Consider the following 55,175-nt stretch of genomic DNA (forward strand, 5'->3'; position numbering starts at 1 on the left):
CGAGCTGGAAGCTCAGGGGCTGATTCATCGCCAGGTCTACGCCGAAGTGCCACCACGGGTGGAATACTCGCTGACGGAACTGGGCCGCAGTATTATTCCCATTCTGGAGCAGATGTGTCACTGGGGGCAGGCATATGATCACGCACAGACAGGTCACTGATTGCGGTTGCCGGAACTGGTGCACTGGCAGGCGCGGCTCTGGCAGGAGCGACAGCCACAAGTTTATGCAACCATCGGCGATATTGATATTAATCTGATTTTAGCATCCTGGCCAACCGGCAATCTTGCTGACGGTGCCAGAAACAACCGTGCATGAAAATAACGGCCTTCCTGTTCACGTGCACCGCAATCTTCCCCGTCCAGCTGATCAAGTGTTAGCGGTTTTTGCAGTTTCCAAACCCTGTAGGCTTGTCGCTCACTCTTTCGTATTCAGTTTCCTTGGTATCAGAAACTGCAACTGGTAGCAAAAATAGAACTAAACCCGCGGCATACTCTGACCTTGTGGATTTGCCATGTCTGTTTGTGTCTAAACCTAAAGTTACTTGTTCATAACTTGGGCCGACAAGAACATCACCGCTGCCTCGCGATAGCAGGTAAGCGTCCCTGTTGATTATGATTTTACCATCGTTAACTTTAAAGTCGTGTCCCTCTGTGTAGGTTCGCTCATAAACTGCACAGCCATTTTCTATTGCCTTTACAGTGATTGAATTATTATTTGCAATGACTTCTATGAATTCTATTGTTTCATGGTTAATTTTTCCGGCGATGACAAGCTGGGAATCGCTCCAAATCTCTCGTGAAAGGTAGCCTGACGGATTGCCTTTGTTTTTGTAGACCCCTTCGAGTTCAGAAAGTTGGGATACTTTGTGGAACTCTTTATTGTTCTCAGGCTCCGAATGATAAGCACAGGAGCATAGAAGTAGAAAAAATATAAAAAAAGCAGTTTTCATAATTTTTACCACTAACGCCGCAAATAACCAGACGTAAAAAGCGCGTAGCGGTTTTTACGGTCTGAGTTAATTTGATTGTTAGATTTAATCATAGATGTATACCGAAATACTGATAAATAAGATACGCAATCATGAGAGCAAGAACCGCAGCTAGAGCAGAGAGAAAAACATAGCCAACTGGACTATCAAGGAGATTAGATTTGCTATTATCTTTAACTCCGTTATGTGGTTTTTCTCTGGATGGACTTGTTGCGGCATCGCTTATTGTCATTATTTCTGATTTCACATCTAATTTTCCAGACTTTGCTCCCTTATCTATTACACGCTCGTTTTCAATGGCGTGAATAACTCTCATTGTTTCTTGTATCTCTTTTTCCTTGGCTAGCCTCGTAAGTGGGTTTCCACCGAAAATAATCTGTTCAGCTTTTAGACGAGAGACTTCATTTTTTAGAAATTCGAGATCATCAGACATGGTACAACTTAACTATGATTTAAAGCCATTTCTCAATTCGTCTTGATAGATAAAACAATATTACTAAACCCGCCATTATTTTCATAAACAAATTCATCAATTGATTCAGCTGTCAAATTGCTAATATATGGGCCATTCCAATGACTATAACCATATGGTTTAGTTACCAGGGCTTCTAAACCTTCTTCAGTGGAAGGATAACGTCCATTGTCTAACTTGAACAAATCTAAAGCGGCTCGTAAATCTTCTTTTTGAACCTGTTTTGCTTTTAATTCAGTTTCATTAATTTTTGTCTGTATGTTTTTATTGATATCCCCTAATGCTTTGAGAGACATTAGAATTTTATTTACTTCAACTGCTGTTTCTGTTTCTGGGTATGAGGAGACGATTTCTTTATAAACTTCAATTGCTTTATCATTCTCGCCTTGTTGCTGAAAAGTCATGCCTTCATTATAAAGCTTTCTAGCTGCTGATTCTGAGTCTGTGCAACCTTGAGTAACAAGTAAGGAGAGAATAAAGAACAGTTGTAATATTTGATGTTTTGACATTTAAATTCCTTTCAAAAGTTTAAATCAGATGGCTAGCCAGATAGAGAAATCTAACGTTCCGCTTGAGCCGCGGCTTGCCCTGGAGCGCAGCGGAAGGGTAAGCCGTCGGACTCAAAGCGGTTGTTAGCCACTTTCGGACTTCTGCTTCTCATGCTCACGCCGCCTTTCTTCCCAAAGCTGTCTCTCTCTTTCGCGGTCTTCACTCGTATAAACGTCGGCCTTTATCTTCTTAAAGCCGCTTGAGAAGTGCCCAATCTCCTCTTTGATCTTCTTGAGATGCGATGCGATTTCGTGAAGTGGATCCCCATCCCCGAGACCGCTTACACCTTTGTACTCTGTGAAATTGAAGAATGCGCGTGAGCGGTACTTCGCGCCTTCAATGTCTTCAAACTCGATATCCACCTCGGTATTCAGCTCAAGGGCCTTCTCGCCGTGCTTCTGATAAAACTCGTGAAAGCTCAAGACAAAGCTCGACCTGTGCTCCCCGGGGCCGAGGGAAGATATGCCTTTCTCAAGAATCGCCAATTCGTTTAGCTGCTCAAGGAAGTTAGCGAAAACAGGCTCAAGCCCTGCGCTGGCGTTCCTAAACGTGAACCGAATGTTCTGCGCAGCCCCCGGCCCACTGTTCTTAACATGGATATCTAGGAAGTTCATCCCAACCGGATTGGCCTTCAGGTACAGATTGACGCTCGGCTTTATGGAATCCTTCCGGATTTGCTCAATTTGAGCCAACTGGATAAGGCGGAGTGCCCAAGTTTCTTTGGCGAGCACTATTGTCAGGACAGCAATCGTCACGGTGGCAAAGGCGCTTACCCAAGAGGACAAGTTGTCTTGTGAAAGAGAAACCTCCCTCTCAATGTTTACGCCTACCACTATCCCAACAATGAAGACGACGGGAACCATGAGGATGACCGTGAGGCTCCCGAGTATCCACCGCCCCCTAGACTCAGACACTTCACTCATCCGTGCTGCTCCTTCTGTGGCTAACGTTGTGCTCACCGGCGGCGGCAGGACAGTTCAGCCTTGCAGGATCCTAAACGAAAACCGCCCCAGTCTCACCCGTCCGAGTGCAGCTAATGGTTATGTAATTTTATTTAAAAAGATCCTGGTTATCAGCCTCTAGTGGAGCAACCTCTGTAAATATAATTTTTGGCCTTTTTTCAGTAATATAGCCAGCCCTATCCATTCTACTAACTCTGCCTTTAACCAGGCATTTCAGGAAAAGGGCGTTTTTATGCCGCACAATGCTCCCGCTCGCTGGAATAATGGTAAGTATATGTCCGTCATAGCGAAAACCTAGGTTGTTAGCGTTCTCATTGCCCCTCGTTATATCTCCCTCTAGTTGAACATACTGGCCATGAGTAAGCTCAGGGAACAAAACCTCATCCTGCTCTTCCTCATAGAAAATATATTTGTCTTTATAACTAATAGTCTCCTCCAAAAAACTCCCATTTTCAGAAACGCCAAACGTAAGCTGTCTCTCTTTTTCAATAATAATTGCCAATTCTTCCAAAATTTTTGAACTACATGTCGAGAACGCGTCAAGGTACTCTTTTGGAACAAACAAATATTCCATTTCCTCATTTGGAATACCTATTTTATTGTTGTTGTCTTTAAATTTGACTTTTTCGAATTTTCTGTGGCGGGAATGACCTAAATGTTTACAAATTTTTATAAACCATTGAACGCTTTTTATAGCTTTCACAAATGCTTGTTTAATGCTTGCATCTTTAAAATCATTCTTTGCCATTTCCGCTGCCGCTGCAGATGCGTAAGCTGTAGCGGCGAAACCGGCCCCGGCCATAATCCACTGGCCGATGTTCTCTGGGATGAGCGCCTCCCAAGACCCTTTTCTGATCTTTACCGGAATTTCATAGTTGTATTTGTCTAAATCGGGAAAATCTTGCCTAACAAAATGTCTCAAGGCCTCATCAAAACCAAGTAGGGCGCTGGCGGCTTTTCGTGCATCAAGAAATCCATCATCGACTAGTTTGCCGCTATACTTCATGTAACCTAAGACATTTTCATAAGATTTCATTCGCCAACCTTTTATTTATCTGGGATCCTGAAAACATAACAACATTTAGCCAGATCCGCCTATCCCGCCAACAACCGCAGCCGATTTTTGCAACATGCTGAAAACAGGCGAAATAGAGAGATAGGCGGATCTACCTATCTCTCTTGAACACTTCGTCATGCTGCTCTGCCTGGCAGAAACCTGCCTGCCCCGCCCTGCTTTCGTGGTTAGCACACACATACAAACAAAGTCAATTCTTATGTGCTTGTGTAAATTGTTTTTGCTTGAGACACAAAAAAAGCCCCCGGCGAGATGCCGGGGGCCTGTCTGTTAATATCCGGAGTTGTGTCTTTCCACCTCAAGCATTTTACCGCCCGGAAGATCCTGCCAGGCATTGCTGGTGATGTCGTCAAGGATCTCCTTGGCTACGGGGAAAACCTCCCGGCTTGACCGCATGATGGCCGCTATCGCTTTCTTGGCGCGCCGCATCTCACCTTCGATAACGCGGCACTGCAGGAGCGCCTCATTGACCATCCAGAACGCGCTGGTTGTCGTCTGAAGGAAGGCGACAACCTCTTTCGACGTGGCTGGCCCCTGGGACTGGGTAACGAAGGAGTAGCTGCCGGTCTTGCGAATGGTCGGCAGCACCTCTGCCGTTACCCATTTTCGGAAGGGCTTTGCGGCCGGTTTTACCGGCAGTTGGAAACGGCCGGGCGGCTTCGGGTCGGAGAGCGATTTCTCGAAAAAATGTACCCCTTCCCCCTTCGGCCGGTCGGCTGGAGGGGGTTTTTTGGTCGCAAATTTGGTCATAAATCCTAAAAATTAAAAAGCACCTAGGGGATTTTCCACCTAAGTGCTTGATTTTATGGAGCGGGAAACGGGATTCGAACCCGCGACCTTCAGCTTGGGAAGCTGACACTCTACCACTGAGTTATTCCCGCCTGAAAAAGTGGGCTGAGTATAAGGAAGCCCTGGTGCGATTGTCAACGGCTTTCACGCACCAGACGGGGTCGTTCAGCTATCAATGCGGATACTGGCATTCTGGCGCAGCTGTTCCACCCAGTCCTGCAGCAAACGGGCGCCGTTTTGCTCTTTGAGATAGGCGGCAATCTGATCGCGTACCTCCTCTAGTTCGAGATGGCGCGGCTCTTCGGCATCGGTGACCCGAATCAGGTGCAGGCCGAAGGGGGTTTCGACCACAGGACTGATTTCACCCGGTTTGAGGGCAAAAGCGGCTTCCTCGAAGGACTTGACCATCTTACCCTTGCCGAACAGACCCAGATCGCCTCCCTGGGCGGCGCTGGGGCAAGCCGAATGTTCGCGCGCCAGATCAGCAAAGCTGGCGCCGTCGAGTGCCTGTTGGCGCAGCGCAGCGATTTGCTGCTGGGCTTCGCTGGTGGTTTCCGGTGTGGTGCGAATCAGAATATGGCTGGCCCGGACCATGGGTGATTTGCGCATCTTTTCCGGATGGGCGTGGTAGAAAGCGGCGATCTGTGCCTCGTCAGGCGGCGCTGCCTCGGCCAACTTGGCATCCGTGGCCTGATTGACCGTCAGATCCTGCCGAATCATGCGGAAATAGGCCATGCGGTCGATGCCAGCTTTGGCGAGGGTAGCGTAAAACTCCTCCTCGGACGGAAAGTTGGCCCTGATGCTGTCGATCTGCTGCTGAACCGCGGTGTCATTGGCAATCTGCCCCTGGGCCAGGGCCTGCTGAAAGATCAGCTCACGAGCGATCAGACGTTCAACCGCCAGCTCCTGGATCTGCTCACGCTCGTTGGCATCAAGCTGATCAGCGGTTTTGCGGTGCAATTCCATGGCGTAACTTTGTACCGCGTTGATGAAATCGAAATGACTGATGGGGCGGTTATTGACGACGATGGTTTTTTCCGGCACGAAAAACAACTCCTTGAAAAGCAGAGGGTTCCGGGTGAATTGGAAAAATCCCGAATCCGTGGGAGATCAGTTCGCGGGTGCGTAAGGCGCCAGGGCCTGACCTAAGACCGCGAACTCGGACAGATTGAGGGTTTCGCCTCGGCGTTGGGCATCAATGCCTGTTTCGTTTGCGACCCGGTCGATAGCGGCCGGGGCAAAGCCGGCCGCCTGCAGACAGTTGCGCAGGGTTTTGCGCCGCTGGGCAAAAGCAGCCTTGACCACACGATGAAAGAAGACTTCATCCGCGACCACAACCTGCGGCTGTGCCCAGGGGGTAAAATGCAACACCTCGGACCAGACCTTGGGTGCCGGGATGAAGGCACTGGGCGGTACCTGCACAACCGACCGGATGGCGAACGCCTGCTGAAACAGGACCGACAGGGCGCCATAGGCTGCGGTGGCCGGCGCGGCCCGCAACCGGTCGGCCACCTCCTTCTGGAACATCAGCACAAAACAGCTGAATAGCTGCCGGTGTGCCAGCATCTTGAACAGAACCTGACTGGAGATATTGTACGGTAGATTGGCAACCAGCTTGTAGGGTGGCCTTGTCAGCAGGGCCGGCCAGTCAAGGCGCAGTGCATCGCCGACATGCACCTGTAGCTGGTCGGTGGCGCGCTGTTGCCAGTAAGCTGCCAGATCGCGGTCGATCTCCATCAGCTGCAGCCGATCAACCCGTTCCAGCAGTCGCTCGGTCAAAGCGCCCTGCCCCGGTCCGATTTCGAGTACAGCGTCAGCGGGATGCAGGTCGGCAGCGGTCAAAATAGCTTCAATGATACGATGATCGCGCAGGAAGTTCTGGCCGAAGCGCTTGCGTGGCCGATGATCAACGGTCATGAGAGCGATGCTTCCGGAAGGGGCGCGGCCAGCGTGGCACACGCCAGGTTTTCAGAACAGGCAGCAGCCGCAACACCAGCGCATAACTGATGGCAGCTGCCAGAATGGCGTGGATCAGGCTACCGAAACACAAAGGCAGCAGCAGATCGGCACCTAATTGCTGTAGACATTCCAATGTCAGGCAACGGGGGAACTGCACCCGCGGCATATCCAGTAGAAACCGGCCGGTTTCGTACTGCGCCAGATAAAGAAAAGGCGCCGTCAACGGATTGCTGATCCAGACACCGAGAGCGGCGGCCAGTTTGTTCTGGCACAGCAGCAAAGCCAGCAACAGGGCCAGCAGCATCTGCACACCCAGGGTTGGCGTCATGCCAATAAAAATACCCAGAGCGAATCCCCGAGCGATTTCATCAGGTTGGCCCCGCAACCGCACGAAACGTATCAACAACAGCTTGGCCTGTCGACTGATGCTCCAGTGTCGCCACATGCGCCGGCTCCTGTCGGTTTCAGGGAGTGCCGGACGACCGGCTGGTGACCTGCTCGAGCGGCCAGACCGGGCGTGCATCAAACGAGCGATACCCTGCTGCGCCCCCCTGCAGGCGGGCTTCGGCCGCTACCGCCAGCATGGCGGCGTTGTCGCCACAAAGCGCGGGAGATGGGAACACCACCTCCACGCCTTGCTGCTGCGCCAGGGCCAGACAGCGCTGACGCAGACCGGAATTGCAGGCCACACCACCAGCAATAACTATGCGCTCAAGCCGTTGCTGACGAGCGGCGGCAAAGGTTTTTTTGCTGAGCACTTCAACCACCGCCTCCTGAAAACTGGCAGCCAGATTGGCCAGATGCGGCGGCAGGGCCAGTTCCGGCTGTTTTTTCAGCAGGGTCAGGACCGCCGTTTTGATACCACTGAAACTGAAATCAAACCCCTCATGCTGCAACATCGGGCGCGGCAAGGCAAAGCGGCAGCCATCGCCCTGGGCCGCCAGTCGGTCGATGAGGGCACCACCGGGATAAGCCAACCCGCACATCTTGGCTACCTTGTCGAAGGCCTCACCGGCGGCATCGTCGAGGGTCTGGCCCAAAAGATGGTATTGGCCAAAACCCTCGACCCGATAAAGATGGGTGTGTCCGCCGGAAACCGCCAAGGCCAAGAAAGGAAAGGCCAGATCCCGCTCCAGCAACGGCGCCAGGATGTGACCTTCGATATGATGAACGCCCACCAACGGCAGTCCGGCACCCCAGGCAATGCCCTTGGCCAGCGATAACCCCACCAGCAGCGCACCTACCAGGCCCGGTCCCTGGGTTACCGCCACCGCCTCGATATCTGACAGGCAGACTCCCGCCTGTTGCAGGGCCTGTTCCACCACCAGCGGACCAGCTTCCAGATGTTGACGGGCCGCCAGCTCGGGCACCACGCCGCCATAGAGGGCATGGATATCCACCTGAGAGGACACAATGTTACTGAGAATATGGCGACCGTCGCAGACGACGGCCGCCGAGGTTTCATCACAGGAAGATTCGATGGCGAGAATCCGCATGCAGCACCGTTTCGCTCTAAAAAAAGTGAATATCAGAGCAGATTGGCTGCCAGCTCCGCCAATCCGGAGCGCTCGCCGCGCGTCAGGGTGATGTGACCGGCAATGGACTGCTGCTTGAACTTTTCCACCACATAGGTCAGACCATTGCTTGACGCATCCACATAAGGGTTGTCGATCTGGTACGGGTCGCCAGTCAGCACTATCTTAGTGCCTTCACCGGCGCGGGTGATGATGGTTTTGATCTCGTGGGGCGTGAGATTCTGGGCTTCGTCCACCACCATGTACTGGTTGGGAATGGACCGGCCGCGGATATAAGTGAGTGGCTCAATCTCCATCAGACCCATGTCCACCAGTTCCTTATAGCCGCGTTTGCGTTTGCCGCGTTCTTCCACGGCGCCGAGCAGCAATTCGACATTGTCGAAAATCGGCTGCATCCAGGGTGCCAGCTTTTCCTCGACGTCACCGGGAAGAAACCCCAGATCGCGGCCCATCGGAAACACCGGCCGCGAGACCAGCAGACGGTTGTACTGGGCCTCGTCGGCCGCTTTTTGCAGACCGGCAGCAATGGCCAGCAGGGTTTTGCCAGTTCCCGCCTTGCCGACCAGGGTCACCAGTTGGATGCGGCTGTCCAGCAGCAGATCAAAGGCAAACTGCTGCTCACGATTGCGGGCATGAATCCCCCAGACGCTATCCTTGACCTGTTTCGCCAGTGGCAGGAGGCGCTTTTCATCGGCATGGTAGCGCACCAGCGCCGTGTGTGACGGATTGGTTTCGTCCACCAGTGTGGCGCACTGATTGGGAAACAGATCATCTTCGGCATAATCGAGATGGCCCTGGCCGTAGAAACGATCGATTTCCGTTGCCGGCAGCAGTTTTTCACAGTGACCGGAATAAAGATCGTCGATGGCGACCTTGTCAGACTGATAATCCTGAGCCTTAAGACCGAGAGCGTCAGCTTTGATACGCAGATTGGTATCCTTGGTGACAAAAATGACCGGGCAATCGCAGGACTGTTTGAGAGCCACTGCCGAGGCCAGAATGCGGTTATCGGCCCGATCCAGACGCAAATCGGAGGAAAATCCGGCCGCCTGCTGACTGGAGTACAGCAGCACATGCAGCATGCCACCGTTTTCCAGCGGCACGCCATCCACCAGACTGCCACTGGCGCGCAGCTGGTCAAGTTGGCGCGATACATGCCGGGCATTACGGCCGATTTCGTTGAGATCTTTTTTAAAGGTATCAATTTCTTCGATCACGGTGATGGGAATGACCAGATCGTTATCTTGGAATTTGGCCAGTGCCTGGGGATCATGCAGCAGAACATTGGTATCGAGAACGTACTTTTTTTTCATGCTCTCACCCTTTTCACAAATAAATTGAAATATCCCGTCACAGCCGAGAGGCCAACTGGCGCATGGCCGCGAGAAAACGATCGATATCGGCACTGGTGGTAAAAAAACCGGGACTGACCCGGACGGTGCCGGCCGGATAGGTACCAATGCTGCGGTGAGCCAGGGGCGCACAGTGCAGGCCCACGCGCACGGCAATACCGTACTGGTGGTCAAGGACAAAGCCCAACTCGGCTGGATCGAGCCCTTGTAGGGCCAGGGACACAACCGCTGTCTGCTGGCCAGGACCTGGCCCAAACAGCCGTACGGCGGGCAGCTGCTGCAGCCCCTGCCACAGCTGCAGCAGCAGTTCCTGTTCGTGACGGATAATCTGATCCAGACCGGTATGACAGATGAAGTCGACGCCGGCTTGCAGACCAGCCAACGCCGGCAGATTCAGGGTGCCGCTTTCCAGCGCTTCAGGCAGGCAGTGCGGCTGTTCCAGCTGGCTGGAGGCCGTACCGGTGCCACCATATAGCAGCGGCTGTAGTTCAAGCCCTTCGGCAACATAGAGAAAACCGGTTCCCTGCGGTCCCAGCAAACCCTTGTGGCCGGGCGCGGCCAGCAGATCAATGCCCATCTGTTGTACATCAATCGGGCAGACCCCGGCGCTTTGTGCGGCATCGACCAAAAAGACAATGCCCTGCTCCCGGCACCAGGGCCCCAATTCATCAATGGGCTGCAGAGTGCCGGTAACATTGGAGCAATGATTCATGACCAGCAAACGGGGACGGTGCGCCAGGCAGGCCCGCCGGACATCGGCGCCTGCCACCCGCCCCTGGCAGTCAGCCGGCACCTGAATCCACTGAACACCCCGCTGTTGCAGCTGATAGAGCGGGCGGGCAACGGCGTTGTGTTCCATGCTGCTGCTAACCACCGTGTCGCCAGGCTTTAACAGACCGAACAACGCCGTGTTGATGGCCTGGGTGGCATTGGCGGTGAACACCAAGCGGTCAGATACAGGAATCCGGAAGAAGCGGGCCAGTGTTTCGCGTACAGCCAGCAGGGTCTGCCCCGCCTGGCGGGCCGGCAAGGCACTGCCCCGACCGGCACTGGCACCACATTGGCGGGCCGCATGATCCTGGACCTGATAGACAGCTTCGGGTTTGGGAAAGCTGGTAGCGGCATTATCGAGATAGAGCAGAGAGGAACTGGCCATCACGGCTGCGCCTCAAATGGCAGCGGGTTGTTCCCGTCGGAGGCACGAAAGGAGACACAGAGGCAGACAGGAAAATTTTTCCGGAAGATGGCGCGACACATGATGGGCGAAACTACCATCGGCCCGCCGTCGTTGGCAACGCAAAAGCGTGACAGCACCAGCGCCTGTCCAGTCAGTCGTCGTCGCCCTCACCAAAATTTCACCGAACAACCGTTGACCTCCACGACATCTTGTGGTTTAACTCCGGCCAACCACTGAATCTGGTAGCAAGGCCGCCAATCGTTTAACCGCCAGACCCCTTAGGCGGCACCGTTCATAAACCCGTTTTTATCCCCCACCGCATGAAGGAATACCGCACCATGGCCAACGACTCCCTGGATACACCGCTCAACCTGACCCGCAACGCCCTGACGGTTCTGGAACGGCGCTACCTCAAACGCGACGAACAGGGCCGCGCCCTGGAAACACCGACCCACATGTTTCGCCGCGTGGCCGATGCCATCGCCGCCGCTGAACGGAAGTTCGATCCTCAGGCTGACTGTGATGCTCTCAGTGCCGACTTCTATCGCCTGATGACACAGCTGGAATTTCTGCCCAATTCACCGACGCTGATGAACGCCGGGCGCGAACTGGGACAGCTGTCGGCCTGCTTCGTGCTGCCGGTGGACGATTCGATGGAAAGCATCTTTGAGGCCATCAAAAATACCGCCCTGATCCATAAGAGCGGTGGCGGCACTGGTTTTTCCTTTTCGCGTATCCGGCCGGCGCATGACGTGGTGCTTTCGACCAAAGGGGTTTCGTCGGGACCGCTTTCCTTCATGAAGGTGTTCGATGCCGCCACCGAAACCATTAAACAGGGCGGCACCCGGCGCGGGGCAAACATGGGGATACTGCGTGTCGATCATCCCGATGTGATGGATTTCATCATGTGCAAGCGGGATCAGACGGTGCTGACCAACTTCAACATCTCCGTCGGCATTACCGAAGATTTTATGGAAGCGGTCAAGAGCAACAGTGAATACGATATCATCAATCCGCGCACCGGCACGGTGGTCAATCGCCTGTCAGCGGCCAAGGTATTCGATCACATTGTCGATCTGGCCTGGACCAACGGCGAACCGGGGATCATCTTTCTCGATCGCCTCAACCGTGACAACCCGACTCCACACATTGGCGAAATCGAAAGCACCAACCCCTGCGGTGAACAGCCCCTGCTGCCGTACGAATCCTGCAACCTGGGCTCCATTAACCTGCGGCTGATGGTGCGTGATGGCCAGATCGATTGGCAACGGTTGGAACACACCATCAAGCTGGCGGTGCGCTTCCTTGATAATGTGATCGAGGTCAACAACTACCCTATTCCCCAGATCGCTGAGATGACCCGCGCCAACCGCAAGATCGGGCTGGGCATCATGGGTTGGGCCGATCTGCTGATTCAGCTCGGCATTCCCTACAACCACAGCGAAGCCGTTGCTCTGGCCGAGAAATTAATGGGATTCATTAACGAAATTGCCCAGGAAACCTCGCGCCAGCTGGCGCGCGAACGGGGCGCTTTCCCCAATTTCAAGGGCAGCCGTTTCGATCAGCGCAATGAAGCGGAGATTCGCAATGCCACCTGCACGACCATCGCGCCTACCGGCACCATCTCGATCATTGCCAACAGTTCCAGCGGCATCGAGCCGTTGTTCGCCGTCTCTTATGTTCGCCAGGTGATGGATAACGACATTCTGGTCGAGGTTAATCCGCTGTTCGAGCAAGTGGCGCACGAACGTGGCTTTTATTCGCCCGAACTGATGAAGTTGATTGCCGAAAAGGGGTCGATCAGGGACTTTGAGCAGATTCCCGAGGATCTCCGCCGTCTGTTTGTTACCGCCCACGATATCCGGCCGGAGGACCATATCCGCATGCAGGCGGCGTTTCAGCGTCATACCGACAATGCCGTTTCCAAAACGGTCAATTTCTGTCACAGCGCCAGTCGCGAGGACGTGGCCACGGTTTACCAGCTTGCCTATGAAAGCGGCTGCAAGGGCGTCACCATTTATCGTGATGGTTCCCGTAGCAACCAGGTGCTGTCGGTGAAGAAGGAAGGCAGTCGGCCGGAAGATTCGGTGCCGATGGAAAACAAGAAGGCCACCCGCAAACGCGACCGGCCCCGTACCCTGCAGGGAGCCACCTATCAGATGGAAACCGGCTGCGGCCCGCTCTATGTCACCATCAACGAGGACCAGCATGGGCTGTTCGAGGTCTTCACCACCATGGGCAAGGCCGGTGGTTGCGCCGCTTCCCAGTGTGAGGCTCTTGGCCGGCTGGTGTCGCTGGCCTGGCGCAGCGGCGTGCAGGCGCGTCAGGCCGTCAAGCAGCTGATCGGCATCAGTTGCCATAAGCCGGCTGGCTTCGGTGCTAACCGCATTACTTCCTGTGCCGATGCCCTGGCCAAAGCCATCCAGCTGCACATGCAGAACGATGAGCAGCACGAAAGCCACAACGGTGGTGCCTGCCCCGAATGTGGCGGTCCTATCGAGCACGAAGGCGGCTGCTGCGTCTGCCACGCTTGCGGCTACAGCGAGTGCGCCTGACGGAAAACCACCAGCGACCTTAGATTCCGGCGCGCGGCCAAGGCTGCGCGCCGGTTCTGTTTGGTGCGGCAGCGGCATTTCAGGGATTTTATCGCTCCACTCCTTCCTGCGGGCTTCGCAGAGTGGGTCGGTTTTGTCTATGAGCCGCGCAGCAGATCGCGGGCAATGACCAGGCGCTGGATTTCTGAGGTGCCCTCGCCGATTTCACACAGCTTGGCGTCGCGATAGCAGCGTTCGACAGAACTGCCTCGCAGATAGCCATAACCACCGAAGATCTGCACCGCCCGGTCGGCATTGCGCACTGCCGTGCGGGCAGCAAACAGCTTGGCCTTGGCGGCGGCGCTGCCACAGGGCTGACCGGCATCGCACAGACGGGCAGCCTGGCGGGTCAGCAACCAGGCGGCATCAAGTTCGGTGGCCATATCGGCCAGGGCCCATTGAATAGCCTGAAACTGGCCAATGGCTTGACCGAACTGCCGACGGCGGCGGGCATGACGAAGGGCTTCATCCAGACAACAGCGGCCGATGCCGCAGGCCAGGGCGGCGATGGCGATACGACCGCGGTCGAGCAGCGCCAAGGCATCCTTGAGCGCCTGACCTTCTGTGCCCAGCAGGGCTTCGGCGGACACCTCGACCTGTTGTAGCTGTAATGGGCAGGTATTGGAACTGCGACAGCCCATCTTTTCCAGTGGCCGGCCTGGTCGCACACCTGGACGATCAGCCTCGACCAGAAAAGCACTGATGGCCCGTTGCGGCGCAGCTGCCGTGCGCGCCAGCACGATGAACAGCGCCGCCCAGTTGCCCTGGGTAACAAACATCTTGCGCCCCTGCAATTGCCAACCGGTCGCTGTGCGTTCAGCACGGCAACTTAACGCGGCGGCGTCACTGCCACTGCCCGCTTCGGCCAGGGCCCAGGCGCCAAGCTGTTCGCCCCGCGCCAGCGACGGCAAATAACGCTGCTGCTGCTCAGCTGTACCAAACAGCCGCAAATGGTCACACACCAGGCTGTGGGCCGCCAATGTCAGAGCCAGGCCGGCATCGCAGCGGGCCAACCGCTCAATCACGCGCAGCAGATCATCGCAGCAACCGCCCTGTCCGCCCCACTGCTGCGGCACGCAGACTCCCAGATAGCCCAGCACCCCTGCCTGGGACAGCAACGCTGCAGGACAGGCACCATCAATATCGCGCCGACGGACTCCCGGCGCCACCTGCTCACGGACAAAAAGGTCCAGTACGTCAAGGTCGATGCAACTCATGACATTCCTCCCGCGTGTTGTTGCAAACGCTGTTGCAGATTCAGCAATAAATCCTCCGGCAAGGCGATGGTGCGGCCGGCGCGATCCATCAGCAGATGACGACTGTTGCCTTCGGCCAGCACCCGTCCGTCAGCATGCAGGATACGGTAGGAAAATTCCAGCAGGCGCCGTTTCAACCGGACCAGGCGGGTTTCGATCTGCAACACATCCTCGTAACGGGCCGGCAGCAAAAAACGCAGGTGCAACTCGGCCACCACCACCAGCACCCCCTGTGCTTCCCACTGGCTGTAGGGCAATTCCAGCTGCCGCAGAAAGGCCGAGCGGCCCTCTTCGAACCAGATAGGGTAGCAACTGTGATGAACAATCCCCTGGGCGTCGGTTTCGGCATAACGTACCCTGAGTTGCGTTGTGTGTACGGGCATCGCTCAAACCTCCAGCCATAAACACAAAAACCGCCTTTCCAGTCTGGAAACGCGGTTTTTGCCATCAAAAGAACGGATATGGGTCCGCATTATCGCGCCGGCAGGCAGCATACCTGCCTTGCCGCAGCGCGGGTACCCGCGACACAGGCGAAGCCCTCAGCTGTCAACCCGTTCGCGCAATTCCTTGCCGACCTTGAAGAAAGGCAGCTTTTTGTCCTTCACCTCAATGGTTTCGCCGGTCTTGGGATTGCGGCCAGTATAGGCCTTGTAATCCTTGACCACAAAGCTGCCAAAACCACGAATCTCAATGCGGCCGCCCTGGATCAGTTCCTCGGTCATCGAATCGAAGATCAGATTGACGATCTCCTCGGCCCGTTTGTAGGTCAGGTCTTTTTCCAACGACAACGCCTCGACCAGTTCCGACTTGTTCATAACGCCTCCCGCCTCGTTCCGTTACGTTTCATTCGCCAGCCGCAGACCACAGAGGGATCCATCGTTGCCATGCCTGCTGTGTTAACCGCTTCAAAATACAGAATTGGGCCATTCTGTCAATATCCGAAGTGGCCGAAAACCGCAGACCCGGCTCTACCTGGGGGAAAGCAGATCAGATAACGGTGAAAGGAGACAACGTCCAGATCACGCGCGCCTCGGCCGGACCGATATTTTTCCACTGATGAGGCAGGTGAGATTTAAATGAGAGACTGTCGCCAGGGTTGAGAACATAGAGATCGTCGATGATGGTGACCTGCAGGCAGCCCTCCAGCAGGAATATCAGTTCATCCCCCGGATGGTACATGTTGTCGTCACCGCTTTTGCCTCCCTTGGGAATGGTACAGTAAAACGAGGTAAATTGCGGATCGCGCAGGCCGGAGGTAAAGGACTCCGTCAGCATGTTGCTGTTGTTTTCGTAGATGGTGGTATCGCGTTGGCCGCTGGAGGTAAACACAACCTCGTGGGTGGTTTTGACCTCCTCCACGAAGTAGTCGATGCTTTTTTCGAACACCCGAGCAAGTTTCATGAGAATTTCGACAGAGGGAATGGTCAAACCCCGTTCGACCCGAGAGATCATATTGGAGGAAACACCCGAACGGCTGGCCAGATCCTGAATGGTCATCTCGCTGCCAAGCCGGATAGCCTTGAGTTTTTTACCGATGATTTTGCGCAGTTTCATCCATTCCTCCTCAGGCATGTTGCTGCGCCACATCGGGCGCTGGCGAAACCACCCAGAGTACCCGGGTCTGACCGCTGCTGGTATTGACCCAGCGATGCGGCAGGTTGGCCTTGAAACAGACGGAATCGCCCGGCTGCAGATGGTAACAGTGCTCTTCGATGATCAGGTCGAGAGAACCCTGCACCACCAGGGCAAATTCCTCACCGACATGCACCATGTTGCCTTCACCACTGTCGCAACCCGGTTCGATGGTGTCGTAAAAGACCGTGAATCCGGGATCACGCAACCCCTGTGTCAGGCTGATGATCTGATGTTTGTCTTGAAAGAAAAAGATGGGTTCTCCTTCTCCCGCCCGGGTATAAACCACCGTTGAGCCCTTCTCCGCTTCCTCGACAAAATAACTGATGCTCATGCCGAAAGCACCGGCCAGTTTCATCAGAATCTCGACCGACGGCGTTGTCAGCCCCCGCTCAATACGTGAAATCATGTTCGAAGAAACCTGGGATTTATGCGCCAGAATTTCAATGGTCATGTCATTTTTCAGGCGCATTTTTTTCAGTTTTTTACCAATCAGCTCCCTGACCATTTGCCGCCTCCTGTGCCCAACGGATAAAGCATAGAATAAAATGATGTTTTAGCATCACGAAAATTGCTTTGTCAACGAGCGAGTGGTGCCTGCAGCCTGTCAGGGCAGAGAAAACCCTGTCCCATGAGAAATCACGTTAACACGACGGGATAAGTGTCAACCTGAGATGAGATTATAATCACAGAGCCCCTGCCGAAAAAGCGAACGATCGTTCGGTTATTCCACCGGAATGCACCGCCATATTGCGTCGCGACGTGGCGAGGCAAACCGACGCCTGCCTAAACAATGGGCACTCCATCTCGTTCACTGCCTTGCGCTCTCAGAAAAAGAACGATTTCCGCTCGGACACTAAACGCTTGGTTGACAGAAAAACAAAAAGGCCCGCTTCAAGGGCCTGCAGGAACGTGAATTCATCTAAAAATCACCAAAAAAACGCCAGCTGTTACTTCTGGCATGATGTCTGCTTATTATGACAGCAAACAGGATTCAAGCCCTGTCTCCTTCTTTAAGCCTCGGCGCTTCCCTCCTTAGCCCGAGGCTCTTTTTTTGTCATTTCTTTCCTCTGGCGGTTAAACCGGGTAAGCGACCAGTTGCCCAGCCTGCAGCTGGTCGGCAACCCGTACCCGGCAAAGCTGGCCGGCCAGCGGTAAGTCGCTGACCACCAACAGCTCGACATATTCACTGCTGACCGCCTGAAAACCCCGCTGCCCCTGCCAGCACGTTGGCTGGCGTTCGCAAACCACTTCCAGATTGCGACCACACTGCTGCTGCAGAAAATCCTGCGCCTGGCACTGGCCCAGCATTCGCAGCATGGCGGCACGACGGCGGATCAGATCGCCATCAAGCTGCGCCGGCATGCTGGCGGCGGCGGTTCCCGGTCGGCAACTGTAGGGAAACACATGCAGATAACTCAATGGTAGAGATTTCAGGCACTGCAGGGTCTGGTCAAATTCGGCTGCGGTTTCGCCGGGGAAGCCCGTCAGCACATCAAGCCCCAGTCCTACTCCCGGCAAAGCTGTGGTGACATGGTCGATCAGGTCGGTGAAAAAGGCGGCGCTGTAGTGCCGGTTCATGCGCTGCAGCACCGTATCGCTGGCCGATTGCAGGGGGATATGCAGATGACGGCATAGGCGTGGTTGCCGCGCCAGCAGCTCGATCAGGTCGCTATCGACTTCCTGCGGTTCCAGCGAACCCAACCGCAGACGGGGAATCGTGGTTTCCGCCAGCAGCTGCTGCAGCAGCGTGGTCAGGCGGATGGCCGGCTGCAAATCCTGACCATAGCGGCCGATATGAATACCGGTCAGCACCACCTCGGCGTAGCCCTGTTCAGCCAGAGTCCTCACCTGAGCCACCACCTGCTCCGGCCGGGCACTGCGGCTGGGACCGCGGGCAAAGGGAATGATGCAATAGGAACAAAAAGCGTCACAACCGGTCTGGATCTGCACAAAGGCACGGCTGTGCTGGCTGAAACCGCTGATGGACAATTCAACCTGACCGCCACTACGACGAATGTCGCCCACCTGCCGCACCGGGCCATCGCCTTGCACAATCGCCAGCAGATCAGCCTTTTCGCGATTGCCAATCACAAACCGCACACCGGCAAGGGATTCAAACTGTTGCGGCTGCACCTGCGCGGCACAGCCAGTGACAAGGACGCGACAGGTGGGGTTAAGACGCCGCGCCCGTCGCACCCAGCGGCGCGACTGGGCATCGCTCTGGGCTGTGACACAGCAGCTGTTGATGATCACCAACTCGGCGCCCTGTTCAAAGGACAGCTGGCGATAACCGGCCTGCTGCAGCAGCTGTTGCATTGCGGCCGATTCGAACTGATTGGCTTTGCAGCCCAGGGTCACCAGACTGAAGGTGGGTGGTGCCGTCACAGGATAAAGCCTCCGCCCAGCACCGTATCGCCCTGATAGAAAACAGCCGCTTGCCCCGGCGCGATGCCAGCCTGGGGTGCCGTCAGCTGTACCCGCACCTGCTGCGGTCCAGACGATTGCAGGCGGGCGGCCACCGGCTGGTGGCGATAACGAATCTGACAGCACAGATCATCGAAGGCCTCCGGCGACTGTGGCGCATTCCAGACCAGCTCAGTCACCTCGAAGGTCTCACGCAGCAGCAGCGGCCTTTCTCCGACCACCACCTGATTGGCGATTGGATCCAGACGCACCACATAAAGAGGTTCCCGCCAGGCCAGATTGAGGCCCCGCCGTTGTCCGACGGTATAGCGGTGAATGCCGTTATGATTTCCCAGAACCCGGCCGTCAACATGGACCAACGCACCAGCCGGCGGTGATGCGGCGTCCGTCTCGACAAAGCGGATATAGTCATTATCGGGAATGAAGCAAACGTCCTGACTTTCGCCACTGTCACCCGCCGCCAGGCCAAAACGACGCGCCTGTTGGCGCACCTGCTCCTTGGTCAGGTCACCCAGGGGAAAACAGATCCGCGCTAGCTGCGGCGAGGACAGACAGAACAGGAAATAACTCTGGTCCTTGCGTAGATCGCTGGCGCGGCATACCCGCGGCCAGTCTGGCTGGCGCTGGTCAAGGCGAGCGTAGTGGCCGGTGGCCAGCAGGTCGCAGCCCAGGCGGTCAGCCTCATCCAGCAGCAAGCCGAACTTGAACAGCCGGTTGCACAGGACACAGGGGTTGGGCGTACGCCCCTGACAATAGCTCCGACGAAAAGGGGTCATGACCTGGCGCTCAAAATCGTCGACACAATCACAGACCCGAAAAGGAATGGCGAGTTCAGCAGCGACTCGACCGGCGGCAGCAATCGTAGCCTCTCCAGCCGCGCCCGGCAGCAGGCGCAGGGTGATGCCCTGCACGGCAAGGCCCTGTTGCTGCAGCAACAGGGCCGCCACCGTCGAATCGACTCCTCCGCTCAGGGCAACCAGGGCCGAACGGGGCCTGCTGTTCTCAGTCATGCGGTCTCAATCATGGTCAGCCAGCAGACATTCGATGACCGGACAATCAAAAAGCGACAGATCGACATCAGCAGGCAGGCTCAGGGACTGTAGTCGTCCGACCACCGCCGGTAGACGTTGCAACAGTGCCGCCACCTCGGCTTCACTGGTCTGATAGCCCAGGCTCAGCCGCACGCTGGAATGCAACCGTGCCCCAGGCACCCCCATGGCGCTGAGCACATGCGAAGCCCCGGCACTGCCCGAGGTGCAAGCGCTGCCCGAAGAGGCCGCAATACCGACCAGATCCAGCCCCAGCAGCAGCCCCTCGCCCTCGATCTGCGGGAAACTCAGATTCAGGGTGTTTGGCAAACAGCTGTGGGGATCGCCATTGCGTACGACCTCGGGAACTGCGGCCCGGATGCCATCTTCGAGCTGCCGCAACAGGGCCCGCTGCCGTTCGTTCTCCTGACACAAGCGCGGCCGGATCCAGTCACAGGCGGTACCCATGCCGACGATGCCAGCGACATGATGGGTGCCGGCCCGCAGCCCCCCTTCCTGATGACCACCATGCAAATAGGGGCAAATCGCCGTGCCTCGGCGCACAAAAAGGGCGCCGATCCCTTTGGGCGCACCGATCTTGTGGCCTGACAATGACAGCAGATCTACAGGCGTCCGGCGGACATCAATGGGCACCTTGCCCAGAGCCTGCACTGCGTCGGAGTGAAACCGAATGCCATGGCGGCGGGCCACGGCGGCTACGGCGTCGATGGGAAACAGCACCCCGGTTTCATTGTTGGCCCACATGACGGAAATCAGTACCGTATCGGGTCTGATGGCCGCTTCGAGTTCGGCCAGATCGATCTGGCCGCTGGCGTCCACCGGCAGATAGCTGACTGAACCACCATGCCGCTCATGGTAGCGGCAGCTATCCAGCACCGCCAGATGCTCTACGCTCGTGGTAATCAGGTGCCGCCCCTGTGGCCGCAGGGTTTCGAGGCTGCCGAGCAGGGCAAAATTGTCGCTTTCGGTACCGCCGGCTGTGAAGATGATTTCCTCCGGCTCGGCTCCGATCAGCGCTGCCACCTGGGCACGGGCTGTTTCAATGGCCGTGCGGGCCCGCCGGCCGGGCTGATGCAGACTGGCCGGGTTGCCGAAATGTTCCGCGAAATAAGGCCAGATTGCATCCCGTACCTGAGGCAACAGGGGGGTGGTGGCATTGTTGTCAAAATAGAGGCAGTCCATGTCGCTCACTCCGCCGATGACACGCTGCGCTCCAGCCGCATTTGCACATGACGTTGAGCGTCGCGACTGAGGTCCTCGATGGAAATTGATGCCAGAAAGGTGCGGATGCGCTCGCCCAGTTCCAGCCAGACCGGATGGGTGACGCAGAATTCGCGCATCTGGCAGTCCTTGCCGCCTTCAACACAGGCCGCCGGGGCAAGGGTTTCCTCGACGCTATCAATAATCTCGACTAAGGCAATCTGGTCGGCTGGTCGTGCCAGAACATAGCCTCCACCGGGGCCACGCACACTCTGGACCAGATCGCTGCGACGCAGTTTGGCGAACAGCTGCTCCAGATAGGTCAGAGAGATATGCTCGCTGTCGGAGATTTCACGAATGGAAACCGGCGTGCCATCCTGTTGCAAATTCAGCCGCACCATGGCCCGCACGGCATACAACGCTTTGGTTGAAAGACGCATCTTTCTTTTTCCTCACCACAGGGTTCAGGACTGGCGCTGCAACTGCTGCAGCTGCCGGGTCAGTTCCGCCACCTGCTGTTCCAGTTCAGTGATGCGCTGACATTGCACGTCAGGCAGGCGGCCGTGCTCCAGATCGGGGCGTCGCTCTTCCGTCGCCGGTTGCTGTCGCTCCTGGGTGACTACCCGACCAGGAATGCCAACCACAGTGGCATTTTCCGGCACCTCTTTGACCACGACGGAATTCGAGCCGATCTTGCTGCCATCCCCTACCGTGAACGGACCAAGAATTTTGGCGCCAGAGCCGACAACAATATTGTTGCCCAGCGTTGGATGGCGTTTTTCCTTGGCCCAGGAGGTGCCACCAAGGGTGACACCATGATACAGGGTGCAATTGTCGCCGATCTCAGCCGTTTCGCCGATGACCACGCCCATGCCATGATCGATGAAAAAACCACGCCCGATGCGGGCGCCGGGGTGAATTTCGATGCCGGTGACGAAGCGACTGAACTGTGACACACAGCGGGCAATGAAATAAAACCGTCTCTGCCACAGCCCGTGCGCCAGGCGATGCAGTTGCAAGGCATGAAAGCCGGGATAACAGACCAGGACCTCTAGTACCGAACGCGCGGCGGGATCACGTTCGAACACCACCTGGATATCTTCCTTCAGCAGGCGAAACACGGCAGGCTCTCCTTGACAGGCAACAGGATGAACAACAGCAGCCACCAACCACACCATTGCGATCAGCGACTGCTTGATAGCATTTTCCGAGAAAATCTGTCAACAAAGCCGCACCCGTAATCGGACTGCTTTGTTATAAAAAAAGCCGATAAGCGGGATTGTCCTGTTCTTCGATGTAGTAATAACCCAACGCATCCAGCACCGCGCGCACCCGTCCCGCCGCGCCCGGCGGCAGTTCCAGCCCGACCAGCACCCGACCGTAATCACCCCCCTGGGCCCGGTAATGGAACAGGGAAATGTTCCAATCAGCGCCCAGGGCAGCAAGAAAACGCGCCAGCGCACCAGGGCGCTCCGGGAACCAGAAACGGTAGAGATGTTCATTAGTCACCTGCGCGCAACGGCCACCGACCATGTAACGCACATGGGTCTTGGCCAGATCGTTGTCGGTCAGGTCCTCGCAGTCATAGCCCTGCTGGCGCATCTGGGCAAAGAACTCGAAACGCTCCTGCTCATCACGGATGGAGATGCCGACGAAGATACAGGCGCTGTCGCCACAGGCCATGCGGTAGTTAAATTCGGTGATGTTGCGTTCGCCGACCAGTCCGGTACAGAACTGGCGCAGGGCGCCTGGCTGTTCGGGCATGGAAACGGCGAACAACGCCTCCTGCTTCTCGCCGATCTGGGTGCGTTCGGCGACGAACCGCAGCCGGTCAAAATTCATGTTGGCACCGGAGTTGATTGCCACCAGCCGCTGCTGGCGGATGCCCGTCTGCTGCACATACTTCTGCAGGCCGGCAACGCCCAACGCGCCGGCCGGTTCGACGATCGAACGGGTTTCCTGGTAAATGGTCTTGATGCCACTGCAGATTTCATCGGTGGAAACCAGCACCATGTCGTCGACATAACGGCGGCACAGATCAAAGGTGCGGCTACCAACCTGACGGACCGCCACCCCGTCCGCGAAGATGCCGACGGTTTCCAGTTCAACACGCTGGCCGGCGCGCAGCGATCTGGTCATGGCGCAGCTGTCTTCCGGCTCGACACCAATAACCTTGACGTCAGGCCGCAGGGCCTTGATGTAAGCGGCGATGCCAGCGATAAGTCCACCACCACCAACAGGCACGAAAATCGCGTTGAGTCGGCCAGCGCTCTGGCGCAGCAGTTCATCGGCGATGGTGCCCTGACCAGCAATGACATCATCGTCATCAAAGGGGTGGATATAGGTCATGCCGCGTTGTTGCTGGAGTTGGGCGCAATGTTCGGCCGCCTCGGAATAGTTGTCACCGTGCAGAATAACCTCGGCGCCATAGCTGCGTACCGCTGCAACCTTGATGGCCGGCGTGGTCGCCGGCATGACAATCAGCGCCTCGATGCCCAGTTTGCGGGCGGAAAAAGCGACGCCCTGGGCATGGTTACCTGCCGAAGCGGCAATGATGCCGCGTTCGCGTGCCGCCCGTGACAGCTGGGCAATACGATTGTAGGCCCCACGTAGCTTGAAGGAAAATACCGGCTGCAGATCCTCGCGCTTGAGCAACACCTGATTATCCAGCCGCAGCGACAAGCCGGGTGCTGGTTCCAGCGGGGTTTCACTGGCTGCCTCATAGACCTGCGAGGTCAGGATACGTTTCAACATGCCATACATAGAAGGAATCGCTCTCGTTGGATTGCCGGGAAAGCAACTGGCTGGCCTGATGAGCCGGCCAGTTCCAGGCCCTCACCACAGGGTGAGCAACCGGTTAAACAGGGGTTCTTTTCTTCGCTGCTCAAGCGCGTTCTTGTAACACGGCAAACACTGCGGCGCAAACCTTCCCTGCAGCTGCCACACCGCCCGGTGCTTGCTGATAGCACTGCGGCCCCTGATCGTGAAAAAACAAAACCTGTTTTGCGGAAAACCGGGACCGGCTCTCGACAAGGCCGACCGCTTTCCCTTATACTGGCGCGGTTGTGACGTTCCAGGGTCACGGCTGAGTTGATCTGGCGTTGATGCCGCCCGTTCGTATGCCATGCAAAGGAGAGTAGCACATGTCTGAATTTTTCTACCAGGACCCCTTCCCCCTTGGCAAAGACGATACACAATATCGCCTGCTGACCAAGGACTATGTCAGCACCACCAGCTTCGAGGGTCAGGAGATTCTCAAGGTCGATCCGGAGGGCCTGGCATTTCTGTCGAATCAAGCCTTCCGTGAGGTCAACTTTCTGCTGCGGCCGGCTCACAACGACAAGGTGGCAGCCATTTTGAAGGATCCCGAAGCCTCGGCCAACGATCGCGGCGTGGCCATGGCCATGCTGCAGAATGCTGTGGTATCGGCCAAGTTCGAGCTGCCGTTTTGCCAGGATACCGGCACCGCCACGGTGCTCGGCAAGAAGGGGCAGAATGTCTGGACCGGCGGCAACGACGCGGCCATGTTGTCCAAGGGGGTCTATAAGACCTACACCGAGGAGAATCTGCGCTACTCCCAGAACGCCCCCCTCAACATGTACGACGAGGTCAACACCAAGTGCAATCTGCCGGCCCAGATCGACCTGATGGCCACCGAGGGCAGCGAATACAAGTTCCTTTTCGTCGTCAAGGGCGGCGGCAGCGCCAACAAGAGCTACCTGTATCAGGAAACCAAGGCGACCATCAACCGCAACAGCTTTGTCGACTGGCTGGTGGGCAAGCTCAAATCCCTTGGCACCGCGGCCTGTCCGCCCTACCATGTCGCCTTCTGTATCGGCGGCACCAGTGCCGAATCCTGTCTGAAAACCGCCAAGCTGGCTTCGGCTGGCTACCTTGACGTCCTGCCGACGGAAGGCAATGCCCATGGGCAGTCGTTCCGCGACATCGAGTTGGAGCAGGAACTGCTCCAACGCGCCCAGCAACTGGGTATTGGTGCTCAGTTCGGCGGCAAGTACTTTGCCCACGACATCCGCGTCATCCGCTGCAGCCGCCACGGTGCCTCCTGTCCCATCGGCCTGGCGGTTTCCTGTTCGGCCGACCGCAATATCAAGGCCAAAATCAACAAGGACGGTATCTGGCTGGAGCAGATGGATAGCAATCCCGCCCGCCTGCTGCCCGAGGGTGGCCGCGGCAGCCGGCCCGAAGTGGTCAAGATCGATCTCAATCGGCCGATGAACGAGGTGTTGGCCGAACTGACCAAATACCCCATCAAGACCCAGCTTTCACTCAACGGGACGATCATCGTCGGTCGCGATATCGCCCATGCCCGTTTCCGCGAGATCATCGAGCGCGGCGAAGAACTGCCGCAATACCTGAAGGATTACCCGATTTACTACGCTGGTCCGGCCAAAACGCCACCGGGCAAGCCCTCGGGCTCCTTTGGCCCGACCACAGCGGCCCGCATGGACCCCTATGTCGATATGCTGCAGTCGCGGGGCGCATCCATGATCATGATCGCCAAGGGCAACCGTTCACAGCAGGTCACCGATTCCTGCAAGAAACACGGCGGATTCTACCTTGGTTCCATCGGTGGCCCGGCTGCGGCTCTGGCGGAATACAATATCAAGAGCGTGGAATGCCTCGACTTTGAAGACCTGGGCATGGAAGCGGTGTGGAAGATCGAAGTGGTCGATTTCCCCGCCTTCATCCTGGTGGATGACAAAGGCAACGACTTTTTCAAGGAGCTGGGAATCTGATACAGGATTTGAGGGACTGAATCCTGACACTTGATTCAGGCTGCACATTCTGAGTAACTTAACGGCAGGGGGTGACCGCCGCCTGTTAAGCTTCATTCAGCGTAGACACAAAAAAAAGCCGGGCCATCAAGAGCCCGGCTTTTTTTGTGTCTGACATCCTGACGCGACTCCTCGTTTTTTGGGCGCTGCCCCGCACCCCCTTTTCCCCTGAACCAGGGACCTAACCGGAATCTGACAAAAACGTGACAGGCGAACAATACAACAGGCATAGACAGAGCGTTGCTGTTCATTTTTCACCCGCACCGGGAGGCTGTCGATGTCATCATGTCATTCTTTTCACGCTCTGCGTTTCGCCCTCATTGCCAGAATCCCCGGCCGGCGCTCGCTGGCCAGCCGATTGGTTCTGAGCTTCTCCCTTCTGATTTTGCTGATGGGCGGCATTACCGGATTCGCCTTTTTTTCCACCCGACAGATTACCGACGCTGATGCCGAGGTCGCCCAGGCTTTCCAGGATTCGCTGCAAGCTCAGAGCCAGGCGGCCGAAGTAACCGGCTGGCTTAATCTGCTCAATCAGATTCAGGCACAGCACGATCGGTTGTTCATGCAGTTGAGTCTGGCCATGCTGGACAATGCCCCGGCCGAGGTTCTACAGCAATTTCCCATGACCGCCGCCCTTGATGCCCTGTTACAGCATCCTGCTCGACGACAAATGGAAGCACAGTTGCCTGAAGCCGCCGCCAGTTTTACTGCTCTTGAACAGCAACGCGATCAACTTGCTGAGGCCCTGACCCCCCTTCAGGAGCGCTGGCAACCCATTCACGAGGGGCTGGCAGAGGCACTGAACGATCTGAAACGCTCCTATATTTACTGGGCGTTGAAGGTGGCCAACATGATTTTCGTTCACAGCACCATTGATGAGTTGGTGGCCGAGGAGGCCGATGCCACCCTGTTGGCAATGTTTAGCCGCAGTTCCGAGTATCAAAAATTCGCGGATCAGTATCCGGCCTTGCGACAGGCCGTGGAAAAGAGTCGCCAAGACGACAGGCAACTGTGGCAAGCTGCCCGGCAACTCAATCAATTGCTCCTGAGCAGCCAGTGGCCACAGGCCCAGATCCTCTACCGAGATCAGTTCCCCACCCTGGTAAAATCCCTGTCGGTCAATCTTGACCAGGTACTGTTGCAGGAAAAGATTATCAGTACCCGGCAGCGCGCCGCCATTGCCGGTTTTCACACCGCACTGCAGGATCAGGGCCAGAAAATCCAGCTGCACCTAAGCGAGTTGCAAGCCGGACTGACCCGGCAACTGACCCAGCAGGCGGATGTGGCACAGCAACGATCCGATGCCGTTCTGCACGTTCAACAGCAGGCCCACCAGCACGGCAAGCTGGTGGAACAGTTGTTCAGCCTTTTTGCCTTGTTGCTGATTCTGCTTGGCAGCCTGCTGGCCTGGCTGGTAACCCGCTCCATCACCCGCCCACTGGCGCAAACCCGGCAGATGATCCGCCAGATGGACAGTGGCGATCTTTCCTTTCGGATCGCCGAGCCAGGCAATGATGAAATTGGCCAGATCGCCAGAAGTCTCAATGCCTTTGCCGATCATATGGAGCAGGAAATTGTTACCGCCTTTCGTCAGCTGGCACAGGGCAACTTTACCTTTGAAGCCAGTGGCGTCATTCGCGAGCCCCTGCGACAAACCAATGCCGCCCTGACAGCGTTGATGATCGAAGTCCACCAGCTTTGCGATCAGATCGGTCAGCACTCACGCGACAGTGTGGTTCACAGCCAGGCGCTCACTTCAGGGGCCGGGCAACAGGCGCAAGCCCTGGCGGAAATCTCCACCAGCATCAGCTCGATGGCTGGCAGCATCCGTGACAATGCCAACGATAGTGCCTCAGCCTGTCAATTGTCCCGACAGGCCAACCAGTCCGCCCAGCAGGGTCATGATCAGATTCGCCAGATGCTGCAGGCCATGGATGCCATCAACCAGTCGGGCCAGGACGTCGCCCGGATTATCCGCGTTATTGACGACATTGCCTTTCAAACCAACCTGCTGGCCCTCAACGCCGCCGTTGAGGCTGCCCGCGCCGGACAGCATGGCAAGGGGTTCGCCGTAGTGGCCGAGGAGGTCCGCAATCTGGCAGCACGCAGCGCCAAAGCGGCCGGAGAAACCAGCCGGCTGATCGAAGAGTCCATTGCCCAGGCCCGGCAAGGAGCCGAAATTGCCAACCGTACTGCGACATCGCTGGATGAAATTGTGACGGATGTCAATCGGGTTGCCGGGATTATCGAAACCCTGTCGGATTCAGCGAACCAACAGCATCACCAGATTGGTGCCATCGAACAGGCGCTGGAACGCATCAAGCAGGTAACAACCGCCAGTGCGCTACTAGCCGAACAGGGGCACCAGAGCGCTCAGACCTTCTCGACTCAAGCACGAAATCTGCAGCAATTACTGGAGAATTTTTCAATGGCAGACACAGCTGACACCATGCAGCTACCGGCCCAACCGCATCCCCGTAGCCATCGCGTCGCAACGGCGTGCTCTGCCGCCATGTCACAACCCTGTCAATTGCCCTGTTAGCACATCAGGAGGCGTCATGCACCCTCATCTGTTCCGAGACGATAGTGACGAATTTCATGCCAACCCCCCGACTCATCAGCAGGCAAATCTTGCGCCCCTGGCGCTCATACTTGCCGACATTATTGCCAATCGTCGCCTGACCCCTCACTTTCAGCCCATCGTTGATCTTGCGGCCGGCAAGATCATTGGCTACGAAGCTTTGATACGAGGTCCATCCGATACCCCGTTGCACTCTCCCGGCCTGCTGTTTCAGACCGCCATGCAGGTTCATCGCCTGGTAGAACTGGAAATCCTTTGCCGCGATATCAATATTGAATTTTTTTCCCGCCTGAATCTGCCAGGAAAGCTGTTTCTCAATATCAGCCCGAAATCTCTACTGGAAGAAAACTTTCCCAAAGGATTCACACGCAACGCGCTGCAGCGCTATGGACTGGAGGCAAGCCGGGTGGTGATTGAACTGACGGAAAACTTCCCGATCCTTGATGTCACCACCATTCACCATGCCTTGCAGCACTACCGGGACAGTGGGTTCCAGGTGGCACTGGACGATCTGGGTGCTGCCTATGCCGGGTTGCGGTTATGGACGGAACTGAAACCGGATTTTGTCAAGTTCGACAAATATTTCATTCAGGCTATCAATCAGGACAAGCACAAGAAACAGCTGATCCAGAGCCTGCAGGATATTGCCGAACATGTCGGCTGCCAGACGATTGCCGAAGGCATCGAAACCATTGAAGAGTATTATACTGTGCAATCCCTCGGTGTCTGCTTCGGCCAAGGGTACTATTTCTCCCGCCCAACGCCGACACCGCCACTGGATATCCCCCAGCAGATCTGCTTGCATGTTGCCTGCACCAGCAGGGATCAGGGACAGGATTTTAAATGGCGCAGCGAAACCGTTGCCAATCTGATCAAAACCGTACCCACCATCGGCTCCCAGACAACCCTCAGCGAAGCTGGCGATCTGCTTGAAAAGGTACCGGAGCTCATGGCCATACCGGTTGTCGATGAGGGCTTTGCCGGTGGCATGTTACATCGACACCATGCCATGAATGTATTGGCCAGTCGTTTTGGACGGGACCTGCATGGCCGCCGTCCGATTCGAGAGTTTATTGACCGCAATTGCCTGCGGATCGAAACCGATATTCCGATTGAGCAGCTCAGCCAGATTATTACCAATGAAAACTATCTTCATCAGGGTAATCACTTTATCATTACTGAAAAAAACCGCTATCGAGGGATTGGGCAGGTAACCGATCTGCTCAAACGAATTACCGAACTGCAGATCCGCAATGCCCGATATGCCAATCCGCTGACACTGTTGCCCGGCAATGTGCCCATCCATGAATCCATCGAACGGCTGGTTGCGAACGCCACATCGTTCACCGCCTGCTATGTCGATCTGGATCATTTCAAGCCCTTCAACGATACCTACGGTTACAGCCGGGGTGACATGGTCATTCGCCTTGTCGGCAGAATTTTGCAGGACTGCAGCCACCCGCAACAGGACTTTGTCGGCCATATCGGCGGCGACGATTTCATGGTGCTTTTTCGGAGTGAGGACTGGCAGCAACGCTGTCGGAATATTTTGCAACGTTTTGCTGACGAGGTTATAGAATTCTATAACGAGGAACATCGTCAGGCGCAGGGTATCGCCGGCCAGGATCGTCAAGGGCAGCCGGTGTTCTACGGCATCTGTTCCCTGTCCATTGGCGCAACCTGTTTCGACGGGCTGCAGGACTGTTGCAGCCATCATGATATTGCCACTCTGGCGTCAGAAGCCAAAAAACAAGCTAAAAAAATTCAGGGCAACAGCCTGTTTATTAACCGGCGACGCTGCTGGCAGCTGGATACGGCAAGCACGGCAACAGACGACGGCGCCTAAGCACACTTTGTCGGTCATAAAAAACGCACCCACCGATAAATCCGGGGGTGCGTTAAGAGACAAGACTATCGTCTGCATGACCAACAGTCGATTTCAATGCGGCTCCATCACTGGATGGAATGGAAAGGTTTTTTCAGATCGTTCTTGAAAATTGATCCGCCGCCCTGACTATCAATCAGGCGATAATAAACCGTGCGGGTTTCACCGGTGGCGGTATCAATCACGAAGGCGCCCACAGCGGCCTTGTTATCGTCCATGTCGGCACTGAAGGTCGACAGCTGGAAACGGCCGTAGTTGGGTGCGCTGTAGTCCGTTGCACCCACGAGCAGCAGAACCAGCAACATGGCAGCCGCCCCTGTTAACAGCCAGATCATCTGTTGTTTCAAATTGATCCTCCGTTCAATTGTCCAGATTCAGGTTCAGGAATTCTTGGATTTGGTGAAATCATCCTGCGAAGAACCCTGCCCTGTGACCTCGATATAGGGCACGGCCGACTGCACCGCATCCCCCAGCATGCTACCGGCTTCCGTAACATCGAGCTTGAGTACCACAAAGGCATCACCATAGTCATCCCAGCCGTAATCGACCAGTTCCGCCATGAAAATAGTGGCCAGAACCTTGGTTTTAACGCTGTCCGACTTCAGCATATAATTCTCAACGCTGGTTTCACTTTCCAGTTGAAATCCAACAACCTGCTTGATCAGTTGCTTGTAGGCATCGAGTTCGGCGGCGCGCAGAGCTTTAAGCGGCCCAGCCTGTGACGGCGTTGAGGTGGCAAAGGCCACTCGGCGGAATTCCTTGTTTTTCAGGTCGAGTTCCTGGCCGTCGATATTCGTGATACTTGGCAGGGCAACCACCGCCGTTACCTTGGCGACATCCTTGGCATCATCATAAACCACTTCCTCGAAGCGAATTCCGCGAATCAGGGCCTGCGTTTTTGATTCGGTCGTCCCTTCGAAACTGGCCGCCACCATGTCTTCCACCGATTCCGTGGCGCGTAATTTCAGGCCATAAACCGATTCAACCAAGGCACGTTCTGCCAGCACTTTGGCTGCCTGGACGGACATGATCCGCTTGTTTCCTGCCTGGGCTTGCGGTGTCAGCAGGCCGGTCAGACTGACTAGCAAGGCAAACACAAACACTTTCTTCATCATGAGCATTCTCCTTGTCAGGTCAGGGCCTGAAGCTACCATTCCTCATCGCTGAGAATACGACCTATTTTTGCTCTGGTTGCCGGGGCCGGTGCTGGTGCCATTGCGGGAGCGGGAGCTGGCGCAGGTGCTGCAGCAGCCTGACGTGCAGGCTCGGCGGAGGCTTTGCGAGCCGGTGCAGCCGCGGCCTTTGTCGGCGCAGGCGCTGGTGCCGGAGCGGAAACCGGGGCCGGAGCTGGTTGCTGAATCACGAGCGGAGCTGCAGGTTCGACCGGGACCGGTTGAGCCACCTGATAGCCACGATTGAGCTGATAACGGCGACCCAGAGTTTTACTGTTAATGGGAATGCTGGTATAGATATCGATAAACAGCTCCGGTGTAATCTGTGCTGCAGCGCTGAACCCAGGGGCAAACTGCTGCATGGCGCTGATGGTTGCAGCGTCAAGTCGACCTGATTGAGGCACATCATGCCCATGCAGGTAGAGCCATTCCTGGACGGCAATCAAACGCTCGGCGGGTTGCATGTTGTAATAACTGCGTGCCAGTGCCGCCATCACCACTTCATCTGGCTGGGTATCTTCACCCAGCAGACGCCAGTACGGCAGAACCAGATGCTTGCCGACGATCTGTATCATGCTCAGCTCTACCAGCAAACGAACAGCGGCATGACGGCCCTGCACTTTTTTGACCGAACCCTTGCGACCAAAGGTGGGGCCAAACAGCGTGATGCCAATCTCCTTGTCCCCCATGGCCTTGCTGACCTCCATGGAGTTGACCGTGTTCATGCGGGCAATACCCGCCATGGTTCGGAAATCCAGTAGATTGAAATCCAGCGTGATGCGCGCCAGACCCGTCTTGAAGCTCTCACCATAATCCAGAGCAACGGTCTTGGACGGCAGCCAGCCAGGCATGCCGGTAAAATCGGCCTCGGCGCCAGCATCGGTTCCCTGACCACGAGTTTCCAGCCCTCGGTCGAATTCGGTGATGCCGCCGCTGATAACAACATCGGGAATCAGCTTGGCATCGAAACTGGAGTATCCGGTAACCATCTGGTTTTGGATGAAAGCCGGATCATAGGGGATAAAAATCACATTACCACCGATCGAGTTGAGAGAACTCTTGATCATTTCGGTAATGTCGCGCGGAATTTCGCCACCCGTTGATGAAGAGGTGCCGGTATTGTCTCCTATGGGATTGCTCTGGATTTTCAATGGTCCGGTACCGAAGATCTCCGTCATCATGCCCAGTTCCGACAGGGCACGGGTATAAGAAGTAACCTTCACCTGTGGTGCGGTTTCTTTGATCTCGACATCGACTTTGGCCGGATCGACAGCGGCACAGGCCGCAAGCGTTAAAACCAGCAGCACTGTGATAAACAGGCCACAGCTGCGTTGGACACCTGCAGTTATTTTTGATCGATTCATCAGCTCTCCTTACGTCTGCAATTGCTTCAGTCCGCAGCGGGCAGCGACAACGGGAACGCCAGTGCTATTCAACCACCTGCGTCTTGTCACCCCGGCTCTCATCAATAATGATGATGTCACCACGCACGGTTCCACCCGCCCCTAAAACCACGCTGTTCATGTTGCCATCACCGGTGGTTCCGGTTACCACACCACCACTGTTGGCTCGGACAGCGGCCTGGCTTTTTGCCTTGAGCTTGATGAAATTGACGTTGCGATCCTTTTCTCCCAGTTCATCCCATTTGGAAACATTGTCCTCGGTGTAGTTCGAGATGCCGTCGTCAAAATCGCCCGCAATCGCCACCGTCGCACATGCCAACAGCGTCAGAACAATCACCAGCACACGCATGATCAGCCTCCTAAACAAAGGGTTCCCCCGGCAGTCGACCGGAGGAACCCTGCGTGAAACAAAGGTTCAGACAGTGTTCCTTTATTCAACAACCACGGAACCCATGTTTGCCTTATTGCCGATACCGGAAGAGATATTGGCGGCATTCTGAACATTCGACTGGTTCATGATGGTGCCACGTACCTGCGAGCCTTCCACCTTAACCGTGGCCATATTGGCCTCGTTTCCGATACCCGAAGCGATATTGGCGGCGTTCTGCACGTTGGCACGATTCAGAACCGTACCCTGGACAGCGGAATTTTTGATATCAACTGACCCCATATTGGCTTCGTTGCCAATCCCTGAAGCGATATTGGCGGCATTCTGCACATTCGCCTGATTCAGTACGGTGCCGCGAACAGCAGAGCCTTCAATATTCACTGAACCCATGCTGGCTTCGTTCCCGATACCCGAAGCGATATTGGCAGCATTGCGCACATTCGCCGTATTCATAACGGTTCCCTGCACTGCTGATCCCTTGATCCCCACGGAACCCATGCTGGCCTCGTTGCCAATACCCGAGGCGATATTGGCGGCGTTCTGCACATTCGCCCGATTCATTACCGTACCCTGAACCGTGGAGCCCTTAACACCCAGATTCCCCATGTTGGCCTCATTGCCGATGCCCGAGGCAATATTAGCGGCATTCTGGACATTGGACTGGTTCATCAGTGTGCCCTGCACCTGCGACTGTGCCTGAACCAAGCCGGCAGAAAGAATGAGCATACCCGCAGCGATAGCAACCTGTTTCTTCATGACGTTTCTCCCCCTGTGCATTAAGTGATGCCTGTAGGATTCACATCCACCGTGGATGTTACTGACTTTGACGCAATCATAGCGCCTTTTGCGTTTGTTGCAAGCGCGCAGAGCGTTGTTTGTTTTTTTTCCTGAACGTCTTTCAATTGCTCTGAAACCAAATTGTAGTCAGGTTAAAATCGCACCTGTTTTCGTGCCAATAACGTCATATCGCCACAACAAAAACAACCCGCCAGCCCGAGGTTCGGGCATGGCGGGCAAGGAAGAATCGCGTGATACGTTAAGTGGCAGTGGTGTTGGTTGCCGTCAGAACCAGATCAGCAATCAAAATAGAGCGCGAATTCCTCGGGGCTGGGCCGCATGCGCACCCGGTCAACCTCGGCTTCTTTCTTATAGCTGATCCACATATCAATAACGTCTTCGGTAAAAACATCGCCCTTGAGCAGAAATGCGTGATCGTCGCGCAAAGAGTTCAGAGCTTCCTCCAGGGTTCCAGCCACGGCCGGAATGTCCTTGAGCTCTTCAGGAGACAAACCGTAAATGTCCTTATCCAAGGGCTGGCCCGGATCAATCTTGTTCTCAATACCGTCGAGACCGGCCATCAACATGGCGGCAAAGGCTAGATAGCCATTGGCTGCCGGGTCCGGCGTGCGGTATTCAATACGTTTGGCCTTTTCGTTGTTGGTTACGGGAATCCGCAAGGAAGCCGAACGGTTGCGGTTGGAATAGGCCAGGTTCACCGGCGCCTCATAGCCCGGCACCAGACGCTTGTAGGAGTTGGTGCTGGGGTTGGTAAAGGCACACAGGGCCTTGGCGTGTTTGATAATGCCCCCCATATAATACATGGCCAGCTTCGACAGCCCGCCATAGCCATCACCGGCAAACAGGTTCTTGCCATCCTTCCACAACGACTGGTGACAATGCATACCGGAGCCGTTATCGCCAAAAATAGGCTTTGGCATGAAGGTAGCCGTTTTGCCATTGCGGAAGGCAACATTCTTAATGATGTACTTGAACCACTGCAGGTTGTCGCCCATCTTCAACAGGCTGTCAAAGCGCATGTCGATCTCGATCTGTCCGCCGGTGGCCACCTCGTGATGTCCGCACTCGATGTGCAGCCCGACCTCCTGCATGACCAGCATCATCTCATTGCGCAGATCAATCATCGAATCGGTCGGAGCGCAAGGGAAATAACCTTCCTTGTGGCGTGGTTTGTAGCCCAAGTTAGGATATTCCTGACGACCGGTATTCCAGATACCCTCCACGGAATCAACAGCGTAGAAGGATTCGTTCGGACCGGAGGCATAGCGCACGTCGTCAAACACAAAGCATTCGGGCTCTGGGCCAAAATAAACCGTATCGGCAATGCCGGTTGATTTCAGATAGGCTTCAGCCTTACGAGCGATGAAGCGCGGATCGCGGGAATAACCCTCACGGGTGATCGGATCCACAATATTGCAGATCAGACTGAGGGTCGTCTGCTCAACGAAAGGATCGATCTTGGCCGTGGTCGGATCAGGAATAATCAGCATGTCGGAGTTATGAATCGGCTGCCAGCCGCGAATCGAGGAACCATCGAAGCCAATCCCCTCTTCGAAAATATCCTCGCTGAATTCACGAATCGGCGTGGTGAAATGCTGCCAGATGCCAACAAAGTCAAGAAATTTGTAATCAACAAAGGCGCATTGTTTTTCCTGGGCAAAAGCAACAACATCTTTCGGGGTCATGGGCATCTCATCTCCTGGTTGGTGGGTTTACTAAAGGGCCTGCAGCCGCCCCTTTTGGTTTTATCTTTAAAAGTCCAGGCCGAATAAAAGCAGGCCTACAAAGCTGTATCGCCGCGTTCACCGGTACGAATGCGGACCACATCCTCAACCGGTGTCACAAAAATCTTGCCGTCGCCGATTCGGCCGGTTTTGGCAGCCTCAGCAATCTGTTCGACCACTTGAGCGACAATATCATCGGCAACGATGATTTCCAGTTTGATCTTGGGAATAAAATCGACCACATACTCAGCACCACGGTAGAGTTCAGTATGACCCTTCTGGCGCCCAAAGCCTTTTACCTCACTTACCGTCAGGCCCTGAATCCCGATTTCACTCAACGCTTCCTTGACCTCATCGAGCTTAAAGGGCTTAATGATAGCTTCCACTTTCTTCATGAGCAATTCCTCCCTGGCAATGGCCCTGCCGGCAGGGGCCGGCGGCAGATGAATCGACCCTGGCTGAACAGGGACTCGGTCAGCAGCTGATGCAAAAAACCCGCCCAAAAACCTTCCCAGTCCGCCAGAAAAAAAATAAATCCCTGACAATCTCTGTATTGCGTGCCTGGCGCTGAAGCTTTTTGCCTGTGGCCGGGTCTGGCCCTCCGATAAATCATGAGAGCCGCCGGCTAACGCCGATGTTGTATTGCCTTATTCTTGGGCAGACCGTCTGGCCTGTTGCCCAGACTTTCGCCAGCATGGTGGCCAGAAAGTGACAGCCGGTAAGGGCATCGCCGTTGTCCATTCCAGCCAGCGCTGCCACTCGGCTTCAAGGTTCGGCGTCAGCAGACCAGTTCCCACGGCCGCATCGATTTCATCGGCATGCCACCAACGCACCGCATCAATTTCAGCTGGAGCAAAACGGATCGGCCCCTGGTAGTGCAACAGAAAGGTCATCACGTTCTCCGACTCGAAGGAGGTTCGCCAGCGATAACGGTACAGAGGCCGCAATGTCCTGACAGCAATACCAAGCTCCTCCTGCATTTCCCGGCAGGCCGCCATGTCATAGGTTTCCCCTGGATCAAGATGGCCACCGACACTGGTATCCCACCGTCCCGGTTGCACATCCTTGGCCTCAGAACGTTTCTGCAACAATAAACGACCCTGCGGGTCGAACACCAAAACATGGGCAACGCGATGCACCAGCCGTGGATCACCGTGACACTGCCGCCGGGGAAAGCAACCGATAACCTGGTCGGCCTCGTCGACAACCTCCAGCATGTCCTCAACAAAATTCTGGTTCATTCCTGTTTCCTCATGATCACGCAGCCTGTTTAACAGGATGCAGCGGTACGCTTTAGGGTTTTCATCGGCGGCGGGCTGCGGTACAAAAAGAACCCTATCCCTGACGCCCTGCGCTGACGCATGCTGCCTCAGTTGCCTTTTCGCCAACCTCCAATCCGGTATCCGGTTTCATGGCCTTCTATCGCAAACCCTGGTTCCCTTTCACGCTGCCATTTCTACTATATTTTATCGCGATTGAAACGGCACGTCACCTGCCCCAGTGGCAGCACCTGCTGTTTCTGGCCGGCATCAGCCTTGCGGGCGCGGCGCTGTGGAGTTGGCGGGCACGTTTTCTCTTTCTTCTACAACTCCCCCGCCAAGCGGTGGGCACCGAATGTCTGATCGGTCTGCTGGCAGGTGGCGGCAATGCCATCTTCTGGCAACTGGGTCTACAGTTGGGCTGGCTCCGCCCTGCCTCCTTGGTCTGGCCGTCGCACTGGTCATCCTCACTGGTGCTGACAACAAGCCTGCTGTCCGTCCTGTGTTTCGTGTTGCTTTTGCCGGTTCTGGAAGAGCTGTTCTGGCGCGCCTTTATGCTGCGTTATCTGATCGCGCCTGATTTCACCCGCATTCCTTTGGGCACAGCACAGCCCTTTGCCTTTGTCACCGTGGTAGCCCTGGCCGCCATTCCGGCTGGCGAAGGGCTGCTGGTTGGAACCTGCTTCAGCGCTATTCTGTACAATCTGCTGCTCATCTGGCGAAAAAACCTGCTCTGCGGTATAGTAGCGCACAGTCTGGCAAATGCACTGATTGCCCTGCAATTTCAGTTGCACCAATTTCGTTTGTACTGACATCCACGCCGAGGGACCATGGAAACTGCCGATTTTCCGCATCCACAGGAGCTTGAACCGGAAAAACTTTACCAGGTACCTCTGCAGCTGTTGCATCCCGACCCGCAGCAGCCGCGCAAGTATTTTTGCGAAAATGCCCTGGAGGAGCTCAAGCAGACCATTGAGGCACACGGCATCCTGCAACCTCTGCTGTTTACCTGTGATGCCCAGGGCGCCCTGCGACTGATTTCGGGTGAACGGCGCTATCGCGCCGCCATACTGGCTGGGCTGGTCAGCGTTCCAGCTATTTTCAAGCCGCAGCCGAGCCGTGAACTGGCACTGATCGAAAATATCGTACGCGAAAACCTGTCTGTCATTGAACAGGCCGAAGCCATTCAGCAACTGATTGACGAGAAGATCTGCCGCCAAAAGGATCTGCCGACCAAGCTGGGCAAAGCCAAATCGACGATCTCGGAAATGCTGTCACTGAACCGGCTGCCTCAGGATATTCGTGACGAATGTCGCACCAATCCGCTGGTTTCCCGCAGCATTCTGGTGGAGGTGGCCAAGAAACGCACACCGGCCACCATGCGGGCACTGTACGAAAAATACAAGCAACGCGGCCTGACACGCGGTGAACTGCGCAAGGTCAGCCGGCCCGCGCGCCAGCAACGGCAACCGGCGGCAGAGTTGCAACAGAGCCGGTTGCGATTGCAGCACATGATCGAGCGTCTTTACGAACTGGGCCTTACCGACGAAACAGAACGTGCGCAGGTTGAGGAACAGCTGCAGGAATTGAAAAAATATCTGGAATCACGATTAAAAAGAAACCGCCGCGAACTCGCCGGCGAAAAGGCCCAGCAGCTGCTGTTCTGACAAGCGTTATTCACCAGAAAACATTGGAGACCAAGAGAGAAACGGCTGAAATCAAGAGCCCTGATACCATATGCCGCAAGGACCAGCGCACCCGCTCATTTTCGTTTGTTTAACCCCTGGCCGAGGAAATTTCTGTTCTTATGATTCGTCCCCCTGCCCTGCACCGCCTGCTCGCCCTGCCGATTCTGCTGGCCGCCTTGCTGATGCTGGCCGGTTGTTCCTCCGAAGCCGAAAAACGCTACAACCAGGCCATTGAAGCGGAACGGCATCAGGACTGGGAACAAGCCCGTGAACTTTATCAGGCTGCCCTGGCTCTTGATGCCGAACTGGCCGAGGCCCACATTAATCTCGGCGCTCTGGCGTTGCGCCTCAAGCAGCTTGATCTGGCCGAACAGCACAGTCATCAAGCCCTGCAACTGCTCGAACATAAGAAAAAATCCCTCGTTCGCGGCTTCAGCTGGGAGAAGCAGGCGGGTCTGGCCTGCAACAATCTGGCGTCCGTGGCCTTTGAACGGGTATTGCAGGCTCAGCAGGCCGCCGATGATGAAATCCTGCGCCAACAGCTCGCCCTGGCCCGCGAATGGATCGACAAGGCTCTGGCGCTAGATCCAGACAACGAGAAATTCCAGCACCATCAACGATTTCTCCATCTGTGGCCCAACTAAAAGGCGGATTCTCCATGGAACGCTTGACCCGTACCACTTGGCTGTTTCTGGGCGGTTACGCCCTGTTGCTACTGGCGCTGCTGGCCTACACCCTTTGGCAGCGCAGCCGGGTAGGTGCGGGTTGGCTTTTTGCCCTGATTACCCTGGCGCCAGTGATCCCTTTTTTTCTCCGCCGCCGCCAAAACAGCTGTCGGCCAAAGCCACCACAATCCTGATGGGGACTACTCGCCTGTGCTCTCGTGCGCCAGCGATTCCTCCGTGGCCGCTTCCAGCTGTTTGATCCGGCAAACCGCCAGAGCGGCAAGGCCAAGCGCCACGAGACCGGCCAACAAGCCCCCGTCACGAAACATCCGCGTCTGACCAAACAGAATGACAAAAGTCAGACAGCTGCCGGCCAGCAATACTGCGGCCAACCACCAATGGAAAGATTTACGCGGCCGCGCGGCCACTGAAACCTCATCTGAACCCTGCAATGTCATTATCATAACCTCCCAAAAGAAGTTGAGCGATACCGTCACAAAGGGGTATCAACAGTGGATGGCCGAACCGAAAATGCCCCAAAATGCCCTATGCCTGACACCCGTCTGACCAGCAGCCTGGGCGTGATAACATTCCCTGCTGCAACCGACAAGACCTTTTCCGCTTATTCCGTGCAGCCCGACGGGCAAGCAGTATCTCCTCGCCAGCGGCCAGAAAAACCGCAAAGGACAGTGCCAGATGACATCGGCCAACCTGTTTGATTTTCCATCAGCGCCCCTGTCGGCAGAACAGATCGATCTGCTGCTGCATCGCGATACCGTTCGTATTGAACGCATCCTATCGCAGGGGCAGGCCTCGCCGTCGGACTTTTGGTACGATCAGGATGAAGACGAATTTGTTGTTCTGTTGCAGGGGGAAGCCTTGCTGGAATTTTGCAACCCGGACGAACAGCTGCGTCTGCGCCCGGGGGACCACCTGACCATTGCCGCCCATCGCCGCCATCGGGTGGCTTGGACTCATCCCCACCAGATCAGTCTGTGGCTGGCGATCTTCGTGCCGCCCATCAGTCCGGCCAAACCGTACCCTTGCGCTGAACCCGGCTCGCCCTCATCCCCCGAACAGCAGCGGAGTCCACAGGATGTCGCAACACGGCCAACCCGCTGAGATAGCAGAGCTGATCTGCCGACTTGATTTGCAACCGCATCCGGAGGGCGGCTATTTTCGCGAACTGTTTCGCAGTTCGCAGCCGGTCTTTTCCTCGCGGGTACAGGCCGACCGGGCCGCCATGACTCACATCTACTTTCTGCTGGCTACCGGTCAGCACAGCCGTTTTCATCAGGTGGCACACGAGGAACTCTGGCATTTCTACGCCGGTGATCCGCTGCATTTACTGCTGTTTGACGGCCAGCAGCTGCATTCGCACCGGCTTGATGGCGAGCGCAACCATTGCCTGCTGGTACCGGCTGGCTACTTCCAGGCGGCTGAAACCACCGGCCGTTACAGTCTGGTCGGCTGCACCGTCGCTCCCGGATTCGATTTTGCCGATTTCCGTTTTCTGGCGGATCAACCGGCCAGTGCCGCCCGCCTGCGGCAACTCACTGACGACGGCGAGCGCTTTCTCTGACAACTTGCGCCGGATCGCCCGCCGGCAACGAGGAGAACATGAAATCGTTTTTCGCTCTTGAGCAGCAGCAGACCTGTGTCAAAACAGAGGTTCTGGCCGGGATCACCAGCTTTCTGGCGGCCATGTACATCATCATTGTCAATCCGGCCATCATCTCGGCGGCCGGCATGCCGTTCAACGGAGTAGTGACCGCCACAGTCCTGGTGAGTGCTTTTTCCAGCATTCTGATGGGACTGTACGCCCGCAATCCGATCCTGGTAGCTCCCGGCATGGGCATCAATGCCTTTTTTACCTACACGGTAGTGCTGGGCATGGGGGTTCCCTGGCCGGTCGCCCTAGGGGCGGTGTTCTGGTCGGGGGTCATCTTCCTGCTGTTGTCGCTTTTCAATGTCCGCAGTACCATTGCCGGGGCGATCCCTCATCAGATCCGCGCTGCAGTCGCCGCCGGTATCGGGCTGTTCATTACCTTTATCGGCTTGCAGAATGCCCGCTTTGTGGTCGACGATGCCGTCACCCTGGTCCGGTTTGGCGGCTTGAACGTGGTTACCCTCACCTTTCTTGCCGGGTTGCTGGTCAGCTCCTGGCTGGTTCTCAAACGGGTATCCGGTGCGCTGATTCTCGGCATTGCCACCACGACCCTGCTGGCCAGCGCCATCGGCCGGGTGTGGGGCGATGCCAGCACCATTGTGGGGACCGCAACACCGGTGACCTGGAGCGGGCTGATCGCCGCCCCGGATTTCAGCCTGCTGCTGGCACTGGATCTGAAAAACTCGCTGACCCTGGCGATGCTGCCGGTCATCTTCGTCATGCTGTTTGCCGATCTGTTCGACAGCCTGTCGACCTTTATCGGCGTAGCGGAAGCCGCTGATCTCAAGGACAGCAATGGCGAGCCGCGCAACATCCGCCAGTCGCTGCTGACCGACGCCGTGGCAACAACCCTTTCCGGCCTGTGCGGCACCAGCGCCGGCTCCAGTTTCATTGAATCCGCCGCCGGCATCCGTGAAGGTGGCCGCACCGGCCTAACCGCAGTGGTCGCCGGCTTATGCTTTCTGCCCTTCATGTTTTTTTCGCCGCTGTTGTCGATGATTCCGGCTTTTGCGACGGCGCCGGCCCTGGTTCTGGTCGGCGTATTCATGATGAGCCCGATCAGCACCATTGACTGGCAGCGTTACGATGAAGCCATTCCGGCCTTTCTGGCCATTATCCTGATTCCATTGACCACATCCATCACCCAGGGAATTGTCTGGGGTCTGATCTGCTGGACCGGGCTTAAACTGTTGTCCGGCCAGAGAGTTCAGGTCAGCAAAACGCTGCTGGCCATCAATCTGTTTGCCCTGGCGGTTCTACTGATCTGAATCTTGTTGCCAAATCAAGGGAGGTTGACCGATGGATACGACCCTGTTGCCATTCATTGAACAGATGCCCAAAGCGGAGCTGCATCTGCATATTGAAGGCAGTCTGGAGCCGGAGATGGTCTTTGCCCTGGCCTGCCGCAATGGCTTGCAGCTGCCCTATCCCGATGTAGCGAGCCTGCGCCAGGCCTACGACTTCAGTAATCTGCAGGAGTTTCTCGATGTTTATTATGCCGGCATGGCGGTCCTGCGCACGCGGCAGGACTTCTACGATCTGACCTGGGCCTATCTGCAGCGTGCCCAGCAGGAACGCATTGTTCATGTTGAAATCTTTTTTGATCCCCAGGCGCATCTCGAACGCGGCATCCCCCTGGCAACCCAGATCGACGGAATTCACGCGGCGCTCGAAGACGGTCAACGCCAGTTGGGCATCAGCTTCCGGCTCATTCTGAGCTTTTTGCGCCACCTGTCGGAAGAAAGCGCCTTCCAGACCCTGGAGCAGGCCATGCCCTACCTCAACCGGATTGATGGTTTTGGCCTTGATTCATCGGAGGTCGGCCATCCCCCGGAGAAGTTTGCCCGCCTGTTCGCCCGCTGTCGGCAACTGGGCTTTAAAATCTGTGTTCACGCCGGAGAGGAAGGGCCGCCGGACTATGTTCAGCAGGCCGTGAATCTGCTGCAGGTGGATCGTATTGACCATGGCAACCGGGCGCTGGAGGATGAAGCGCTGCTTGTGCAGCTGGCCGCCCGCCAGATTCCTCTAACCCTCTGTCCCCTGTCGAACCTGAAGCTGCACGTTGTCCAGCAACTGCAGCAGCATCCACTCCTGAAGCTGCTGCAACGGGGGTTGCTGGTCACCATCAATTCCGATGATCCGGCCTACTTTGGCGGCTATCTCAGCGCCAACTATCGGGCACTGCTTGAACATTTACCTATCAGCCGCGAACAGCTGCGCCAGCTGGCCTGCAACAGCTTCACCGCCTCCTGGTTGCCAGCCGAGGACAAAGCCGTCTGGATTGGCCGAATCAACCAGCTGTTCGCCTCAGCGCCGGCCTGAACCGCGTCGCCAGAGGAACCTGCCCGTCTGATGATTTTCCATTGATAACCTTTCATTGCCCTGACCATGCAGCCGGCGAACAGGCTGCCAGCTTCTTTCGGAGCCCACCATGAAACGATTTTTTCCCGTTGTGTTCCTGCTGCTGCTCTTCCCGGCCACGGTCTCTGCCACCACCGCGTCAGCCAACAGTCTGGTGCAGTTTTCCACCATCGATGCCCTGCTCAGCGGGCTCTACGACGGCGTTGTCAGCATCGCGGATTTGCGGCAGCAGGGTGATCTGGGTATTGGCACCTTTCATGCCCTTGATGGCGAAATGGTCGTTCTGGAGGGGCAAGTCTACCGCATCGACGCCAGCGGTCAGGCCAGACAGGTTCCTGACAGTGAGACCAGCCCTTTCGCCAGTGTTACCCGCTTTGCTCCAGAGCAGCAGCAGCTTTTACCCTCCGGCACCGATCTCGCCGAACTGCCGCAACGGCTCAGCACCCTGGGACTGTCTCCCAATCATTTTTATGCCCTGCGCCTTGATGGCCATTTCCGTTCGGTCCAAACCCGCAGCGTCCCGCGCCAGCAGAAACCTTATCGACCGCTGGTTGAGGTAGTACAAAAACAGCCGGAATTTCATTTCGACCAGGTTGATGGCACACTGGTCGGCTTTTACTGTCCTCCTTTTGTCCGTGGCATCAACGTTCCCGGCTACCACCTGCATTTTCTCGATCGCAACCGCACTGCCGGTGGTCATGTGCTCGATTTTGTGCTGGAACATGAGGCCGTGCTGCACCTTGACAGGATCGATCGCTTTGTTCTGCAACTGCCCGCGGATGACGCCTTTACCGCGATTGACCTGCAGCGCAACCGCGAGATGGAGCTGCGACAGGTTGAACAATAAATCTGGCAGCTAAAATTGGCTGTCGTACCCTGTTGACACCATCCTTCCGCCTTAGGCAGGAGCATCTATGGCCAACAAAATGGTTGCTTTCGTCGCTGCGCTGGTCTGTTTGTCGACTATCGCTGCGCTGGCGCAAGCGAAGTCCGCTGCCGGAAGTGCCGTTCTGACGGATCTGCGAGATACAGACACGCAGATTGCCCGCGATGAGCTGGCAACCCGGATCGACCGGCATTATTATCCTGTCCGCCCACTGGAACGTCGGATTGAGGATTATCCTGAACGGCTTGAAAGTGTGTGGGAAGCCCAGCAGGACCGTCTGGAGCAGGTTCAGGAGGCACAGCGGGAACGCAGCCAGCACCTCCGTGAATCGCACCAGGAACGCGCCGCGACAGAACGCGAGTTACGAAAGGAGCGTGCAGAACAGGAACACGAACAACGCAAACATTTCGAAGAACAGCAGCGTGAGCAACGCAAAAATTGGCAGGAACAGGATCGCGAAAAACGCAAGTTCATTAAGGAAACAGAACGGGAAGATCGTTGGGCAGGGCAACGGCACCCTGGCGAAAAACATCGCGAGCGCCGGGACAGCCCTTCAGGAGTACGGCCGCAGTTCTGAATCCCACGCAGCAAAAACCCCCCGCTGAGATATCAGCGGGGGGTTCATGGTGGTACGCCCTAGGGGATTCGAACCCCTGTCGCCGCCGTGAAAGGGCGGTGTCCTGGACCGGGCTAGACGAAGGGCGCCTATTTGAAGTCGGCAGTTTTCTGGCTGGGGTGGGAGGATTTGAACCCCCGAATGGCGGAGTCAGAGTCCGCTGCCTTACCGCTTGGCGACACCCCAAAAACGCGCCGATCATAATGAACTCAGCGAAGGTGGTCAAGGGGAAAAATGCCGACCCCGCACTTTTTTCTGCCCCATGCACAACAGATGCTTTTACTGAAAACAGCCGCACTCCTTGAAAACGTCTGCCAAGAAGCCCAGCTCCTCGCGACACACAGCGGTAGAGCCTGGAAAAAACCGGCAGAAGGCCTATACTGCCCTGCACAAGACCCCGGTCGTGTTCCCCCCCTTTTTGCGGAGACCAGCTTATGCCTGAAAAACGTCACTTTCAGCGTGTTCCTTTTATCGAGCAGGTTCATCTGTGTCATGAACAGCAACACTTACAGGGCAAGTTGCTTGATATCTCCCTGAAAGGGCTGTTGGTGGAATTGGAAAGCCTCCCGCCACAGGTTCAGCCGCCCCACTGGCAGGTCAGCCTGCGTCTGGCGGGTGATCTGCGTTTGACATTCACTGCCGAGGTGCGTCACTGCCATGACAGAACCCTTGGGCTGGCTTTCACCCGAATGGACGCCGACAGCATGACCCACCTGCGCCGCCTGCTTGAACTGAACAGTGGCGATGCTGAAGAGATCGAGCGGGAACTGGAATGGATGATTTCCCGGCGCGCCGCCCATCTGGCCGACTAACGCCGGGCCGGCCACCGGCTGACAGCAGTTCTGCACGCGGATCAGCCGGAACGGGAGAAAAACTCAGTCCCAGCCCTCCTGCCGCAAGCGCGTCTCAATCTCCTCCTGCGTCATCAGTCGAACCCCACCGCCAAAACTGCCGCTGGCGGTGCTGGCCAGGGGCTCAGCGTTCCACAGGCTGCCGCCCTGTAGCAACGCCGCCGGCAGCCCCTGCCCTTCCAGCAAAAGGTCCAGTTCGTCGGGTGTCGCTTCGCTACCCTCCAATTGGCAACCCGCCTGACGGGCAATCGCCAGCAGCTGGCAGCACTGCAGCTGTTCGGGGGCATATCCCCAGTCCCACAGAACGTTGACCGGGAAATAACGCCAGCGGGGCGGGTGGCTGTTGTTGTCGCCGGTTCGGGCGGCGAAACACAGGATGGCGCAGGCGTGATAATAGTCCTCACGCAAGGGGACACCCGCCGGTCGCACCACAATGAGGCGCCGCTGGTCATACTGCTGCCGTAATTGGCGCAGAAAATCGAAACTTTCTTCCACCCGGTTGTGAAAGGTCAGAAAAGGAAACAGCGTGACGGGAGCGCCACGCAACCAGTCGGGCTGGATTCCCAACACCTGATGTGCCCAGGAACAGCGATCGGCGGGCGCTGGCCACTCCTCGATGGACAGGTCGAACCGGCTCACCAGCTCCTGCCAGCGCCGGGCGTCGGGTTCAGCCCTTTCAGCTGCTGTCGAAATACTGACTTCGGGCCGTTCTGCTACCCCTTTGCGGGCCTGCTCCTGGCCCTGTTTGCGCCGGCTGTACAGAACCAGTCCGATTCCCAACAAAAAACAGAGCGCCAAAGCGCCCCAGATGCTCCAGGCCATCCACTGCATGAACATTTCTCCTTGTATTGCAGTTCATCACAACCAATCCCGCCCGCAGTTGACCCGCGCTGTGGCGCCAACAGCGGCAAGCCGGGCAAAACAGGGGCCATCTTTCCAAAATTTCTTTGTCATTTCAAACTCTTTCTTCAATTGTGTTGCACGTCAGGCTCCTTTCTGCCAAGATGCCCGGCGGTATCCGCCCCGAGCGGCATCCCACGGGATGCCCCCGACAACCCGCCATGCGGGTTGTTTTGCTTAGCCACCGGCCATTGCAGACCCGTTCCGACCATGCTTGTCAGCCCCGAACAAAAACAGATTTACCAACTGGCCATGCTGGTGCTGCAACAACATCAGCTGCAGGTTGCCACCCTGCACAGCGGTCATGATGTGCATTTCCCCGGCGACCCGCGCCAAGACATGCGTGCCTGGGCCATTGCCTACGCGCTCAATCTGCCGCCGGAGCCCCAGGATCAGGAACGGTTGCGGCAATTGCACCTCAATCCTCTGCAGCGCTGGACCGCTGAGCAGAGTCGGCGGGCCGCCATCTGCTACAAAACCTTCTATCGCCGCCTGCAGGATGAGCGTCTGTACGCCGTCGGACTGCGCTGGCTCAATTCGGGCGGTCGCCAGTTGTTGGCAACAGCTGCTGACAGCTGACCCCGCGCCACCGCGCTCCCCTGTTTACGGCCAGCCACGACACTCTCCGCGATGAGACAACGACTTCATGATTTATCGTAATGTTTTCCTGCATCAGCCGGGTTATGAACTGGCACCGGTGGTTGTGCGCTCGCGCGACCTGGAGCAGCAACTGGCTCCGTTGTACCAGAAACTGCGCCTGCAGCCGGGCCAGTTGGAGGCTCTGACCGGTATCCGTGAACGCCGCTGGTGGCACCCGGGCACAGCCTTGTCCAGTGGCGCCATCGCTGCCGGCCGCAAGGCGCTGCAGGCTGCTGGGATTGCCCCCGCAGACATCGGCGCACTGGTTTATACCGGCGTCTGCCGCGAGCTTTTCGAACCGGCGACAGCCTGTCGGGTAGCCGATGGCCTCGCTATCGGTGGGCAGACAGAAATCTACGACCTGAGCAATGCCTGTCTCGGTGTGCTCAGTGGTATTCTTGATGTGGCCAACCGAATCGAACTGGGTCAGATTCGCGCGGGGCTGGTGGTTTCCTGCGAAAGCGCCCGGGAACTCAACGAAACCACCCTGCGGCGCCTGTGCCAACAGCCGGACATGGCACAGTTTTCCCGCAGCGTGGCAACCCTCACGGGCGGTTCCGGTGCCGTGGCCCTGTTGCTGACCGACGGTTCCTTCAACCTGCCCTGCCAGCATCGCCTCGTCGGCGGTGTGGTACGGGCCCGGCCGCAACATCACGCCCTGTGCCGCTGGGGCGTCGAAGAAACGGCGCCGGATCAGTTGCAGCAGTTCATGCAGACCGATGCCGTGGCGGTGATGCAGCATGGTGTTGCCCTGGGGCAGGAAACCTGGCGGGATTTTCTGCCCGAACTAAGCTGGCAGGCGCAACAGGTCGACCGGGTGATCTGCCATCAGGTGGGCGCGGCTCATCAGCAGGAAATTCTGCGTTCGCTGGATATCGTGCCGGAAAAGGACTTTGCCACCTTTCCCTTTCTTGGCAATATCGGCACCGTGTCCCTGCCGTTGACGGCGGCGCTGGCGGCGGAACGGGGCCATCTGCAACCGGGCCAGAAGGTGGCACTGCTGGGCATTGGCAGCGGCCTGAACTGCATGATGCTGGGAGTTCTGTGGTGAAACGTCTGCTACCCTGTACCGGTCATTACCTGACCCTGCGCCACGGCGCCCGCTGTCACTATCTTGATGAAGGCCAGGGCGCGCCGGTGGTGCTGCTGCATGGCAACCCCAGTTGGTGCTTCTATTACCGTCACCTGGTGCTGGCGCTGCGCGCTGAGCATCGCGTTATCGTGCCGGACCATATCGGCTGCGGGCTGTCCGACAAGCCGGGCGATCACCAATACCGCTACAGCCTGGATCAGCGGCTGGCCGATCTGGAAGAACTGCTTGATCATCTGGATCTGAAACAGCCCATCAGTCTGGTCTTGCACGACTGGGGCGGCATGATTGGCATGGCCTATGCCACACGCCATCCGGAACGTATCGACCGCCTGGTGCTGCTCAACACCGCCGCCTTTCACCTGCCCGCCAGCAAGAAACTGCCCACCGCTCTGCGGTTGGGGCGTGATTCCCGTATCGGCAGCCTGCTGATCCGCGGCTTCAATGCCTTCAGCCGTGGTGCCGCTTGGATCGGGTGCAAGCGTCAGCCCATGCCGGCCGCCCTGCGCAGCGCCTATTGCGCCCCTTACAACAGCTGGGCCAACCGTATCGCCACCCTGCGTTTTGTGCAGGATATCCCCCTCAAGCCGGGTGACGCAGCCTATGCCGAGGTCAGCCGGGTGGAGCAGAATCTCCACCTTCTGGCCAACCGACCGATATTGATTGGTTGGGGTGAACGCGATTTTGTTTTTGACCGCCACTTTCTGCAGCAATGGCAACAGCATTTTCCCAACGCGGAGCTTCGCCGCTGGCCTGACGCCGGCCATTACATCCTCGAAGACGTGGCCGACGAACTGATTCCGCTGATCCGCGATTTTCTTTGCCCCGGCAAGGAGTAACCGGCATGACCGTTCCACAGCTCCAGCCAGCCAACATTGCCCTGACCCTAAGCCAACAGGCCCGGCAGCAGCCGGATCAACTGGCGGTGATCTGTCCCCAGGGTCGTGATCTCTACGGGCATGTGCGCTATCTGCAGCTGAGCTACCGCCAGTTGGAACGGGAAAGCGATCAGCGCGCCTGGGCGTTGCAGCGGCTGGGGCTGCGACCGGGCATGCGCACCGTGCTGATGGTGCCGCCAGGGCTCGACTTCTTCAGCCTCACCTTTGCCCTGTTCAAGCTTGGCGCCGTGCCAGTGCTGATCGACCCGGGCATGGGACTGCGCAATATCCGCAACTGCCTGCAGCAGGTTCAACCCGAAGCCTTCATTGGCTGTGGCAAGGCCCATGCCGCCCGCCTGCTGCTTGGCTGGGGCAAAAACAGCCTGCGCCATCGTCTGACCACGGGTTCGATCCCCCTGCCGGATAGCGCCCGGCTGTGCGATCTGCTGACCATCACCGCCAGCGAGCCCTGGCCCTGTCACCAGCCGGCAGCCGATGCGGTAGCGGCCATACTGTTTACCAGTGGTAGCACCGGCCCACCCAAGGGCGCGGTTTATCGCCACAGCCAGTTCAATGCCCAGATTGCCGCCCTCAAACAGCTGTACAACATTCAGCCGGGCGAGCAGGATCTGTGCACCTTTCCGCTGTTCGCCCTGTTTGCTCCGGCCCTGGGCATGACCGCCATCGTTCCCGATATGGACGCCAGCCGGCCCGGTCAGGTCAATGCTCAGCGGTTGTTCGAGGCCTTTGACGATTTCCGCATTGACAACCTGTTCGGCTCTCCGGCCCTGCTGCGACGTCTGGCTGACGCCGGTCGCCATCAGGGCCGCCAGCTCGGCAGCCTCAAAAGAATCATCTCCGCCGGCGCGCCAGTTCCGGCCAGCCTACTGGAGGATCTGAGTTCCCTGCTCAAGCCGGAGACCCAGATTTTTACGCCCTACGGCGCCACCGAAGCCCTGCCGGTAGCCTCAATCGGCAGCCACGAAATTCTGGCCGATACCCGCATCCTCACCGACGCCGGCCGTGGCATCTGTGTGGGCCGACCGCTGGCCGGACTGCAACTCGCCATTATTGCCATCGACGATGCTCCCCTCCGTGACTGGCGCCAAGCCCGACAACTGCCTGTCGGCCAAATCGGCGAGATCTGCGTCCGCGGTCTGCAGGTGACCGACAGCTACTGGCAGTTGCCCGACGCCACCGCCGCGGCCAAGATCCCCTGTGCCGACGGTGGGTTTTACCACCGCATGGGCGATGTCGGTTATCTGGATGAAAGCGGTCGGCTGTGGTTCTGCGGCCGGAAAAACCACCGGGTGGAACTGACCGCCGCTGATGCAGGCCAGCCCCAGACCCTGTTCAGCATTCCCTGTGAAGCCCCCTTCAACCGCCATCCGGCCGTGGCGCGGACAGCTTTGGTCGGTTGTCGACAGCAGGGCCGGCAACGGGCGTTGCTCTGCATCGAAACCCGCCTGCCAACAACGGCGCTGGCACGCGAGCAGATCGCAGCCGAGTTACGGCAGATTCAGCAGCAGCATCGCCACTGCCAGGCCATCAGCGGCTTTCTGTTTCATCCGGGTTTTCCTGTCGATGTCCGTCACAATGCCAAAATCTTCCGTGAGAAGCTGGCACTGTGGGCAACAAGGCAACTGTCATGAGTCCCAGGGCGCTGGTCACTGGCGGTGGCGGCTTTCTCGGCCTGGCCTTGATCCGGCTGCTGCGCCAGCACGGCTGGCAGGTGCGCAGTCTGGCCCGCGGACGGTATCCGGCCCTGACGGAACTGGCCATTGAGCAAATTCGTGCCGACCTGGCGGATCAGGCAGCGGTCACCACGGCTTGCGCCGACTGCGATGTCGTCTTCCATGTCGCCGCCAAGGCCGGCATCTGGGGCCAGCCAGCAGACTTCGAACGCGCCAACGTGCTAGGCACTCAGCACATTCTGCGGGCCTGTCGCCACCAGCGGGTGCGGCGACTGGTTTACACCAGTTCCCCCAGTGTCGTGTTCAGCGGCCGCGATCTGGCCGGCGTCAACGAATCCATCCCCTATCCTTCCCACTATGAAGCCGATTATCCCCGCACCAAGGCCCTGGCCGAGCAGCAGGTGCTGGCCGCCAACGATGCGCACCTGGCCACGGTTGCCCTGCGACCCCATTTGATCTGGGGCCCCGGCGACAATCATCTGGTCCCCCGCATTCTGGCCCGTGGCCGTGCCGGCCGCCTGCGCCGGCTGGGCTCGGGCAACCCCTTGGTTGACAGTCTCTACATTGACAATGCCGCCGAGGCCCATTTGCTGGCGGCCGAGCGTCTTGCTATCGGCTCGCCCATCGCGGGCAAGGCGTACTTTCTGTCTCAGGGAGAACCCTGGCCCCTGTGGGACCTGGTTGATGCCATCCTGGCCGCCGGCGCGTTGCCGCCCGTGCGCCGCCAGCTGCCTGTCGGTCTGGCCTATGGCGCCGGTTATCTGCTGGAACAGGCCTATCGCCTGCTTCACCTACCAGGTGAACCCGTCATGACCCGCTTTCTGGCCCGCGAGCTGTCGACCGCCCACTGGTTCGACATTCGTGCCGCCAGACGCGACCTGGGCTATGCGCCGCGTATCTCCATCCGCGAGGGGCTGCAGCGTCTGACCGTGGCCCTGGCAGAAAACCCGCCAGCAGACTACTGACACCCGTCATGCCGGCACTGACCTTCGAACTGCACCTGAACACGCAGCAATTTCTGCGTTATTACCAGGGCCAGGCCAGCCAGGTGGTGGTGATCTGCAGCAATGGTCAGCGACTGCGCCTACCCGCGGCCAATCTGCGTTCCTTCCTGCGCCAGGATGGCATCCACGGCTGGTTCCGCATCCACTTCGATGACAATCACAAGCTGATCCGTCTTGAGCGCCTGTCCGCTCCCTGATCGACCAACCCCAAACCCACAAAAAACACAGTTATCCAACAAAATCAGCGCCTTAAACCCTTACTGAGCCTCAACAGACACTGACCGACCAAGGCAGGCCGGACACGACCACGCCACAAACTCCGCAATCCCCGAAGAGAACTGCGCCGAACACTTCATCGCCGAGGCCGAAAAGGCCCTCTGCCAGCCCCAACTAGTGGCTGGCATGCAACCGGGACAGGGGCTGTACAACGGTGGACGCCGCCACGCGCATTTCCTGGGTCGATCCGGCCCGCGACGACGGCCTCAACCTGGTCAACGCCGGGCGCCTGCGCCCCTTGGCCACGGTCGTCATCGGCGGATTGCTGACCTCGACCCCGCTCAACCTTTTCGTCCTGCCGGCCCTCTATCTGGCCGTCAACCGCAAACAACCGGAACAGCGATCCTGACACAAGGGGAATTTTTGGGTTATTTTTTCCAATTGACAAGCTTTGGCTGAAGCTGGTACAAACCTGCACACCTTTCAGGGGCGCATAGCTCAGCGGGAGAGCACTGCCTTCACACGGCAGGGGTCGTAGGTTCAATCCCTACTGCGCCCACCAAAAAATCAAAGGGTTAGCGATGATCTCGCTAACCCTTTTTTTGTTGTGCCCACTCAGTGCCCAAGTTGTGCCCAGTGGTTTCGGGCACAACTGTTTTATGACCTCTGCACAATTCTGGGCACCTAACTGGTCAAATTCAATCATCAGCAAGATATTCCATCACCTGACCAACCTCACACCCAAAAAAGCGACAGATCACGTCTATGTTGTCAGTTGTCGTGTTGTAGCCTTTCAGATTAGCAATTCTCGACAAGGTCGTCCGGTGAATGCCAGTTGACTGTGACAACTCATCAAAGGTCAATCGCCTCCCTTTACTAAACTCCCAATCTGAGATTAGTTTTTTCAAGTGAAATCTGATCATTTTTTCTCCTGTATTTAGATACATGGTGGCACAGAATAACACTTAGCAAAAAAAAACACCCCACGCTACTTTTTTTGGAGAAATGTGCTTGTCATGCACGTTTGGTTTATGTATAGTCTATTTAAACCACTAACACAAAGGAGAGACTAGTCATGGAACAAGAAACTTACCTGACAACCGAGGAATTGGCAGTACGGCTTCGCTATGACGCAGCCTATATTCGCAATTGCCTTCGCGATGCGGTTCTGATCGAAGGTATCCACTACATCCGCCCTTTTGGGCGTAGAAAAATTCTCTACATCTGGGAGGCTGTTCAAAGTGAGATGGTACGAAAATCAAAAAGTCAAGCAGCTACCATTCCGCTATCACGAGGGAGGGTATGTCATGGGTAGCATCAGATGTAGAGATGGTTTTTTGTTTTTCGATTTCAGAGTTCACAGCATCCGCTGCCGTGAACAGACCCGGCTCAGTGATACAGCCAGCAACCGCAAACGGCTGGTGAAGATCTTGCAGCAAATCGAAAAAGAAATCGACGCCGGTGTTTTCTCCTATGCGCAATATTTCCCCGGCAGCCGCAATATTGAAAAAATCGCAGCGATAGAAACGGCTAGGCAGCAGCATCAGGCGCTTCCCGCCGAGGCAGGTCCGCACCGGGCCGCCACCAGAGCCCAATCAGGAATGACCCCGCTGTTTGAATGCTTTAGTCAGGACTGGTTTTTAGAGAACGAGGTGCGTTGGAAACGCTCTTATCGCAAGACGGTGCGCGGCAATCTTGATAAGCATTTGATTGCCGAATTTGGCAAAAAGGAAGTCGGCAGCATCGACAAGGGTGAAATTCTCAGATTCCGTTCCACACTCGCCAAAGTTCGTAACGGAAGCAAAGAAGGCCTCTCACCGGATCGGATCAATCACATCATGACGACATTGCGCATGATTCTCGAAGACGCCGCCGACCGGTTTGATTTTACCACGCCCTTCGCCCGGATCAAACCTCTCAAAGTGATCCGCAGTGACGTTGACCCTTTTTCGATCGAAGAGGTCACCCGATTTCTTAAGTTTGTCAGGCCAGATTTCCGTGATTACTACACGGTTCGGTTTTTCACCGGCATGCGTACGGGCGAGATCGACGGTCTGAAATGGGAATATGTCGACTTTGACCGGCGTCTGATCCGCATTCGTGAAACTCTGGTCGATGGTCAGGCGGATGTCACCAAGACGCCTGCCTCCATTCGCGAGATCTGTATGTCTGAGCCGGTTTTTCAAGCTCTGCAGCGCCAGTTTCAGGTCAGTGCTTCATGCGGCTCTTATGTGTTTTGTAACCGTGAAGGCCAGCCCCTTGATCATCGCAATATAACGAAACGTATCTGGTATCCTTCTTTGCGGATGATGGGTATTAAGCCACGCAAGCCGTATCAGACGCGCCATACCGCTGCGACCTTGTGGTTAGCAGCTGGGGAGAATCCGGAATGGATTGCCCGGCAGATGGGTCATACCACCACTCGTATGCTCTTTACTGTCTACTCGCGTTTTGTGCCGAATCTCACCCGGCGCGATGGCTCGGCTTTTGAGAATCTGCTGGCGGCGCGGCTTCCAGGCGTTATCAAGGATCCAGCGGAGATTGCTGTAAGCCCGGTGTCTGATGTTGTCGGTGGGGCTGATCATGTCTAGCGCGCTGGCACATCTGAGGGCTGGGGCGGTCTGTGGGTGGTTTCGCCTGCAGCAGTGGACGGAGGCGTTGACCCGCGATGGCTTTCCGTATCTGAAACTGGTGCTGGAGGATTGTTCGGGGCAGCTGACGGGCTTTGTCTGGCAACAGGCGCTGGTGGCGCAGATGCAGCGGCAGGTATTGCCAAGCTATGCTCTGGTTAAGGTGCAGGGTCAGGCGCGCTGGTTTCAGGGTGGTTTGCGGCTGGATGTGTCTTCGCTGTTGGTGCCTGGGGCTCAGGCGTGCTCTGATCTGGTCGGTACGGAGGGCTTCTCGGCGGCCCGGCTGCTGCCACGGAGTCTGTGTCCGCAGCCGGATTTGCTGGCGCTTCTTATGGCGGCGGTGAAGCAGATCGAGTGGCCGGCGT

59 protein-coding genes, 4 tRNA genes and 1 pseudogene (2 of these 64 cut by a window edge) are annotated in these 55,175 nt (G+C 56.8%); 27 read left to right on the forward strand and 37 right to left on the reverse strand.

The genetic code is table 11. The features are described 5' to 3' along the window. On the forward strand, positions 1-160 hold the 3' portion of the coding sequence (locus BLR80_RS06620) for a winged helix-turn-helix transcriptional regulator (RefSeq protein WP_092077635.1). It extends 185 nt beyond the left edge of the window; 160 of the gene's 345 nt are visible here — the last part of the coding sequence; its start codon lies beyond the left edge, outside the window; the stop codon is at positions 158-160. Between the two features lie 214 nt (positions 161-374). Here BLR80_RS06620 and BLR80_RS12670 read toward each other — a convergent pair whose 3' ends face one another. The 13 genes from BLR80_RS12670 to BLR80_RS06680 all read right to left on the reverse strand — a co-directional run bounded on the left by BLR80_RS12670 (position 375) and on the right by BLR80_RS06680 (position 10,838). Beyond that, positions 375-950: a hypothetical protein gene (locus tag BLR80_RS12670; RefSeq protein WP_143012096.1), complete on the reverse strand. Its 576-nt coding sequence runs from the start codon at positions 948-950 to the stop codon at positions 375-377. An 88-nt stretch (positions 951-1,038) separates the two neighbouring features. Then, a complete protein-coding gene (locus BLR80_RS12675) occupies positions 1,039-1,422 on the reverse strand; it encodes a hypothetical protein (protein WP_143012097.1) in 384 nt (127 codons plus the stop codon). A 32-nt stretch (positions 1,423-1,454) separates the two neighbouring features. After that, a complete protein-coding gene (locus BLR80_RS13305) occupies positions 1,455-1,970 on the reverse strand; it encodes a type II secretion system protein GspG (RefSeq protein ID WP_281241617.1) in 516 nt (171 codons plus the stop codon). A 123-nt stretch (positions 1,971-2,093) separates the two neighbouring features. Next, a complete protein-coding gene (locus tag BLR80_RS06635; protein ID WP_092077638.1) occupies positions 2,094-2,933 on the reverse strand; it encodes a hypothetical protein in 840 nt (279 codons plus the stop codon). 127 nt (positions 2,934-3,060) lie between these two features. Further along, positions 3,061-4,008, reverse strand: coding sequence for a hypothetical protein (locus BLR80_RS06640; RefSeq protein WP_092077641.1), 948 nt, complete (start codon positions 4,006-4,008; stop codon positions 3,061-3,063). Between the two features lie 309 nt (positions 4,009-4,317). Further along, entirely contained in the window at positions 4,318-4,797 is a 480-nt protein-coding gene (locus BLR80_RS13435; protein ID WP_092077644.1) for a BRO-N domain-containing protein, read from the reverse strand. A 56-nt stretch (positions 4,798-4,853) separates the two neighbouring features. Beyond that, positions 4,854-4,928: transfer RNA gene (locus BLR80_RS06650), tRNA-Gly, on the reverse strand. Between the two features lie 73 nt (positions 4,929-5,001). Then, on the reverse strand, positions 5,002-5,880 hold the full coding sequence (locus BLR80_RS06655; RefSeq protein ID WP_143012098.1) for a peptidylprolyl isomerase: 879 nt from the start codon (positions 5,878-5,880) through the stop codon (positions 5,002-5,004). 66 nt (positions 5,881-5,946) lie between these two features. Beyond that, entirely contained in the window at positions 5,947-6,753 is an 807-nt protein-coding gene (rsmA, locus tag BLR80_RS06660) for a 16S rRNA (adenine(1518)-N(6)/adenine(1519)-N(6))-dimethyltransferase RsmA (protein WP_092077650.1), read from the reverse strand. Further along, positions 6,743-7,240, reverse strand: coding sequence for a DUF2062 domain-containing protein (locus BLR80_RS06665; RefSeq protein WP_092077653.1), 498 nt, complete (start codon positions 7,238-7,240; stop codon positions 6,743-6,745). The genes rsmA and BLR80_RS06665 overlap by 11 nt, the downstream gene beginning before the upstream one ends. Before the next feature lie 19 nt (positions 7,241-7,259). Continuing rightward, entirely contained in the window at positions 7,260-8,291 is a 1,032-nt protein-coding gene (tsaD, locus tag BLR80_RS06670; protein ID WP_092077657.1) for a tRNA (adenosine(37)-N6)-threonylcarbamoyltransferase complex transferase subunit TsaD, read from the reverse strand. Positions 8,292-8,323: 32 nt separating this feature from the next. Then, a complete protein-coding gene (locus BLR80_RS06675) occupies positions 8,324-9,643 on the reverse strand; it encodes a PhoH family protein (RefSeq protein WP_092077660.1) in 1,320 nt (439 codons plus the stop codon). Positions 9,644-9,680: 37 nt separating this feature from the next. Then, entirely contained in the window at positions 9,681-10,838 is a 1,158-nt protein-coding gene (locus tag BLR80_RS06680) for an aminotransferase class V-fold PLP-dependent enzyme (protein ID WP_092077663.1), read from the reverse strand. 359 nt (positions 10,839-11,197) lie between these two features. Here BLR80_RS06680 and BLR80_RS06685 point away from each other — a divergent pair, with 359 nt between their 5' ends. Then, positions 11,198-13,414 (forward strand): vitamin B12-dependent ribonucleotide reductase, encoded by a 2,217-nt coding sequence (locus tag BLR80_RS06685; RefSeq protein ID WP_245691381.1) that lies wholly within the window; start codon positions 11,198-11,200, stop codon positions 13,412-13,414. A 137-nt stretch (positions 13,415-13,551) separates the two neighbouring features. On the opposite strand, the gene BLR80_RS06690 is transcribed toward BLR80_RS06685, so the two are convergent. The 11 genes from BLR80_RS06690 to ilvA all read right to left on the reverse strand — a co-directional run bounded on the left by BLR80_RS06690 (position 13,552) and on the right by ilvA (position 23,780). Further along, positions 13,552-14,670, reverse strand: a complete 1,119-nt coding sequence (locus BLR80_RS06690; RefSeq protein WP_092077669.1) for an acyl-CoA dehydrogenase family protein — start codon at positions 14,668-14,670, stop codon at positions 13,552-13,554. Next, the gene (locus BLR80_RS06695; RefSeq protein WP_092077672.1) at positions 14,667-15,092 is read right to left on the reverse strand and encodes an acyl-CoA thioesterase; all 426 of its coding nucleotides are present in this window, start codon (positions 15,090-15,092) and stop codon (positions 14,667-14,669) included. Before BLR80_RS06695 ends, BLR80_RS06690 begins: the two co-directional genes overlap by 4 nt. 156 nt (positions 15,093-15,248) lie before the next feature. Next, on the reverse strand, positions 15,249-15,524 hold the full coding sequence (locus BLR80_RS06700) for an HU family DNA-binding protein (RefSeq protein WP_092077675.1): 276 nt from the start codon (positions 15,522-15,524) through the stop codon (positions 15,249-15,251). 172 nt (positions 15,525-15,696) lie between these two features. Then, positions 15,697-16,263 (reverse strand): helix-turn-helix domain-containing protein, encoded by a 567-nt coding sequence (locus BLR80_RS06705; protein ID WP_092077678.1) that lies wholly within the window; start codon positions 16,261-16,263, stop codon positions 15,697-15,699. 10 nt (positions 16,264-16,273) lie between these two features. Then, on the reverse strand, positions 16,274-16,849 hold the full coding sequence (locus BLR80_RS06710) for a helix-turn-helix domain-containing protein (RefSeq protein WP_092077681.1): 576 nt from the start codon (positions 16,847-16,849) through the stop codon (positions 16,274-16,276). 569 nt (positions 16,850-17,418) lie between these two features. Then, positions 17,419-18,729: a tRNA (N(6)-L-threonylcarbamoyladenosine(37)-C(2))-methylthiotransferase MtaB gene (gene mtaB, locus BLR80_RS06715; RefSeq protein WP_092077684.1), complete on the reverse strand. Its 1,311-nt coding sequence runs from the start codon at positions 18,727-18,729 to the stop codon at positions 17,419-17,421. Further along, entirely contained in the window at positions 18,726-19,778 is a 1,053-nt protein-coding gene (gene mnmA / locus BLR80_RS06720; RefSeq protein WP_092077687.1) for a tRNA 2-thiouridine(34) synthase MnmA, read from the reverse strand. The genes mtaB and mnmA overlap by 4 nt, the downstream gene beginning before the upstream one ends. Before the next feature lie 6 nt (positions 19,779-19,784). Beyond that, on the reverse strand, positions 19,785-20,999 hold the full coding sequence (locus BLR80_RS06725) for a cysteine desulfurase family protein (protein ID WP_092077690.1): 1,215 nt from the start codon (positions 20,997-20,999) through the stop codon (positions 19,785-19,787). Positions 21,000-21,004: 5 nt separating this feature from the next. Continuing rightward, complete coding sequence (locus BLR80_RS06730) at positions 21,005-21,457, reverse strand: RrF2 family transcriptional regulator (RefSeq protein WP_092077693.1); 453 nt, start codon at positions 21,455-21,457, stop codon at positions 21,005-21,007. A 24-nt stretch (positions 21,458-21,481) separates the two neighbouring features. Further along, a complete protein-coding gene (gene cysE / locus BLR80_RS06735; RefSeq protein WP_092077696.1) occupies positions 21,482-22,195 on the reverse strand; it encodes a serine O-acetyltransferase in 714 nt (237 codons plus the stop codon). A gap of 76 nt (positions 22,196-22,271) precedes the next feature. Beyond that, positions 22,272-23,780, reverse strand: coding sequence for a threonine ammonia-lyase, biosynthetic (gene ilvA, locus BLR80_RS06740; protein ID WP_092077699.1), 1,509 nt, complete (start codon positions 23,778-23,780; stop codon positions 22,272-22,274). 380 nt (positions 23,781-24,160) lie between these two features. Between ilvA and BLR80_RS06745 the strand changes: the two genes are divergently transcribed. The 3 genes from BLR80_RS06745 to BLR80_RS06755 all read left to right on the forward strand — a co-directional run bounded on the left by BLR80_RS06745 (position 24,161) and on the right by BLR80_RS06755 (position 30,240). Next, positions 24,161-25,774, forward strand: a complete 1,614-nt coding sequence (locus tag BLR80_RS06745) for a fumarate hydratase (protein WP_092077702.1) — start codon at positions 24,161-24,163, stop codon at positions 25,772-25,774. 316 nt (positions 25,775-26,090) lie between these two features. Next, positions 26,091-28,355: a methyl-accepting chemotaxis protein gene (locus tag BLR80_RS06750; RefSeq protein ID WP_092077705.1), complete on the forward strand. Its 2,265-nt coding sequence runs from the start codon at positions 26,091-26,093 to the stop codon at positions 28,353-28,355. A 16-nt stretch (positions 28,356-28,371) separates the two neighbouring features. Next, positions 28,372-30,240, forward strand: a complete 1,869-nt coding sequence (locus BLR80_RS06755) for a GGDEF domain-containing protein (RefSeq protein ID WP_092077708.1) — start codon at positions 28,372-28,374, stop codon at positions 30,238-30,240. Positions 30,241-30,347: 107 nt separating this feature from the next. Here BLR80_RS06755 and BLR80_RS06760 read toward each other — a convergent pair whose 3' ends face one another. The 8 genes from BLR80_RS06760 to BLR80_RS06795 form a co-directional block, all read right to left on the reverse strand. Then, complete coding sequence (locus BLR80_RS06760; RefSeq protein ID WP_143012099.1) at positions 30,348-30,584, reverse strand: hypothetical protein; 237 nt, start codon at positions 30,582-30,584, stop codon at positions 30,348-30,350. 75 nt (positions 30,585-30,659) lie between these two features. Further along, on the reverse strand, positions 30,660-31,394 hold the full coding sequence (locus BLR80_RS06765) for a hypothetical protein (RefSeq protein ID WP_092077714.1): 735 nt from the start codon (positions 31,392-31,394) through the stop codon (positions 30,660-30,662). 32 nt (positions 31,395-31,426) lie between these two features. Next, complete coding sequence (locus tag BLR80_RS12915) at positions 31,427-32,815, reverse strand: DUF4384 domain-containing protein (protein ID WP_171906345.1); 1,389 nt, start codon at positions 32,813-32,815, stop codon at positions 31,427-31,429. A 64-nt stretch (positions 32,816-32,879) separates the two neighbouring features. Next, the gene (locus BLR80_RS06775) at positions 32,880-33,203 is read right to left on the reverse strand and encodes a hypothetical protein (protein ID WP_092077717.1); all 324 of its coding nucleotides are present in this window, start codon (positions 33,201-33,203) and stop codon (positions 32,880-32,882) included. A gap of 81 nt (positions 33,204-33,284) precedes the next feature. Beyond that, positions 33,285-33,998, reverse strand: a complete 714-nt coding sequence (locus tag BLR80_RS06780) for a hypothetical protein (RefSeq protein ID WP_092077720.1) — start codon at positions 33,996-33,998, stop codon at positions 33,285-33,287. A gap of 317 nt (positions 33,999-34,315) precedes the next feature. Beyond that, a complete protein-coding gene (gene glnA / locus BLR80_RS06785; RefSeq protein ID WP_092077804.1) occupies positions 34,316-35,725 on the reverse strand; it encodes a type I glutamate--ammonia ligase in 1,410 nt (469 codons plus the stop codon). Positions 35,726-35,820: 95 nt separating this feature from the next. Further along, positions 35,821-36,159 carry a P-II family nitrogen regulator gene (locus BLR80_RS06790; protein ID WP_092077723.1) on the reverse strand — a complete coding sequence of 113 codons (339 nt, stop codon included), beginning with the start codon at positions 36,157-36,159 and terminating at the stop codon, positions 35,821-35,823. A 252-nt stretch (positions 36,160-36,411) separates the two neighbouring features. Continuing rightward, positions 36,412-37,005 carry an NUDIX hydrolase gene (locus BLR80_RS06795; protein ID WP_092077726.1) on the reverse strand — a complete coding sequence of 198 codons (594 nt, stop codon included), beginning with the start codon at positions 37,003-37,005 and terminating at the stop codon, positions 36,412-36,414. Positions 37,006-37,175: 170 nt separating this feature from the next. Between BLR80_RS06795 and BLR80_RS06800 the strand changes: the two genes are divergently transcribed. The 4 genes from BLR80_RS06800 (at position 37,176) to BLR80_RS06815 (ending at position 39,570) form a co-directional block, all read left to right on the forward strand. Then, entirely contained in the window at positions 37,176-37,835 is a 660-nt protein-coding gene (locus BLR80_RS06800; RefSeq protein ID WP_092077728.1) for a CPBP family glutamic-type intramembrane protease, read from the forward strand. An 18-nt stretch (positions 37,836-37,853) separates the two neighbouring features. After that, the gene (locus tag BLR80_RS06805) at positions 37,854-38,690 is read left to right on the forward strand and encodes a ParB/RepB/Spo0J family partition protein (RefSeq protein WP_092077731.1); all 837 of its coding nucleotides are present in this window, start codon (positions 37,854-37,856) and stop codon (positions 38,688-38,690) included. A gap of 140 nt (positions 38,691-38,830) precedes the next feature. Beyond that, positions 38,831-39,355 carry a tetratricopeptide repeat protein gene (locus BLR80_RS06810; protein ID WP_092077734.1) on the forward strand — a complete coding sequence of 175 codons (525 nt, stop codon included), beginning with the start codon at positions 38,831-38,833 and terminating at the stop codon, positions 39,353-39,355. Positions 39,356-39,369: 14 nt separating this feature from the next. Then, positions 39,370-39,570, forward strand: a complete 201-nt coding sequence (locus BLR80_RS06815) for a hypothetical protein (protein WP_092077737.1) — start codon at positions 39,370-39,372, stop codon at positions 39,568-39,570. Positions 39,571-39,576: 6 nt separating this feature from the next. On the opposite strand, the gene BLR80_RS13090 is transcribed toward BLR80_RS06815, so the two are convergent. After that, positions 39,577-39,873: a hypothetical protein gene (locus tag BLR80_RS13090; protein ID WP_216095186.1), complete on the reverse strand. Its 297-nt coding sequence runs from the start codon at positions 39,871-39,873 to the stop codon at positions 39,577-39,579. Between the two features lie 199 nt (positions 39,874-40,072). Between BLR80_RS13090 and BLR80_RS06825 the strand changes: the two genes are divergently transcribed. The 6 genes from BLR80_RS06825 to BLR80_RS06850 all read left to right on the forward strand — a co-directional run bounded on the left by BLR80_RS06825 (position 40,073) and on the right by BLR80_RS06850 (position 44,869). Further along, complete coding sequence (locus BLR80_RS06825; RefSeq protein WP_216095187.1) at positions 40,073-40,498, forward strand: cupin domain-containing protein; 426 nt, start codon at positions 40,073-40,075, stop codon at positions 40,496-40,498. Then, positions 40,473-40,958: a cupin domain-containing protein gene (locus tag BLR80_RS06830; RefSeq protein ID WP_092077743.1), complete on the forward strand. Its 486-nt coding sequence runs from the start codon at positions 40,473-40,475 to the stop codon at positions 40,956-40,958. Before BLR80_RS06825 ends, BLR80_RS06830 begins: the two co-directional genes overlap by 26 nt. A 38-nt stretch (positions 40,959-40,996) precedes the next feature. Further along, positions 40,997-42,313: an NCS2 family permease gene (locus BLR80_RS06835; protein WP_092077746.1), complete on the forward strand. Its 1,317-nt coding sequence runs from the start codon at positions 40,997-40,999 to the stop codon at positions 42,311-42,313. Positions 42,314-42,344: 31 nt separating this feature from the next. Then, complete coding sequence (locus BLR80_RS06840) at positions 42,345-43,367, forward strand: adenosine deaminase (RefSeq protein WP_092077749.1); 1,023 nt, start codon at positions 42,345-42,347, stop codon at positions 43,365-43,367. A 109-nt stretch (positions 43,368-43,476) separates the two neighbouring features. After that, positions 43,477-44,253, forward strand: coding sequence for an acetolactate decarboxylase (gene budA, locus BLR80_RS06845; protein ID WP_092077752.1), 777 nt, complete (start codon positions 43,477-43,479; stop codon positions 44,251-44,253). A 67-nt stretch (positions 44,254-44,320) separates the two neighbouring features. Continuing rightward, positions 44,321-44,869: a hypothetical protein gene (locus tag BLR80_RS06850; protein ID WP_092077754.1), complete on the forward strand. Its 549-nt coding sequence runs from the start codon at positions 44,321-44,323 to the stop codon at positions 44,867-44,869. 50 nt (positions 44,870-44,919) lie between these two features. Here BLR80_RS06850 and BLR80_RS06855 read toward each other — a convergent pair. Together BLR80_RS06855 and BLR80_RS06860 are read right to left on the reverse strand one after the other, a co-directional pair. Continuing rightward, positions 44,920-44,997: transfer RNA gene (locus BLR80_RS06855), tRNA-Glu, on the reverse strand. 22 nt (positions 44,998-45,019) lie between these two features. Beyond that, positions 45,020-45,094: transfer RNA gene (locus BLR80_RS06860), tRNA-Gln, on the reverse strand. A gap of 248 nt (positions 45,095-45,342) precedes the next feature. On the opposite strand from BLR80_RS06860, the gene BLR80_RS06865 reads away from it, so the two are divergent. After that, positions 45,343-45,720, forward strand: coding sequence for a PilZ domain-containing protein (locus BLR80_RS06865; protein WP_092077756.1), 378 nt, complete (start codon positions 45,343-45,345; stop codon positions 45,718-45,720). A gap of 63 nt (positions 45,721-45,783) precedes the next feature. Here the strand turns inward: BLR80_RS06865 and BLR80_RS06870 are convergent, their stop codons facing one another. Then, on the reverse strand, positions 45,784-46,590 hold the full coding sequence (locus BLR80_RS06870; protein ID WP_092077759.1) for a hypothetical protein: 807 nt from the start codon (positions 46,588-46,590) through the stop codon (positions 45,784-45,786). Positions 46,591-46,869: 279 nt separating this feature from the next. Between BLR80_RS06870 and BLR80_RS06875 the strand changes: the two genes are divergently transcribed. The 8 genes and pseudogenes from BLR80_RS06875 to BLR80_RS06910 all read left to right on the forward strand — a co-directional run bounded on the left by BLR80_RS06875 (position 46,870) and on the right by BLR80_RS06910 (position 52,742). Further along, complete coding sequence (locus BLR80_RS06875) at positions 46,870-47,238, forward strand: hypothetical protein (protein WP_092077762.1); 369 nt, start codon at positions 46,870-46,872, stop codon at positions 47,236-47,238. Positions 47,239-47,305: 67 nt separating this feature from the next. Continuing rightward, positions 47,306-48,349 (forward strand): 3-oxoacyl-ACP synthase III, encoded by a 1,044-nt coding sequence (locus BLR80_RS06880; RefSeq protein ID WP_092077765.1) that lies wholly within the window; start codon positions 47,306-47,308, stop codon positions 48,347-48,349. Further along, entirely contained in the window at positions 48,343-49,227 is an 885-nt protein-coding gene (locus BLR80_RS06885) for an alpha/beta fold hydrolase (RefSeq protein WP_092077767.1), read from the forward strand. The genes BLR80_RS06880 and BLR80_RS06885 overlap by 7 nt, the downstream gene beginning before the upstream one ends. Before the next feature lie 5 nt (positions 49,228-49,232). Further along, complete coding sequence (locus BLR80_RS06890) at positions 49,233-50,918, forward strand: fatty acid CoA ligase family protein (RefSeq protein WP_092077770.1); 1,686 nt, start codon at positions 49,233-49,235, stop codon at positions 50,916-50,918. Continuing rightward, complete coding sequence (locus BLR80_RS06895; RefSeq protein WP_092077773.1) at positions 50,915-51,925, forward strand: NAD-dependent epimerase/dehydratase family protein; 1,011 nt, start codon at positions 50,915-50,917, stop codon at positions 51,923-51,925. The genes BLR80_RS06890 and BLR80_RS06895 overlap by 4 nt, the downstream gene beginning before the upstream one ends. 8 nt (positions 51,926-51,933) lie before the next feature. Further along, positions 51,934-52,161 (forward strand): DUF2835 domain-containing protein, encoded by a 228-nt coding sequence (locus BLR80_RS06900; protein WP_092077775.1) that lies wholly within the window; start codon positions 51,934-51,936, stop codon positions 52,159-52,161. A 311-nt stretch (positions 52,162-52,472) separates the two neighbouring features. Further along, a pseudogene (locus tag BLR80_RS13440) lies at positions 52,473-52,589 on the forward strand (hypothetical protein); the annotation flags it as partial. Positions 52,590-52,667: 78 nt separating this feature from the next. Then, positions 52,668-52,742, forward strand: a tRNA-Val gene (locus BLR80_RS06910). Positions 52,743-52,878: 136 nt separating this feature from the next. Here BLR80_RS06910 and BLR80_RS06915 read toward each other — a convergent pair. Then, positions 52,879-53,103, reverse strand: a complete 225-nt coding sequence (locus tag BLR80_RS06915) for a helix-turn-helix domain-containing protein (RefSeq protein ID WP_092077781.1) — start codon at positions 53,101-53,103, stop codon at positions 52,879-52,881. A 152-nt stretch (positions 53,104-53,255) separates the two neighbouring features. Between BLR80_RS06915 and BLR80_RS06920 the strand changes: the two genes are divergently transcribed. The 3 genes in view from BLR80_RS06920 to BLR80_RS06930 are tightly spaced (each overlapping or abutting the next) and all read left to right on the forward strand, a layout consistent with a single transcriptional unit that may run on beyond the window. Further along, on the forward strand, positions 53,256-53,495 hold the full coding sequence (locus tag BLR80_RS06920) for a hypothetical protein (protein WP_092077783.1): 240 nt from the start codon (positions 53,256-53,258) through the stop codon (positions 53,493-53,495). Then, positions 53,488-54,771: an Arm DNA-binding domain-containing protein gene (locus BLR80_RS06925; RefSeq protein WP_092077786.1), complete on the forward strand. Its 1,284-nt coding sequence runs from the start codon at positions 53,488-53,490 to the stop codon at positions 54,769-54,771. The genes BLR80_RS06920 and BLR80_RS06925 overlap by 8 nt, the downstream gene beginning before the upstream one ends. Further along, positions 54,764-55,175, forward strand: the beginning of a protein-coding gene (locus BLR80_RS06930) for an HD domain-containing protein (RefSeq protein WP_171906350.1). It continues 521 nt past the right edge of the window; the window shows 412 of its 933 coding nt (coding positions 1-412); its start codon is at positions 54,764-54,766; its stop codon lies off the right edge, out of view. Before BLR80_RS06925 ends, BLR80_RS06930 begins: the two co-directional genes overlap by 8 nt.

Origin of the sequence: Desulfuromonas thiophila (assembly GCF_900101955.1) — a bacterium.
Lineage (GTDB): Bacteria > Desulfobacterota > Desulfuromonadia > Desulfuromonadales > Desulfuromonadaceae > Pseudodesulfuromonas > Pseudodesulfuromonas thiophila.

What these genes read in the sequence shown, in the direction of transcription:
- BLR80_RS12670 (WP_143012096.1), bottom strand. Translation starts at nt 950, where the DNA reads ATGAAAACTGCTTTTTTTATATTTTTTCTACTTCTATGCTCCTGTGCT.
- BLR80_RS12675 (WP_143012097.1), bottom strand. Translation starts at nt 1,422, where the DNA reads ATGTCTGATGATCTCGAATTTCTAAAAAATGAAGTCTCTCGTCTAAAA.
- BLR80_RS13305 (WP_281241617.1), bottom strand. Translation starts at nt 1,970, where the DNA reads ATGTCAAAACATCAAATATTACAACTGTTCTTTATTCTCTCCTTACTT.
- BLR80_RS06635 (WP_092077638.1), bottom strand. Translation starts at nt 2,933, where the DNA reads ATGAGTGAAGTGTCTGAGTCTAGGGGGCGGTGGATACTCGGGAGCCTC.
- BLR80_RS06640 (WP_092077641.1), bottom strand. Translation starts at nt 4,008, where the DNA reads ATGAAATCTTATGAAAATGTCTTAGGTTACATGAAGTATAGCGGCAAA.
- BLR80_RS13435 (WP_092077644.1), bottom strand. Translation starts at nt 4,797, where the DNA reads ATGACCAAATTTGCGACCAAAAAACCCCCTCCAGCCGACCGGCCGAAG.
- rsmA (WP_092077650.1), bottom strand. Translation starts at nt 6,753, where the DNA reads ATGACCGTTGATCATCGGCCACGCAAGCGCTTCGGCCAGAACTTCCTG.
- BLR80_RS06665 (WP_092077653.1), bottom strand. Translation starts at nt 7,240, where the DNA reads ATGTGGCGACACTGGAGCATCAGTCGACAGGCCAAGCTGTTGTTGATA.
- tsaD (WP_092077657.1), bottom strand. Translation starts at nt 8,291, where the DNA reads ATGCGGATTCTCGCCATCGAATCTTCCTGTGATGAAACCTCGGCGGCC.
- BLR80_RS06675 (WP_092077660.1), bottom strand. Translation starts at nt 9,643, where the DNA reads ATGAAAAAAAAGTACGTTCTCGATACCAATGTTCTGCTGCATGATCCC.
- BLR80_RS06680 (WP_092077663.1), bottom strand. Translation starts at nt 10,838, where the DNA reads ATGGCCAGTTCCTCTCTGCTCTATCTCGATAATGCCGCTACCAGCTTT.
- BLR80_RS06685 (WP_245691381.1), top strand. Translation starts at nt 11,198, where the DNA reads ATGGCCAACGACTCCCTGGATACACCGCTCAACCTGACCCGCAACGCC.
- BLR80_RS06690 (WP_092077669.1), bottom strand. Translation starts at nt 14,670, where the DNA reads ATGAGTTGCATCGACCTTGACGTACTGGACCTTTTTGTCCGTGAGCAG.
- BLR80_RS06695 (WP_092077672.1), bottom strand. Translation starts at nt 15,092, where the DNA reads ATGCCCGTACACACAACGCAACTCAGGGTACGTTATGCCGAAACCGAC.
- BLR80_RS06700 (WP_092077675.1), bottom strand. Translation starts at nt 15,524, where the DNA reads ATGAACAAGTCGGAACTGGTCGAGGCGTTGTCGTTGGAAAAAGACCTG.
- BLR80_RS06705 (WP_092077678.1), bottom strand. Translation starts at nt 16,263, where the DNA reads ATGAAACTGCGCAAAATCATCGGTAAAAAACTCAAGGCTATCCGGCTT.
- BLR80_RS06710 (WP_092077681.1), bottom strand. Translation starts at nt 16,849, where the DNA reads ATGGTCAGGGAGCTGATTGGTAAAAAACTGAAAAAAATGCGCCTGAAA.
- mnmA (WP_092077687.1), bottom strand. Translation starts at nt 19,778, where the DNA reads ATGACTGAGAACAGCAGGCCCCGTTCGGCCCTGGTTGCCCTGAGCGGA.
- BLR80_RS06725 (WP_092077690.1), bottom strand. Translation starts at nt 20,999, where the DNA reads ATGGACTGCCTCTATTTTGACAACAATGCCACCACCCCCCTGTTGCCT.
- BLR80_RS06730 (WP_092077693.1), bottom strand. Translation starts at nt 21,457, where the DNA reads ATGCGTCTTTCAACCAAAGCGTTGTATGCCGTGCGGGCCATGGTGCGG.
- cysE (WP_092077696.1), bottom strand. Translation starts at nt 22,195, where the DNA reads ATGGTGTGGTTGGTGGCTGCTGTTGTTCATCCTGTTGCCTGTCAAGGA.
- ilvA (WP_092077699.1), bottom strand. Translation starts at nt 23,780, where the DNA reads ATGTATGGCATGTTGAAACGTATCCTGACCTCGCAGGTCTATGAGGCA.
- BLR80_RS06745 (WP_092077702.1), top strand. Translation starts at nt 24,161, where the DNA reads ATGTCTGAATTTTTCTACCAGGACCCCTTCCCCCTTGGCAAAGACGAT.
- BLR80_RS06750 (WP_092077705.1), top strand. Translation starts at nt 26,091, where the DNA reads ATGTCATCATGTCATTCTTTTCACGCTCTGCGTTTCGCCCTCATTGCC.
- BLR80_RS06755 (WP_092077708.1), top strand. Translation starts at nt 28,372, where the DNA reads ATGCACCCTCATCTGTTCCGAGACGATAGTGACGAATTTCATGCCAAC.
- BLR80_RS06760 (WP_143012099.1), bottom strand. Translation starts at nt 30,584, where the DNA reads ATGTTGCTGGTTCTGCTGCTCGTGGGTGCAACGGACTACAGCGCACCC.
- BLR80_RS06765 (WP_092077714.1), bottom strand. Translation starts at nt 31,394, where the DNA reads ATGATGAAGAAAGTGTTTGTGTTTGCCTTGCTAGTCAGTCTGACCGGC.
- BLR80_RS12915 (WP_171906345.1), bottom strand. Translation starts at nt 32,815, where the DNA reads ATGAATCGATCAAAAATAACTGCAGGTGTCCAACGCAGCTGTGGCCTG.
- BLR80_RS06775 (WP_092077717.1), bottom strand. Translation starts at nt 33,203, where the DNA reads ATGCGTGTGCTGGTGATTGTTCTGACGCTGTTGGCATGTGCGACGGTG.
- BLR80_RS06780 (WP_092077720.1), bottom strand. Translation starts at nt 33,998, where the DNA reads ATGAAGAAACAGGTTGCTATCGCTGCGGGTATGCTCATTCTTTCTGCC.
- glnA (WP_092077804.1), bottom strand. Translation starts at nt 35,725, where the DNA reads ATGACCCCGAAAGATGTTGTTGCTTTTGCCCAGGAAAAACAATGCGCC.
- BLR80_RS06790 (WP_092077723.1), bottom strand. Translation starts at nt 36,159, where the DNA reads ATGAAGAAAGTGGAAGCTATCATTAAGCCCTTTAAGCTCGATGAGGTC.
- BLR80_RS06795 (WP_092077726.1), bottom strand. Translation starts at nt 37,005, where the DNA reads ATGAACCAGAATTTTGTTGAGGACATGCTGGAGGTTGTCGACGAGGCC.
- BLR80_RS06800 (WP_092077728.1), top strand. Translation starts at nt 37,176, where the DNA reads ATGGCCTTCTATCGCAAACCCTGGTTCCCTTTCACGCTGCCATTTCTA.
- BLR80_RS06805 (WP_092077731.1), top strand. Translation starts at nt 37,854, where the DNA reads ATGGAAACTGCCGATTTTCCGCATCCACAGGAGCTTGAACCGGAAAAA.
- BLR80_RS06810 (WP_092077734.1), top strand. Translation starts at nt 38,831, where the DNA reads ATGATTCGTCCCCCTGCCCTGCACCGCCTGCTCGCCCTGCCGATTCTG.
- BLR80_RS06815 (WP_092077737.1), top strand. Translation starts at nt 39,370, where the DNA reads ATGGAACGCTTGACCCGTACCACTTGGCTGTTTCTGGGCGGTTACGCC.
- BLR80_RS06825 (WP_216095187.1), top strand. Translation starts at nt 40,073, where the DNA reads ATGACATCGGCCAACCTGTTTGATTTTCCATCAGCGCCCCTGTCGGCA.
- BLR80_RS06830 (WP_092077743.1), top strand. Translation starts at nt 40,473, where the DNA reads ATGTCGCAACACGGCCAACCCGCTGAGATAGCAGAGCTGATCTGCCGA.
- BLR80_RS06835 (WP_092077746.1), top strand. Translation starts at nt 40,997, where the DNA reads ATGAAATCGTTTTTCGCTCTTGAGCAGCAGCAGACCTGTGTCAAAACA.
- BLR80_RS06840 (WP_092077749.1), top strand. Translation starts at nt 42,345, where the DNA reads ATGGATACGACCCTGTTGCCATTCATTGAACAGATGCCCAAAGCGGAG.
- budA (WP_092077752.1), top strand. Translation starts at nt 43,477, where the DNA reads ATGAAACGATTTTTTCCCGTTGTGTTCCTGCTGCTGCTCTTCCCGGCC.
- BLR80_RS06850 (WP_092077754.1), top strand. Translation starts at nt 44,321, where the DNA reads ATGGCCAACAAAATGGTTGCTTTCGTCGCTGCGCTGGTCTGTTTGTCG.
- BLR80_RS06865 (WP_092077756.1), top strand. Translation starts at nt 45,343, where the DNA reads ATGCCTGAAAAACGTCACTTTCAGCGTGTTCCTTTTATCGAGCAGGTT.
- BLR80_RS06870 (WP_092077759.1), bottom strand. Translation starts at nt 46,590, where the DNA reads ATGCAGTGGATGGCCTGGAGCATCTGGGGCGCTTTGGCGCTCTGTTTT.
- BLR80_RS06875 (WP_092077762.1), top strand. Translation starts at nt 46,870, where the DNA reads ATGCTTGTCAGCCCCGAACAAAAACAGATTTACCAACTGGCCATGCTG.
- BLR80_RS06880 (WP_092077765.1), top strand. Translation starts at nt 47,306, where the DNA reads ATGATTTATCGTAATGTTTTCCTGCATCAGCCGGGTTATGAACTGGCA.
- BLR80_RS06890 (WP_092077770.1), top strand. Translation starts at nt 49,233, where the DNA reads ATGACCGTTCCACAGCTCCAGCCAGCCAACATTGCCCTGACCCTAAGC.
- BLR80_RS06895 (WP_092077773.1), top strand. Translation starts at nt 50,915, where the DNA reads ATGAGTCCCAGGGCGCTGGTCACTGGCGGTGGCGGCTTTCTCGGCCTG.
- BLR80_RS06900 (WP_092077775.1), top strand. Translation starts at nt 51,934, where the DNA reads ATGCCGGCACTGACCTTCGAACTGCACCTGAACACGCAGCAATTTCTG.
- BLR80_RS06915 (WP_092077781.1), bottom strand. Translation starts at nt 53,103, where the DNA reads ATGATCAGATTTCACTTGAAAAAACTAATCTCAGATTGGGAGTTTAGT.
- BLR80_RS06920 (WP_092077783.1), top strand. Translation starts at nt 53,256, where the DNA reads ATGGAACAAGAAACTTACCTGACAACCGAGGAATTGGCAGTACGGCTT.
- BLR80_RS06925 (WP_092077786.1), top strand. Translation starts at nt 53,488, where the DNA reads ATGGGTAGCATCAGATGTAGAGATGGTTTTTTGTTTTTCGATTTCAGA.